General features: G+C 70.4%; 44 protein-coding genes and 1 pseudogene. 15 read left to right on the top strand and 30 right to left on the bottom strand.

Going from position 1 to position 42,404, the window contains the following annotated elements; all coding sequences use genetic code 11:
• Positions 1-164: 164 nt before the first annotated feature.
• The 9 genes from CJZ86_RS14260 to CJZ86_RS14220 all read right to left on the bottom strand — a co-directional run bounded on the left by CJZ86_RS14260 (position 165) and on the right by CJZ86_RS14220 (position 8,495).
• Positions 165-416: a carboxysome peptide B gene (locus CJZ86_RS14260; protein WP_094586913.1), complete on the bottom strand. Its 252-nt coding sequence runs from the start codon at positions 414-416 to the stop codon at positions 165-167.
• Complete coding sequence (csoS4, locus tag CJZ86_RS14255; RefSeq protein ID WP_094586911.1) at positions 416-730, bottom strand: alpha-carboxysome shell vertex protein CsoS4; 315 nt, start codon at positions 728-730, stop codon at positions 416-418. The genes CJZ86_RS14260 and csoS4 overlap by 1 nt, the downstream gene beginning before the upstream one ends.
• 2 nt (positions 731-732) lie before the next feature.
• Positions 733-2,271, bottom strand: a complete 1,539-nt coding sequence (locus CJZ86_RS14250) for a carboxysome shell carbonic anhydrase (RefSeq protein ID WP_094586909.1) — start codon at positions 2,269-2,271, stop codon at positions 733-735.
• A 7-nt stretch (positions 2,272-2,278) separates the two neighbouring features.
• The gene (gene csoS2, locus CJZ86_RS14245; protein WP_094586907.1) at positions 2,279-4,651 is read right to left on the bottom strand and encodes an alpha-carboxysome scaffolding protein CsoS2; all 2,373 of its coding nucleotides are present in this window, start codon (positions 4,649-4,651) and stop codon (positions 2,279-2,281) included.
• Between the two features lie 72 nt (positions 4,652-4,723).
• Positions 4,724-5,065 (bottom strand): ribulose bisphosphate carboxylase small subunit, encoded by a 342-nt coding sequence (locus CJZ86_RS14240; RefSeq protein WP_094586905.1) that lies wholly within the window; start codon positions 5,063-5,065, stop codon positions 4,724-4,726.
• A gap of 101 nt (positions 5,066-5,166) precedes the next feature.
• The gene (locus CJZ86_RS14235; RefSeq protein WP_015107694.1) at positions 5,167-6,579 is read right to left on the bottom strand and encodes a form I ribulose bisphosphate carboxylase large subunit; all 1,413 of its coding nucleotides are present in this window, start codon (positions 6,577-6,579) and stop codon (positions 5,167-5,169) included.
• A gap of 51 nt (positions 6,580-6,630) precedes the next feature.
• On the bottom strand, positions 6,631-6,942 hold the full coding sequence (gene csoS1, locus CJZ86_RS14230) for an alpha-carboxysome major shell protein CsoS1 (protein ID WP_015107695.1): 312 nt from the start codon (positions 6,940-6,942) through the stop codon (positions 6,631-6,633).
• Positions 6,943-7,153: 211 nt separating this feature from the next.
• Positions 7,154-7,435 (bottom strand): P-II family nitrogen regulator, encoded by a 282-nt coding sequence (locus tag CJZ86_RS14225; RefSeq protein WP_094586903.1) that lies wholly within the window; start codon positions 7,433-7,435, stop codon positions 7,154-7,156.
• Between the two features lie 43 nt (positions 7,436-7,478).
• Positions 7,479-8,495 carry a sodium-dependent bicarbonate transport family permease gene (locus CJZ86_RS14220; RefSeq protein ID WP_094586901.1) on the bottom strand — a complete coding sequence of 339 codons (1,017 nt, stop codon included), beginning with the start codon at positions 8,493-8,495 and terminating at the stop codon, positions 7,479-7,481.
• Between the two features lie 238 nt (positions 8,496-8,733).
• On the opposite strand from CJZ86_RS14220, the gene CJZ86_RS14215 reads away from it, so the two are divergent.
• The gene (locus CJZ86_RS14215) at positions 8,734-9,342 is read left to right on the top strand and encodes a non-canonical purine NTP pyrophosphatase (RefSeq protein WP_094586899.1); all 609 of its coding nucleotides are present in this window, start codon (positions 8,734-8,736) and stop codon (positions 9,340-9,342) included.
• A gap of 27 nt (positions 9,343-9,369) precedes the next feature.
• Here CJZ86_RS14215 and CJZ86_RS14210 read toward each other — a convergent pair whose 3' ends face one another.
• Positions 9,370-10,170 (bottom strand): BMC domain-containing protein, encoded by an 801-nt coding sequence (locus CJZ86_RS14210; RefSeq protein WP_094586897.1) that lies wholly within the window; start codon positions 10,168-10,170, stop codon positions 9,370-9,372.
• 142 nt (positions 10,171-10,312) lie between these two features.
• Positions 10,313-12,022, bottom strand: coding sequence for an oxygen-binding di-iron domain-containing protein (locus CJZ86_RS14205; RefSeq protein WP_158219579.1), 1,710 nt, complete (start codon positions 12,020-12,022; stop codon positions 10,313-10,315).
• Positions 12,023-12,162: 140 nt separating this feature from the next.
• Here CJZ86_RS14205 and CJZ86_RS14200 point away from each other — a divergent pair, with 140 nt between their 5' ends.
• From CJZ86_RS14200 to CJZ86_RS14180, 5 genes are all read left to right on the top strand, one after another.
• On the top strand, positions 12,163-12,672 hold the full coding sequence (locus CJZ86_RS14200) for a DUF8679 domain-containing protein (protein WP_198960158.1): 510 nt from the start codon (positions 12,163-12,165) through the stop codon (positions 12,670-12,672).
• Between the two features lie 103 nt (positions 12,673-12,775).
• Complete coding sequence (locus CJZ86_RS14195) at positions 12,776-14,068, top strand: ferredoxin:protochlorophyllide reductase (ATP-dependent) subunit N (RefSeq protein ID WP_094586894.1); 1,293 nt, start codon at positions 12,776-12,778, stop codon at positions 14,066-14,068.
• A 7-nt stretch (positions 14,069-14,075) separates the two neighbouring features.
• The gene (locus CJZ86_RS14190) at positions 14,076-15,761 is read left to right on the top strand and encodes a ferredoxin:protochlorophyllide reductase (ATP-dependent) subunit B (RefSeq protein WP_094586892.1); all 1,686 of its coding nucleotides are present in this window, start codon (positions 14,076-14,078) and stop codon (positions 15,759-15,761) included.
• Positions 15,762-15,877: 116 nt separating this feature from the next.
• Positions 15,878-16,783: a ferredoxin:protochlorophyllide reductase (ATP-dependent) iron-sulfur ATP-binding protein gene (bchL, locus tag CJZ86_RS14185; protein ID WP_094586890.1), complete on the top strand. Its 906-nt coding sequence runs from the start codon at positions 15,878-15,880 to the stop codon at positions 16,781-16,783.
• 69 nt (positions 16,784-16,852) lie between these two features.
• The gene (locus CJZ86_RS14180) at positions 16,853-17,404 is read left to right on the top strand and encodes a manganese efflux pump MntP (protein WP_094586888.1); all 552 of its coding nucleotides are present in this window, start codon (positions 16,853-16,855) and stop codon (positions 17,402-17,404) included.
• A 39-nt stretch (positions 17,405-17,443) separates the two neighbouring features.
• On the opposite strand, the gene CJZ86_RS14175 is transcribed toward CJZ86_RS14180, so the two are convergent.
• From CJZ86_RS14175 to psaM, 5 genes are all read right to left on the bottom strand, one after another.
• A complete protein-coding gene (locus tag CJZ86_RS14175) occupies positions 17,444-18,328 on the bottom strand; it encodes a hypothetical protein (RefSeq protein ID WP_094586886.1) in 885 nt (294 codons plus the stop codon).
• Complete coding sequence (locus CJZ86_RS14170; protein ID WP_094586884.1) at positions 18,325-18,822, bottom strand: hypothetical protein; 498 nt, start codon at positions 18,820-18,822, stop codon at positions 18,325-18,327. Before CJZ86_RS14170 ends, CJZ86_RS14175 begins: the two co-directional genes overlap by 4 nt.
• 100 nt (positions 18,823-18,922) lie before the next feature.
• Positions 18,923-19,927, bottom strand: coding sequence for a protochlorophyllide reductase (locus CJZ86_RS14165; RefSeq protein ID WP_094586882.1), 1,005 nt, complete (start codon positions 19,925-19,927; stop codon positions 18,923-18,925).
• Between the two features lie 35 nt (positions 19,928-19,962).
• Positions 19,963-20,460 (bottom strand): hypothetical protein, encoded by a 498-nt coding sequence (locus tag CJZ86_RS17155; protein WP_198960157.1) that lies wholly within the window; start codon positions 20,458-20,460, stop codon positions 19,963-19,965.
• Positions 20,461-20,622: 162 nt separating this feature from the next.
• The gene (gene psaM, locus CJZ86_RS14155; protein ID WP_043325215.1) at positions 20,623-20,727 is read right to left on the bottom strand and encodes a photosystem I reaction center subunit XII; all 105 of its coding nucleotides are present in this window, start codon (positions 20,725-20,727) and stop codon (positions 20,623-20,625) included.
• 91 nt (positions 20,728-20,818) lie between these two features.
• Here psaM and CJZ86_RS14150 point away from each other — a divergent pair, with 91 nt between their 5' ends.
• Positions 20,819-21,304: a CRR6 family NdhI maturation factor gene (locus CJZ86_RS14150; protein WP_094586880.1), complete on the top strand. Its 486-nt coding sequence runs from the start codon at positions 20,819-20,821 to the stop codon at positions 21,302-21,304.
• A gap of 73 nt (positions 21,305-21,377) precedes the next feature.
• Positions 21,378-22,211, top strand: coding sequence for a lipoyl protein ligase domain-containing protein (locus tag CJZ86_RS14145; RefSeq protein WP_094586878.1), 834 nt, complete (start codon positions 21,378-21,380; stop codon positions 22,209-22,211).
• Here CJZ86_RS14145 and CJZ86_RS14140 read toward each other — a convergent pair.
• The gene (locus tag CJZ86_RS14140; RefSeq protein ID WP_094586876.1) at positions 22,165-23,472 is read right to left on the bottom strand and encodes a site-2 protease family protein; all 1,308 of its coding nucleotides are present in this window, start codon (positions 23,470-23,472) and stop codon (positions 22,165-22,167) included. The genes CJZ86_RS14145 and CJZ86_RS14140 overlap by 47 nt on opposite strands.
• Positions 23,473-23,548: 76 nt before the next feature.
• Here CJZ86_RS14140 and CJZ86_RS14135 point away from each other — a divergent pair, with 76 nt between their 5' ends.
• Positions 23,549-24,208, top strand: coding sequence for a phosphoribosylanthranilate isomerase (locus CJZ86_RS14135; RefSeq protein ID WP_094586874.1), 660 nt, complete (start codon positions 23,549-23,551; stop codon positions 24,206-24,208).
• A 41-nt stretch (positions 24,209-24,249) separates the two neighbouring features.
• Positions 24,250-24,798 (top strand): hypothetical protein, encoded by a 549-nt coding sequence (locus tag CJZ86_RS14130; RefSeq protein WP_233134033.1) that lies wholly within the window; start codon positions 24,250-24,252, stop codon positions 24,796-24,798.
• 6 nt (positions 24,799-24,804) lie between these two features.
• Here CJZ86_RS14130 and folE read toward each other — a convergent pair whose 3' ends face one another.
• From folE to CJZ86_RS14100, 6 genes are all read right to left on the bottom strand, one after another.
• A complete protein-coding gene (folE, locus tag CJZ86_RS14125) occupies positions 24,805-25,548 on the bottom strand; it encodes a GTP cyclohydrolase I (protein WP_094586870.1) in 744 nt (247 codons plus the stop codon).
• A gap of 8 nt (positions 25,549-25,556) precedes the next feature.
• Entirely contained in the window at positions 25,557-26,267 is a 711-nt protein-coding gene (locus tag CJZ86_RS14120) for an SDR family oxidoreductase (protein ID WP_094586868.1), read from the bottom strand.
• A gap of 26 nt (positions 26,268-26,293) precedes the next feature.
• The gene (locus CJZ86_RS14115) at positions 26,294-27,283 is read right to left on the bottom strand and encodes an acetyl-CoA carboxylase carboxyltransferase subunit alpha (protein ID WP_094586866.1); all 990 of its coding nucleotides are present in this window, start codon (positions 27,281-27,283) and stop codon (positions 26,294-26,296) included.
• A gap of 19 nt (positions 27,284-27,302) precedes the next feature.
• A complete protein-coding gene (locus tag CJZ86_RS14110) occupies positions 27,303-28,352 on the bottom strand; it encodes a long-chain acyl-[acyl-carrier-protein] reductase (protein WP_094586864.1) in 1,050 nt (349 codons plus the stop codon).
• A gap of 83 nt (positions 28,353-28,435) precedes the next feature.
• The gene (locus CJZ86_RS14105) at positions 28,436-29,176 is read right to left on the bottom strand and encodes an aldehyde oxygenase (deformylating) (RefSeq protein ID WP_094586862.1); all 741 of its coding nucleotides are present in this window, start codon (positions 29,174-29,176) and stop codon (positions 28,436-28,438) included.
• A 35-nt stretch (positions 29,177-29,211) separates the two neighbouring features.
• Positions 29,212-30,018 (bottom strand): creatininase family protein, encoded by an 807-nt coding sequence (locus tag CJZ86_RS14100; RefSeq protein WP_094586860.1) that lies wholly within the window; start codon positions 30,016-30,018, stop codon positions 29,212-29,214.
• Between the two features lie 72 nt (positions 30,019-30,090).
• Here CJZ86_RS14100 and CJZ86_RS14095 point away from each other — a divergent pair, with 72 nt between their 5' ends.
• Genes CJZ86_RS14095 through CJZ86_RS14085 form a run of 3 tightly spaced genes read left to right on the top strand, consistent with a single transcriptional unit; the run spans position 30,091 to position 33,115 of the window.
• The gene (locus CJZ86_RS14095; RefSeq protein WP_094586858.1) at positions 30,091-31,410 is read left to right on the top strand and encodes a S1 RNA-binding domain-containing protein; all 1,320 of its coding nucleotides are present in this window, start codon (positions 30,091-30,093) and stop codon (positions 31,408-31,410) included.
• Positions 31,407-32,291 (top strand): Tab2/Atab2 family RNA-binding protein, encoded by an 885-nt coding sequence (locus tag CJZ86_RS14090; protein WP_094586856.1) that lies wholly within the window; start codon positions 31,407-31,409, stop codon positions 32,289-32,291. Before CJZ86_RS14095 ends, CJZ86_RS14090 begins: the two co-directional genes overlap by 4 nt.
• Before the next feature lie 5 nt (positions 32,292-32,296).
• A complete protein-coding gene (locus tag CJZ86_RS14085; RefSeq protein WP_094586854.1) occupies positions 32,297-33,115 on the top strand; it encodes a purine nucleoside phosphorylase YfiH/LACC1 family protein in 819 nt (272 codons plus the stop codon).
• On the opposite strand, the gene CJZ86_RS14080 is transcribed toward CJZ86_RS14085, so the two are convergent.
• A complete protein-coding gene (locus CJZ86_RS14080; RefSeq protein WP_094586852.1) occupies positions 33,075-34,757 on the bottom strand; it encodes an NAD(P)/FAD-dependent oxidoreductase in 1,683 nt (560 codons plus the stop codon). The genes CJZ86_RS14085 and CJZ86_RS14080 overlap by 41 nt on opposite strands.
• Before the next feature lie 152 nt (positions 34,758-34,909).
• On the opposite strand from CJZ86_RS14080, the gene CJZ86_RS17040 reads away from it, so the two are divergent.
• Positions 34,910-35,065, top strand: a complete 156-nt coding sequence (locus tag CJZ86_RS17040; RefSeq protein WP_158219578.1) for a hypothetical protein — start codon at positions 34,910-34,912, stop codon at positions 35,063-35,065.
• A gap of 42 nt (positions 35,066-35,107) precedes the next feature.
• On the opposite strand, the gene ppsA is transcribed toward CJZ86_RS17040, so the two are convergent.
• The 6 genes from ppsA to hemH all read right to left on the bottom strand — a co-directional run bounded on the left by ppsA (position 35,108) and on the right by hemH (position 41,987).
• Positions 35,108-37,576, bottom strand: coding sequence for a phosphoenolpyruvate synthase (gene ppsA, locus CJZ86_RS14075; RefSeq protein WP_094586850.1), 2,469 nt, complete (start codon positions 37,574-37,576; stop codon positions 35,108-35,110).
• 75 nt (positions 37,577-37,651) lie between these two features.
• Positions 37,652-37,891 carry a GIVxVP protein gene (locus tag CJZ86_RS14070; RefSeq protein WP_094586848.1) on the bottom strand — a complete coding sequence of 80 codons (240 nt, stop codon included), beginning with the start codon at positions 37,889-37,891 and terminating at the stop codon, positions 37,652-37,654.
• A complete protein-coding gene (locus CJZ86_RS14065; RefSeq protein ID WP_094586846.1) occupies positions 37,888-38,244 on the bottom strand; it encodes a hypothetical protein in 357 nt (118 codons plus the stop codon). Before CJZ86_RS14065 ends, CJZ86_RS14070 begins: the two co-directional genes overlap by 4 nt.
• Positions 38,226-40,025, bottom strand: coding sequence for a biosynthetic-type acetolactate synthase large subunit (ilvB, locus tag CJZ86_RS14060; protein ID WP_094586844.1), 1,800 nt, complete (start codon positions 40,023-40,025; stop codon positions 38,226-38,228). Before ilvB ends, CJZ86_RS14065 begins: the two co-directional genes overlap by 19 nt.
• A gap of 191 nt (positions 40,026-40,216) precedes the next feature.
• Positions 40,217-40,831 (bottom strand): M23 family metallopeptidase, encoded by a 615-nt coding sequence (locus tag CJZ86_RS14055; RefSeq protein ID WP_094586842.1) that lies wholly within the window; start codon positions 40,829-40,831, stop codon positions 40,217-40,219.
• Positions 40,812-41,987: a ferrochelatase gene (gene hemH, locus CJZ86_RS14050; protein ID WP_094586840.1), complete on the bottom strand. Its 1,176-nt coding sequence runs from the start codon at positions 41,985-41,987 to the stop codon at positions 40,812-40,814. The genes CJZ86_RS14055 and hemH overlap by 20 nt, the downstream gene beginning before the upstream one ends.
• A 160-nt stretch (positions 41,988-42,147) precedes the next feature.
• Between hemH and CJZ86_RS17035 the strand changes: the two are divergent.
• A pseudogene (locus CJZ86_RS17035) lies at positions 42,148-42,404 on the top strand (site-specific integrase); the annotation flags it as partial.

The following is a 42,404-nucleotide window of genomic DNA, read 5'->3' as shown; positions in this document are numbered from 1 at the left end:
AGCGGCCGCCGCCCCGGCTGCCGCTGCTGGAGCGGCCGACGGTGCCGCCGGTGGGGGGGCCGGGGGCGGCGTGGGGGTGGCGTCGGGACCGGAGCGGGGGGTGCGGCTGGCCATGGGACGGACGGGGGGAGGGGGAACGGTCGTGGAGGCGATGGGAGGGGCGCCTACCCGTCCGGCTCCCAGAAGTCGATGATGCCGCCGATGGTGAGATCGGTGTGCGTTTCGGGGTTGCCGCAGGCGAAGCGGGCGGCCGAACCGCTGGCGGTGAAGACCCAGTTGCCGGGGGAGGCCCCGACCGGATCGACGGCGACGCTGAGCTTGCCCTTGGGGCTGCGCAGCACCCGCAGGTTCCAGTGCTCGAGGCCTGGCACCCGCTGGGTGCAGACCAGGGAGCCGGTGACCTGCATGATCTCCATCAGGCCTTTCCTCCCTGGGGTGCCGGTCCGCCGGTGGGGGTGCCGCTCGCTGGCGGGGTGGCCTTGCCGGCGTCGGGATCCCAGTGGTCGATGATCCCCACGATCGTGAGGTCGCTGGGATAGGACTTGCTGCCCGCCGCCTCCCGGGCGGCGGAGCTGCCGACGCAGATCACCCAGTCGCCCGGGATGCAGCCCACCGCGTCCACAGCCACCTTCTGGGTGCTGCCGTCCTGCACCACCTGCAGGTGCTTGTGCTCGAAATCGGGGATGCGGTTGGTGGAGACCAGGGGTTTGACCACCTTGCAGATCAACATGGTCAGTGCCCTCCTGCGGTGGTGAGGCTGATGGTGGAACCTACCGCTTCGGCGGGCGTGTGGCGCTCCTGGTCACGCACGGTCAGCAGGGCATGGAGCAGGCCCTGGGCGAAGAGGTCGGGATAACGGTTCTCGATCGCCTCCTGCACCCGCTGGGCATGGCGCACGGCCCGCTCCCGGGCGCCGGGCACCTTGCCGTTGTAGTCGAAGCGCACCACCACGGGCACCGGCAGGCCCCGGGAGACATTGAGGCCCTTGAAGATCTTCACCCCCACGTCCATGTCGGGGGCGCCCTCCTCGACCGTGTCCATGTAGGCGAAGTAGGTGAGGTTGCGCAGGTGGATCTCCTTGAAGCCGATGCCCACACCGATGAACCGCTCGGCATGGCCCGCATCGGCGTAGTGGCCGTCGTGGTACTGGCGCACGTAGTCGATCTGGGAGATGTTGTGCTCCAGCAGCCGGGCGATCAGGCGCACCATGCCGGGATCCGGCGTGCTGGCCGCAGCGGCTTCCGCCAGCTCGGCGATCCGGCGACGGGCCTCTTCGGGGTGCAGGTGGCGCGTGGCCTCATACACGGTGGCGGCATCGAGCCACTGATCCAGGCGGGTGCTGCCGTCCATGCCCGGCACGTGCACCCGGATGGCGTCGGTGTCGGTGTCGATGCCCAGCAGCAGCAGGTCGACGGAGGCGCCGCAGCAGAAGCTGTTCTCCACAGCCTGCTGGAAGTCCATCAGCCGCTGGCGTCCGCAGCTGGCCGCCAGGGCGTCGTCACTGCCGTGGGCGGCACAGCCCTCGTGGGTCGGGTCGAGGGAACTGAAGTGGTAGAGCACCACCTTCAGGTAACGGGTGTCGTCGTGGGCGGGGTTGGGGATGCCCTCCCGGTAGCGGCGGTGCTCGGTCTTGACCCAGCGGTTGACCGTGTTCTCCACATCGAACAGGGCCCCGGCATGGGGACGGCGCCGCACCGAGCTGAAGGGCAGCCGCAGGGCGAAGGCGATGGCATGGGCCAGGCGACCATCGGCGCAGGGGGTCACATCCAGCAGGTGGAAGCCGCAGGAGAGCAGGAAGGCGTCGAAGTCCTCGGCGGCGGCGCTGCCGGGCTGGCCGTGCAGCGGATCGTCGCGGAAGAAGCCGTCGCTGGTCTGTTCGTAGGTCTCGAAGACGCACCAGGCGAACAGGCTGCGCATGTCGAGCTGGCTGACCCAGGCCTTCTCCAGGATCGGCAGGGGCAGGCTGAAGCCCAGCTCCGCCTGGGCCAGGGCCTGGGCCCGCTCGACGAAGTCATCCTCGTGCTGGAGGGCGGAGAGCCGCTTGAGCACGGGCACGATCCGGTCGAAGGCGTCCTTGACGCCACGGTCGTAGCTCTCCAGGGCGGCGTTGGCCGCGTGGTCGGTGAGCGGATGGGCGCTGGCGGTGGTTCCCTGGCCGAGCCGCACCGCCGCCAGGCGCCGGGAGAGATCGGCGCCGGAGGGGGCATCGGGACGGCGCCGGGGGGCTCTCGGAGCGAGGGGACGGATCGTGGGGGCCGGGCGGCGGGGCATCAGGGGTTCAGCCGCGGGCTCCGCCGGAGACCGTGATCAGGGAGCCGGCGCTGGTGCTGCCGCTGGATCCGGTGATCTTGTTGGTGGGCTCGGGCAGCGCCTCGTTGCGCTTGTTCTGGAAGCCGGGCATCGCCGACATCGGGCCGACGCGGCTGGGGTTGCGACGGCGGGCCGAGGCCCCTTCGGTGCCGGTGACGTGCTTGCCCCGATCCCAGTCGTCGCCGGTGATGTTGAGGCCGGCGGAGATGCCCTCGCCGGTGACGCGGGAGGTGGGACGGGCGTCCTCATCGACGGTCACCGCAGCTGCGGCCGCCGGCTGGCGCAGGCGCACCCGCTCCTGGCCGGGACGGTCGAAGCGGAACTGCTCGGTGCCGGTCACCTTGTCGGCGGCCATGTCAAAGGGGCCGGTGATGCGGTTGCCCTGCTCGTAGCTGTTGCCGGTGACGCCACCGGGGCGCTGGCGGGAGCTCTGGGCAGCCCGGGCCGGGGACTGGACGCTGAACTGCTGCCAGGGCTGGGCGCTGAGGGGCTGGGGAAAATCGGCGTCCTGGCTGGTGGCGGCGCCGCAGGCCTCGTTCAGCTGGTCACCGCCGATGTAGGGCGTGCCGGTGATGTCCTCGCAGGCGCCGCGCTCGGCGCCGGTCATGACACCGCCGATGCCGGGCTGAATCCCGGTCATCACGGTGCCCATGCGCACCGGGGTGCGCTGGCGGATCTCGGCCACCTTGTTGGAGGAGCACCAGGTGCCGGCCTGCTCCATGCCGGCGTAGGGGGTGCCGGTGACGGCCTTGCAGGTGCCGGGCTCATCGCCGGTGACCTTCTCGGAGCGGCCGGTGCGGGTGCCGCTCACCACCATCGCCTTGTTGGTGACGCTGAAGCCCACCTTGGCGGCTTCCGGAGCCGGTTTGGTGCCGCAGAACTGTTCGTACTGCTGGGTGCCGATGTATTCGTCGCCGGTGACCAGGCGGCAGGAGCCCGGTTCGTCGCCGGTGACGTGCTCGCTGCGGCCCACATGGGTGCCGGTGATGCCGGTGCCCCGCAGGGTGTGCAGGCTGCTGACCTTGGCCGGGGCGCGGCCGGGCACTTCCGACTGGTCACCCACGTACTGGGTGCCGGTGAGCTGGCGATTGGCGCCGGGCTCGTTGCCGGTGACCCGCTCGGAGCGTTCCACGATCACGCCGGAGACCGGCCGGCCCGCGGTGGTGCGGGTCAGGCCCACCTTGCGGGGGGAGGGGCTGGTGGTGCCGCACCAGGCGGCGCTCTGGTTGGCGGAGATGTACTCGGTGCCGGTGACGTTCTTGCAGGTGCCGGGCTCGTCGCCGGTGACCTTCTCGGAACGGCCCACCTCGTTGCCCGTCACCCGGTTGCCGTGGGTGGTGGCGCTGACCCGCACCTTGGCGGGCTGCAGGGGGGTGGGATCGCTCTGGCAGAAGGTGCGGAAGATCTCGGCACCCAGGTACTCGGTGCCGGTCACGGGACGGCAGGTGCTGGCCTCGTTGCCGGTGGTCTTGAGGGAGCGGTTGGCCTGGGTGCCGGTGACCACTTGGCCCCGGACCGTCTCGCTCACGCCGACTTTCCAGTGGGCATCGGCGGCGGCCTCGATCTTGGCCTGGCCGCGGCGGGGGCCGGTGGGGCGGGAGCCGCCGCTGCGGGAGCTGCCGGCGGAGCCGACCTTGCACTTGAGCTCACGCACCTTCTGGGCCAGCTCGCGGCTGCTCATGTCCGGGTTGGACTGGCGGGCCACCGAGGCGGCGACGGAGCTGGTGGGGGCGCTGGCGGACTTGCCCCGTTTGGAGAGGGCTTCGCGGCGGGCCATGACGATGGCCCGGCTGGGGTTGTGCTGGGCGGTGCGCTTGGGGGTGCCGTTGCGGCGCTCGCCATTGCGCGATTGGCGGTTGGCCAGGGACGCGCCAAGACCGGAGGACGAAGGGGTGGCGGCGGCGGCGGGGGCCGGGGTGGGGGCCGCGACCGTGGTGGCGGGGGCGCTGGCCTTGGTGGCGCGCATCACCTCCTGGCGGGTGCGGTCACTGGAGGTGTCGGCCCGCTTGCCGCGGCGGGAGAGGGCCTCACGGCGCTCCAGCACCAGGTTCCGGCTGGGGTTCGCCAACGGCTTGGCGTTGCTGCGATGGCCGTAAGCCGAGGAGGAGGTCAGGGAGGAGGCACCACCGCGCCGCGCCGTGGGGGCGGTGCGCTGGGGCGTCGGGGCCGGAGCCGCTGCAGCCGGGGCGGCACTCACCGTTTCGGTGCGGGTGCGCTGGGCATCAGCGGCCGTGCGCACCCGTCCCGGGGAGGACATGAACTGGGCGGAGGCTTTCTTGCCGCCGTTGGTGAGGGCCTTGCGGCGCTCCAGTGCTGCTTCCCGACTGGTGGTTCTGGCCATGTCCGCCCCGTGAATGGATGATCAAAAGTGATGGATCCCGACCGCCGGCCGGGATCCGCTGTGGTCGCTGGATCAGCGGCCTTCGAACACGACGAAGCAGGCGCCCTGGCTCTGGGTGTAGGCGTCGTAACCGACGAGGCGCACGTGGTGGTCGGGGTAGGCCCGGTGGCAGGACTCCAGTTCGTTGACGATCACACCGAGATCCTTCTCACCGAAGAAGGGCAGCTTCCAGAACGACCAGTAGGTGGCCATGGAGCGGCTGGGGTGGACGTGCTCGACCAGGGGGCTCCAGCCCTGGGCAATGATGTAGGCGATCTGGTCGTAGATCTCGTCCTGGGTCATCGGCGGGAGGAAGCCGAAGGTCTCCAGGGTGGCGACTGTTTGATAGTCACCCACGGTGCTCTTGAAGGGCATGGGGATCCTTGTGGGAAATGGGTTGGGGAACCCGGCCCCGCCGACCTTGGGTGGAAGCACCCTCGGTCAGCGGTGGCAGGGCATGGGGCCGTGGTGTCGGATCAGCCGACGTCGAGCTTGTCGACGGTGTCGAACTCGAACTTGATTTCCTTCCAGGTCTCGAGGGCGATGGCCAGCTCGGGGCTGTGCTTGGCGGCTTCCGTGAGGATGTCGCGGCCTTCCTTCTCGATCTCGCGGCCGGCGTTGCGGGCCTTGACGCAGGCTTCGAGGGCCACCCGGTTGGCGGCGGCGCCGGCGGCCGAACCCCAGGGGTGACCGTGGGTGCCACCACCGAACTGGAGCACGGAGTCGTCACCGAAGATGGCGACCAGGGCGGGCATGTGCCACACGTGGATGCCGCCGGAGGCCACGGCGAAGACGCCGGGCATCGAACCCCAGTCCTGATCGAAGAAGTTGCCGCGGGTGCGGTCTTCGGGGATGAAGGATTCGCGCAGCTGGTCGATGAAGCCCAGGGTGGTCTGACGGTCACCCTCAAGCTTGCCCACCACGGTGCCGGTGTGCAGCTGGTCGCCACCGGAGAGGCGCAGGCACTTGGCCAGCACCCGGAAGTGGATGCCGTGCTTGGGATGGCGGTCGATCACCGCGTGCATGGCGCGGTGGATGTGGAGCAGCATGCCGTTCTTGCGGCACCACTTCGACAGACCGGTGTTGGCGGTGAAGCCACCGGTGATGTAGTCGTGCATGATGATCGGCTGCCCGAGTTCCTTGGCGAACTCGGCCCGCTCGTACATCTCCTCGGGAGTGGCGGCGGTGCAGTTGAGGTAGTGCCCCTTCTTCTCGCCGGTCTCTTCCTGGGCGAGCTGGACGGCTTCAGCCACGAACTCGAAACGGTTCTGCCAGCGCTGGAAGGGCTGGGAGTTGATGTTCTCGTCGTCCTTGGTGAAGTCGAGGCCGCCGCGGAGGCATTCGTAGACCACCCGGCCGTAGTTCTTGCCCGACAGGCCGAGCTTCGGCTTGATGGTGCAACCCAGCAGGGGACGGCCGTACTTGTTCATCCGGTCGCGTTCGACGTGGATGCCGTTCGGCGGGCCGGGGCAGGTCTTGATGAAGGCCATCGGGAAGCGGATGTCTTCCAGACGCAGGTGACGCAGGGCCTTGAAGCCGAACACGTTGCCCACCAGGGAGGTGAGCACGTTGGTCACCGAGCCTTCCTCGAACAGGTCGAGGGGGTAGGCGATGAACGCGTAGAAGGACTCCTTGTCACCAGGGACGTCTTCGATGCGGTAGCAGCGGCCCTTGTAGAAGTCGAGATCGGTGAGGAGCTCGGACCACACGGTGGACCAGGTGCCGGTGGAGGACTCGGCGGCCACGGCGGCAGCCACCTCTTCCTTGGGCACACCTTCCTGGCCGGTGCACTTGAAGCAGGCCAGCAGGTCGGTGTCGAGGGGGACGTAATCGGGAGTCCAGTAAGTGTCGCGGTACTCCTTGACCCCGGCGTCGTACTTCTTGCTCATGGGATTGTTCGGATGGGTTCGGATGGAAAACTCAGAGGGTCAGCTGACCGCTCAGTCCTTCGATCCCAGGCCGAAGCTGCTGTTCAGCGCCGGCTCCACTTCACGGTGGGGACGGGCGATGATGTGGGCGGCCACCAGGCCGTCGCCCACCCGCTCGCAGGCATCGGCGCCGGCACGGACGGCGGCGTTCACGGCACCGGTTTCACCCCGCACCAGGACGGTCACGTAGCCGCCTCCGACGAATTCGCGACCGATGAGGCGCACCTCGGCGGCTTTGGTCATGGCGTCAGCCGCTTCGATGGCGGGCACCAGACCGCGTGTCTCGATCATGCCGAGGGCGATGCCCATGGTTTCGTTTGCCATTACCTGCTCCTGGAGGAGGGGGGTGGAATGTTCGTGTGCAACCTTGCTCCTCCGTCAAACCCTCCGTCAAGCGATTGGGAGCCTGGCGGCCATCAAGGTTTCCGGATCGGCTGATAAGGGCAGCTGATCAGTGCAACACAAAAAGTAAGCCTTGGTTGATCGCTGCCCCGCCGCGCGCCGCCCCTGCTGGTCCCAGGCCCCTCCAGGAGGCTCAGAGCGGCTCGGCGCTGGAGACGAACCCGACCCCCCCGTACCGCTTCAGCAGGGGCCGCAGGGCGGCGCCCACGGCCCCGAGCAGCTCGTCCTCCACGAACACGATCACGTGGGCGTTGGCCCCCAGCCCGCTGAAGTCCATCGCTTCGGAGATCTCACCCGAGGGGCCCATGCCCGTCACGTGCTTCATCACCGAATAGCCCTTCGCCCCGGCCGTGGTGATGGTGCGGCAGACACGGTTCAGTTCCCGTTCGCTGAGAAAGAGATCGATGCGCTTCATGGGGATGGGGCGACGGTTCGGCAAGGGTCGGCGGGGGCCGGGTTCAGCCGACAGGAATGAAGTGGCGGGTCAACGCCATGTAGAGGGGAATCCCGATCACCACATTGAAGGGGAAGGTGAGTCCCAGGGCGGTGGAGATGTAGAGGCTGGGGTTCGCCTGCGGGACGGTCATGCGCATCGCCGCCGGCACGGCGATGTAGGAGGCGCTGGCGCAGAGCACCATGAACAGCAGGGTGTTGCCCTGCCCCAGCCCCAGCAGAACGCTCACCAGCAGCCCCAGCAGGGCGTGCAGGGGAGGGGCCAGCAGGGAGAAACCGATCAGGAAGGCCCCCGCCTGCTTCAGGTCCCGCAGCCGCTGGGCCGCCACGATGCCCATGTCGAGCAGGAAGAAACAGAGGGCTCCGTAGAAGAGTTTCTCGGTGAAGGGATCCATCTTCGCCAGACCCGCCGGACTGAAGGCCGCCACCACATAACCGATCACCAGGCTGCCGATCAGCAGGTAGACCGAGCCGTTGAGAAAGGCCTCCTGGAGAATCTCCCGCCAGCGCAGACTGCCGCCGCCGTTCTGCTGCTCTCCGGCCATTTCCGCATCCTCCGCGGGGGCCGAGAGCCTGGCCAGGATCACCCCCACCACGATCGCCGGCGATTCCATCAGGGCCAGGGCCGCCACCATGAAGCCGTCGAAATTCACCTCGACGACGTTGAGGAAGCTCTCGGCGGTGATGAAGGTGACGGCGCTGATCGAGCCGTAGGAGGCGGCGATGGCGGCGGCGTTGTAGCCGTCGAGGCGCAGCCGCAGGAACAGGAAGCTGGTCAGCGGCACCAGCAGCGACATCGCCACCGCCGCCCCGACCGTCAGCAGCACCTGGGGGCCCAGGCCGCTGTGGGCCAGCTCCATGCCCCCCTTGAAGCCGATCGCCAGCAGCAGATAGAGGGAAAAGAGCTTGGGCAGCGGCGAGGGGATCTCCAGGTCGGAGCCCACCAGCACCCCCAGGATTCCCAGAAAGAAGAAGAGAACCGGCGCGGAGAGAAGGTTCTGTAGGACCAGGCTCGACTGCATCGCCCTCCGGCGCCCAAAGGGTGGAGGCAACCTAAGGGCGAATCCGGCCGCCAACCGTCACCGGTCGCGCAATGTTGCTCCGCCCGTCCGTCCGATCGCGAGCGAATTCCCTATCGTCCGCCCGGGGCAGGAACCCTGGAGTTTTCCGGGGGTGGAATGTTCAACCCGTCCTGCCCCACCCCTTCACCGCCCAGCCAGCACCCCTCTGCACCACAATGGGGCCCCCCGTGGGCCCGGCTTGTCCCTTTCCCCTTCCCCCCCGGTCCTGGTGATCGCCAGCGGCAACCCCCACAAGGTGGCCGAGATCACGGCCATGCTCGAGGGGGTCGGTCCGGAGGTGGGTCTGGAGGTGCGGCAGCAGCCCAGGGATCTGGAGATCGAGGAGACGGGCCTCACCTACGCGGAGAATGCCCGCCTCAAGGCCTCCACGGTGGCTTCGCTCACGGGCTCCTGGTCGCTGGCCGACGATTCCGGCCTGGAGGTGGATGCCCTCGACGGCCGCCCCGGCCTGTTTTCGGCGCGCTACGCCCCCACGGATCACGAGAAGATCCACCGACTGCTGCACGAACTGGGCGATTCCCTCTACCGGGGCGGCAGCTTCGTCAGCGCCATGGCCCTGGCCGATCCCACCGGTGCGGTGGTGCTGGAGTCGGAGGGGGTCTGCCGGGGGCTGATCCTGCGGGAGCCCTCCGGCCATGGCGGCGGCTATGACCCGATCTTCCATGTGCGGGAGGCGGGCTGCAGCTATGCCGCGATGGGCGAGCACCTCAGGAGCAAGCTCGGCAGCCGCGGCAAGGCGGCCCGGGCGATGGCCCCGGGCCTCAAGCGGCTGCTGGGGCTGGCCTGAGCCAGCCGGGTGCCGGGCCGCTGACGCTCAGCTGCGGGAGCCGGCATTGATCTGGGCCACGGCGCGCATGGCGGCGGCGGCGGCCTCCTCCACGTCGCCCTCCTTGCCCGCCAGGGTGAGGCGGCCGAAGGCCCCCACCGCCTTGACGTCCACCACGGTGATGTTGGAGCTCTTCTCGGCTTCGTTGGCGGCGATCAGCACGTAGCCCGCCGGTTCGGTCTCGAGGATGAACATGCTCATCCCGGCCTGGATCATCGAGCCGCGGCGGTTCTGGCGGTTGATCAGCACGGCGTGGTCGGGGGTGATCGCCCGGATGATCTCGGTCCAGGTGACCTCGCAGCGGCTGCGCAGCTCCACCCGGCTGCCGATCGCCTCCAGGACCACGTCGCCGGAGTGGAGGACGTTGCTCTGGTCCCGGTGGTAGAGGGCCAGGGAGCCGAAGGCCCGCTCCACCACCATCTGGCCGAGCCGCACGGTGCTGGCCTTGAGGGCGATGTCGGTGACCCGGTGCACCGCCATCCCCGGTGACACCTCCAGCCAGAGGCAGGCATCGCCGGGGATCGGCAGGAAGCCATGGGACACCGTGCCCATGTACGACGCCAGCTGGGGCTGGAGGGAATCCAGGAAGACGTAGGTGCGCAGTTCGATCGACTGCACGTGGCTCGACTGGCGCGCCAGCCGCCGGCCTTCGCTGTCGGTGGTGATCACGCAGCTGGCCCCGGAGGCCTCGCCGCTCACATCGGTGCCCGTGATCCGCAGACTCGCCGCCTTCCTGCGGGCGTCCGACCGGTCGTCGCGAAGGAAGGAACGGGCACTCTGCGAATCCATCACGGCGCGAGGCGCCAACCCCCGGAACAAACGGTCGTTGCGATCCCCGGGGTGGTTGAAGCGCCGGGATCCCTGGCCGCCGCCAGGGGCAGTCCAGAAGGGGAGGGTACTCCCGGGCGGGGCGCTGGCGGCCGGTTCCGGCCTAGCGGCTGCTGAGGGCGAGACCGTCGGCGACCCAGACCCGGTCGCGGCCGGCGGCCTTGGCGGCATAGAGGGCCCGGTCGGCCAGCTCCATCAGGCGGGGGAAATCGGCCGCCGGCTCGGCCGCCGTCGTGCTCACCCCCAGGCTGACCGTCAGGCGTCCGCCCGGGGCGTCCCCCGCGAGATCGAGCCGGTGCATTGAGAGCCGGATCCGCTCGGCCACCCGCAGGGCCGTGGCCCGGTCGGCCTCCGGCAGCAGCACCAGGAATTCCTCGCCGCCGAGGCGGAAGGTCTGGTCCTGCTCCCGCACCGACTCCCGCAGCACCCGCGCCACCTGCCGCAGCACCCGGTCGCCGGCGTCGTGGCCGAAGCTGTCGTTGACCTGCTTGAAATGGTCCAGATCCAGCTCGATCAGGGCGTAGCTGGCGGGAAGCGGCGATGCGTCGAGGGCGCGGCGGTTGGCCAGGCCCGTGAGCGGATCACAGAGGGCGGCGGTGTTGAGGATGGCCACCTCGTGGGCATGGCGCTGATCCTCCAGGAGGTGCTCCACCCAGGGGCGCATCGACTCGGCGAACTCCCGCACCATCCGCTCCATGTCGGGGTCGAACGGCGGGGCTGCGCCACGACCGCGGATGGCCAGCACCATGGCGGGCTCGCCGATCAGGCAGATCTGGTGCCAGCCGGGGGTCGGCTGGCGCCGTTCGGGCTGGTCCGCCTCGGTGGACCAGGTGGTCCAGCCGTCACCGGGCATCAGCACGGCCAGTTCGCACCTGCTGGCCTGGCCGGCCGATTCGAGGATGTGGCCGATGGCGCGGACCATCCCCAGGGGCGTGCCCTGGTGGATCAGGGCCTCCTGGAGACGCCGCCGGGCCTCGGCGATGCGCAGCAGGCGCTTGAGGTCGAGGTCGGCGTCGGCCAGGCAGTAGACGCCGCATTCCATGGCGCCGAGGGCGCTGAAGACCTGATCGACGATGGCGGCGGGAACGATGTGGCCATGCTGGGGGGCGATCCGCTCGATGCGGCTCCAGCGGGTGCGGATGCGGGCCAGGCCGGCACTGAGCAGCTCCCGGCTGGGCATGTAGTGCTGGTGGAAGGGCCGGGCGTTCTCGATGATGTAGGCGGCATCGTCAGACTCCAGCACGTTGCTGTCGGGGACGAAGCCGCCGAACAGGTCGGAGGAGAACAGGGTGCCGGTGGCGCTGTCATGGGACACCATCGCCCCGGGGAAGTGGAGGTAAGGCGTCAGCTGGAACTCCAGCCGCCGATCCCCCGCCAGGGGCAGGCACCAGCCGTGCTGCTCCACCAGATAGGTGGAGAACCCATGGCCGTAATGGCGGATCAGGGCGTTGGCGCGCCATTCCGTGACCACCTGCACGTCAGGCCGCGTCAGCACCTCCCCAAGCCGGGGCAGGGCGGCGCAGATGTCGGGGTCGGAATGGTGACAGACGAGCCAGCGGATCGCGTCGAGATCGGTGATGGCGCGCAGCTTGGCCAGGGTTCCCTCGATGGTGAGCGGTGAACCCGGATCGATCAGAACCCCGTCCGAACCGTTGGCAATGAAATAGGTGTGGCACTGGAAGTGGTCGTGGGCCAGCCGCACCCCCACCCACCACACACCGGGGGCGATCTCGACGGGATCCTCCCGTGGGTCCGCCATGTCGCCCCGGTGGGTGGGTGCCTGGTCGCAGGGCCGATGGAGTGAGCGGTCCATGGGGACGGAAGGAAGCGCCGCGCCGCGCCCGGATGGAGACACGAATGGATGCCTTCTTTCCATCGTGATTCATGACGTCCGGACCCTTGCGACTCCGAAGGCAACCGATACCTTCCAGTTCAACCTTTCCAGGCGCGACCATGGCCACCCGGCGCACCGCTTCTGCCACTCCTGGCGTCACTGCCGACGGCTCCTCCGCCCCCGGGGTGGCCAGCGAGACCCAGCCCCTGCGCCATCCCCTCGACCAGGACACGGTGTCCGAATGGATCACCCGGGCGCTCGATGAGGGAGTGCGGCCGGAGCAGGCCCTCGCCTTCATCGGCCTCGGCCTGATGCGCCGCATGGGCGGCGACATCGGGGACGGTTTCGCCGACTGGAAGGATGCCGCCGAGGCGGATCACCCGGTCGACCTGGCGGCCCTGCGCCAGCGGCTCGAGATCACCGACCTGGCCATCCGCACCGGCGCTCCCCTCAGCACCGCCGAGGTCACCCAGCTGATGGGGGCCCGGCCGGGGGCCGCGCTGGTGGAGCGGGGCGGACTCACGGCCCGCCGCCTGGGGCGCAACGTGTGGAAGCTGAGCCGCAGCGCCGATGGCGAGCGGGAGGAGCGCAGCATCGGCTTCGGAGAGGGATTCCGCCGCCGCCTCTGAGCGCGGGAATCCGCACACGATCCCGAAAAGATGTAACGCAGTCGGGCGCGGACCCCACCGTCCCCGCTAACCCATGGAGGCTCCATACCTGGCGATCCCCTCCATGGGTGTATCCGCTCCACCGGTTCAGCCTCCCACCGGCGCCATCCCCGGGGCTGGCCCCAGCGACATTCTCAAGGAGAGCGGCCAGCGGGAAGTGTTCTGCGGCCTCACCTCCATCGTCTGGCTGCACCGCCGCATGCCCGACGCCTTTTTCCTGGTGGTGGGCTCCCGCACCTGCGCCCACCTGATCCAGTCGGCGGCCGGTGTGATGATCTTCGCCGAACCCCGCTTCGGCACGGCGATCCTGGGTGAACGGGACCTGGCGGGTCTGGCCGATGCCAACGAGGAACTGGACCGGCTGGTGAAGGATCTGCTGGAGCGCCGGCCCGAGATCCGCACCCTCTTCCTGGTGGGCTCCTGCCCCAGCGAGGTGATCAAGCTCGACCTGGCCAAGGCGGCCGAACGCCTCAACACCCAGCTCGTCGGTCGGGTGCGGGTGCTGAACTACTCCGGCAGCGGCATCGAGACCACCTTCACCCAGGGGGAGGACAACGCCCTGCTGGCCATGCTCCCCCTGCTGCCCTCCTCCGATGAGGAGCAGCTGCTGATCGTGGGCACCCTGGCCGATGCGGTGGAGGATCGCTTCCGGCTGATCTTCGAGCGGCTGGGCATCACCACGGTCCGCAGCCTGCCGCCGCGGCGCTCCACCGATCTTCCCCCCGTGGGCAAGGGGACGCGGGTGCTGCTCGCCCAGCCCTTCCTGAGTGCCACCGCCCGGGCGCTGCAGCACCGGGGCGCCACCCTGCTGAGTGCCCCCTATCCCTTCGGCGTCGAGGGCAGCCGCGACTGGATGGCCGCCGCCGCCCATGCCTTCGGCGTGCCCGACGACCGCTTCAACGCCGTGCTCGACCCCCTGGTGGAGCGGGGGCGCCGCGCCCTGGAGCCCCACCGGGAGGTGCTCGCCGGCAAGCGGCTGTTCCTGCTGCCCGACTCCCAGATGGAGATCCCCCTGGCCCGCTTTCTGTCCCGGGAATGCGGCATGGAGCTGGTGGAGGTGGGCACCCCCTACCTCGACCGCCAGCTGATGGCCGCCGACCTGGCCCTGCTGCCCCCCGCCACCCAGCTCAGCGAGGGCCAGGACGTGGACCTGCAGCTGGAGCGGGTGCGGGCCGCCCGCCCCGACCTGGTGCTCTGCGGCCTGGGGCTGGCCAATCCCCTCGAGGCCGAGGGCATCGCCACCAAGTGGTCGATCGAGCTGGTGTTCAGCCCGATCCACGGCTGCGACCAGGCCGGTGAACTGGCCGAACTCTTTGCCCGTCCCCTGCGGCGCCGGGCCGTGCTGCAGCTCTCCTGACACCCCCATGGAACTGACCCTCTGGACCTACGAAGGCCCCCCCCACGTGGGTGCCATGCGCATCGCCACCTCCATGGAGGGGGTGCATTACGTGCTCCATGCCCCCCAGGGCGACACCTACGCCGACCTGCTGTTCACGATGATCGAGCGGCGGGGCCTGCGGCCCCCCGTCACCTACACCACGTTCCAGGCCAGGGATCTGGGCGGTGACACCGCCGAGCTGGTGCAGCGCTCGATCCGCCAGGCCGTCGAGCGCTTCCAGCCCGAGGCGCTGCTGGTGGGCGAGAGCTGCACCGCCGAGCTGATCCAGGACCAGCCCGGCGCCCTGGCCGCCGGCATGAACCTGGGGGTGCCGATGGTGAACCTGGAGCTGCCGGCCTACTCCAAGAAGGAGAACTGGGGCGCCGCCGAGACCTTCTACCAGCTGGTGCGCACCCTGCTCAAGCCCCAGCTGCCGGCTCCGGGCACCCCCAAGCCGTCCCCGTCCCGCTGGCGCGACCAGGGTCGCCGGCCCCGGGTCAACCTGCTGGGCCCCAGCCTGCTGGGCTTCCGCTGCCGGGACGACGTGCTGGAGATCACCCGGCTGCTGGCCGAGCACGGCATCGATGTTTCGGTGGTGGCCCCGCTGGGCGCCCGGCCCGCCGACCTGGAGCGCATCCCCACGGCGGACGCCAATGTCTGCCTCTACCCCGAGGTGGCCGGCCCTGTGTGCAGCTGGCTGGAGCGCAGCTTCGGCACCCCGGTGGTGCGCACGGTGCCGATCGGAATCGGCGCCACCGCCACCTTCCTGCGGGAGCTGCACGGGGTGCTTGATCTGGCCCTTCCGGCCGAGCTGCAGGAGGTGGAGGGTCAGCCGAGCGAGGCGGAACGCCGTTCGCGGCTGCCCTGGTATTCCAAGTCGGTGGATTCCACCTACCTCACCGGCAAGCGGGTGTTCATCTTCGCCGATGCCACCCACGCCATCGCCGCCGCCCGGATCGCCTCCAGGGAACTGGGCTTCCAGGTGGTGGGCCTGGGCAGCTACAGCCGGGAGCAGGCCCGGGAGGTGCGGGCCGCCGCTGCCGAGCTGGGCCTGGAGGCCCTGATCACCGACGACTACCTCGTGGTGGAGAAGGCCATGGCCGAGGCGGCCGCGGAGCTGGTGCTCGGCACCCAGATGGAGCGCCACAGCGCCAAGCGGCTGGGGCTGCCCTGTGCCGTCATCAGCGCCCCCCTGCATGTCCAGGACGTGCCGGCCCGCTACTCCCCCCAGATGGGCTGGGAGGGGGCCAACGTGATCTTCGACTCCTGGGTGCACCCGCTGATGATGGGCCTGGAGGAGCACCTGATCGGGATGTTCCGCCACGACTTCGAGTTCGTCGACGGCCACCGCAGCCACCTCGGTGACGGCGCACCGGCGGCGGCTTCGGGCGCCGACCAGGAGGGCTCCACGGCCACGGCCACGGTCCCGACGCCAGCCCCGGCCACCACAGCCACCACAGGGCCGGCACCCGGCACCACCACCGCCGGCGCCGCCGTCCGAGAGGCCCTCGAAAGCCTCTGGACCGCCGATGGTGAGGCCGAACTCGCCAAGATTCCCTTCTTCGTGCGGGGCAAGGTGCGCAAGAACACCGAAGCCTTCGCCCGCGAACGGGGCCTGGAGAGGATCGATGCCGAAGCCCTCTACGACGCCAAGGCCCACTTCAGCCGGTGAGCGCCTCTCTGGCGATGTTTCGGTTTGCGTGATCCCCTGACAGCCGGGATCTGTTCTGAGCAGGCTGTTTCCTTACGTGTGATCCGCCGGTTCTCCGGCTTTCCCTTGTTTTTCCTATGACCACCACACTCACGTCTCCCCCGAGCACCAACCCCCGTGAAGATGGCGAGGGCAGCCTGCAGGTGCATCAGGATGCGTCGATGAACATCGAGGAGGGGGCCCTGGTGATCGCCGTCTACGGCAAGGGCGGCATCGGTAAATCCACCACCTCGTCCAATCTCTCGGCCGCCTTCTCCAAGCTGGGCAAGCGGGTGCTGCAGATCGGTTGTGATCCGAAGCACGACTCCACGTTCACCCTCACCAAGAAGATGGTGCCGACGGTGATCGATATCCTCGAGACCGTCGATTTCCACACCGAGGAGCTGCGGCCCGAGGACTTCGTCTTCGAGGGCTACAACGGCGTGATGTGCGTGGAATCGGGCGGCCCCCCGGCCGGCACCGGCTGCGGCGGCTACGTGACCGGCCAGACGGTCAAGCTGCTCAAGGAGCACCACCTGCTCGAGGACACCGACGTGGTGATCTTCGATGTGCTCGGTGACGTGGTCTGCGGCGGCTTCGCGGCCCCTCTCCAGCACGCCCACTACTGCCTGATCGTCACCGCCAACGATTTCGATTCGATCTTCGCCATGAATCGGATCATGCAGGCGATCAATGCCAAGGCCAAGAACTACAAGGTGCGCCTGGGTGGGGTTATCGCCAACCGCTCCGAGCAGACCGACGAGATCGACAAGTTCAACGAGCGCACCGGCCTGCGCACCATGGCCCACTTCAAGACCGTCGATGCGATCCGCAAGTCACGGCTCAAGAAGTGCACCATCTTCGAGATGGAGAGCACGCCTGAAGTGGAGGCCGTGCAGGAGGAGTACCTCAGCCTGGCCCGCAAGATGCTCACCGACGTCGAACCCCTGGAGGCCGAATCCCTCAAGGATCGGGAGATCTTCGACCTGCTCGGCTTTGATTGAGGTCGGCGCTACGGCGCCTGGGGCCCCTTTCGGACCGGGGCCTGGGGTCAGGACTGACGGGCCGTCGGCATGATCCTGGAGCTGCTGCTGTTCACGGCGGTGCTGAGTGTGGACTCCTTCTCGGCGGCGATCGCCCTGGGATTCCGCCATTTCTCCTGGCGAAGGGCCCTGTTCTTCGCCCTCAGCTCGGGCCTCTCGGAAGGCCTGGCCACGGCCATCGGCTTTCTGCTGGGCCGCATCGCCCGCAAGCTGATCATGGACTACGACCACTGGGTGGCCTTTGCGCTGCTGGTGGCGGTGGGCGGCCACATGTGCTGGTCGGCCTACCTGGAGCACCGTGATGGCAAGGGGCCGGAGGAGGAGCTGAGGGTGCATGGGCCCCTCCGCATCCTGTTCGTTTCGGCCATCACCAGCATCGATTCCCTGGGGGTCGGCGTCTCCCTCGGCATCCTGAACAAGCCGATCGGGATCTACTCCACCGCCATCGGTGCGGGTGCCTTCGTTTCCACCTACCTCGGCCTGTTTCTGGCCCGCCGGCTCTCCGGGGCGCTGGGCAGCAAGGTGGAGATGCTCGCCGGAGCGGTGCTGATCGCGCTGGGCATCAAGATGCTGTCGATCTAGGGGGTGTGGGAGTCAGGCACTGCCCGACATCAGCCACCCTCAGATCTCCGCGGCGGCCCGCTCCACGAGCCGGCGCGCCACGGCCTGAACGCCCGTGTGCTGGTAGGTGTCCGTGAAGGCGTCGAGGAAGGTGGCCATCTGCTTGAAGCTCCCCTGCCAGGGGCCCAGGGTTCCCTCCAGGGCCTGAACCGCCTTCTGGCCGGTGAGACCCAGTTGGCTGCTGAAGCCTTCGGCCCAGCCCAGCCACGGCGCGATGCCCCGGCGCAGGAAGGTCAGATGGGCCCCATCACCACGACCCGGCAGCAGTCGGGCCATGCCGGTGTAGGCGGGCAGCTGGTGCAGATCCCGCTTGTCGAGGCCTCCCAGCAGGCCATCCAGCCGCTGCAGGGCCTGGTCGCCCAGGGGCAGCAGGGCATCGAAGCAGATCAGGGCGGCCATCCTCACCCGGGCCTCGCCGGCGTAGTCGCCCAGCGCGGCGGCGAAGTCGCCGAAGCTGTCACCGGGCAGGCCATTCACCTGGGTGAAGGCCAGCATCTCGGCGGCCACCTTCAGGCTCAGATCCGCCGCCTGAAGGGAGTCGCTGGTGGGGGTGAGATCGGCGACCCGTTTCACCAGCGGCAGGGCGCCGCCGATGTTGGCCAGCAGCCTGAGGCCACCGGCGGCCTTCTGGGAGCGGTTGACGGCGTCATACAGGCTCAGGGCACGGCCATAGCCTTCGTGGCGCGCCTGGCTCAGCACGTCGGCCCGGGCCCGCACCTGGCGGATCAGCTCCGGATCGCTGCTGCCCAGCACGTCGGCGATCAGCGCGTCAGCCCGGGTGGTGTTCTGCCAGCCGCCGGGCACCAGGGTGCTGAGGCCCTTGATGGCCAGCACCGTGAGGTTGCGGCGGGGCAGACGCTCGAGCCGCTCGAGAACGGAGTTCATGCGGCCCCCTGCAGAGCCGCCAGACCCTTGAGGTTGAACCGCCCGAGCAGGTCCTGACGCTGCTCCGGATCCAGTCCATCCCCCTGGCCGATCACCTTGACCTGGAAGCGGTCGGCCACCAGCAGGGCGCTGGCCTGGGCACCCTGCTCCACCAGCGGCCAGCCCTGGAGACGGCTCTCGCTGGCTTCAAACTTGCTGCGGGCCTCCGGAGCGGTGGTGACATCGGAGATGGCCAGCAGGGCCTTCACCTCGCTGCCATGCTTGAGTCGGGCCTCGCTGAAGCCCCGCTTCTCCTGGGTGAACACCAGCTGGTCCCCGTCCTGGGGCTCGGGAAACAGCCGGTTGAAGGCCGCACCGTTCACCACCTGACTCAGCGGCACATCGGCCACCGTTCCGCCCGGCAGCCAGGAGCGGAAGGGCAGGAGCACGAAGGCACCGATGGACAGGCTGACGACCAGCAGCAGTCCCACTCCCCAGCGCAGCGTGCGGGCCATGGACTCCAGAGGGTGGTACTGGATGACTCCTAGCGGCTTCTTGCGGCCCCGTGCCCGAATCGGCAGATTCCGATGCAATGGCGCCGGCCCGGGGATCGCCTCAGGCGAGGCCCAGGATCTGCATGGAGAGGTCCCACATCCGCTGGGCGGTGACGGGGTTGCTCGCCTTCTCCGACAGCTCCTGGCTGAACTGCTTGCCCCCCTTCGTCTGCCGGTTTCCCCAGCTCCAATGAACACCGGAGGTGGCGAAGTCCGGGTCGGCCACCACCTGGGCCACCCGTTCGCCCGCCAGGGCCTGGCTCACATAGCCGCCGGTGATGTTCTTCTGGAACCAGGGGAAGATCGTCTGGAAGGCCCGCGGGGTGTGGCGGAACAGGGGGGTGTCGGCCACGCAGCCCGGATAGAGGGAGGTGAACACGATGCCGGTGCTGCCGTGCAGCCGGCGGTGCAGCTCCTGGGTGGTGATCATGTTGCAGAGCTTGCTGTCCTTGTAGGCCTTGCCCGGCTTGAAGCTCTTGCCGCTGGCCATGGCGATCGGGGCCTTGAAGCCGGCGGCGAAGCCCGACAGGTCGCCGAGATCGGCGGGCGCCGGGATGGGGATCTTGCCCCCCAGCTCCTTGGAGTTGGCGGTGACGGTGCCCAGGATCACAAGGCGCCGCGAGGGGTGGCTGGAGCGCTTGAGGTCGTCGAGCAGTAGGTGGATCAGCAGGAAATGGCCGAAGTGGTTGGTGGCCATCGAGATCTCGTAGCCCTGGGGCGAGCGCTCCGGGTGCTTCAGCCGCGGCAGGTAGACCGCCGCGTTGCAGACGAGGGCATCGAGGGGGCGGCCGGTGGCATGGAAGGCGTCGACCAGGGCGCGCACGCTGTCCAGATCCGCCAGATCCACCTTCAGGTGGGTCACCGCGGCATCGGGGATGCCCAGGGCCGCCTGGGCCCGCCGGGCCTTGTCGGTGTCCCGGCAGGCCATCACCACATGCCAGCCCCGATCCACCAGGGCCTTGGCGGCGAACAGACCGACACCGGAGGAGGCGCCGGTGATCAGGGCCGTTCCGGGAACGCCGCTGCGGGCGGGGGTGAGGGCGGTGTCACCGGAGGAGGTCACCATGGCGGGGATGGTCCGGGGGCGTAGGGGGCCCCAACCTACGGACGGGCGCCCTGGTTTCCGGATCCGGACGCGGCGGATTCAACAGTTGGAAACGGACGGTTCGACTGCCAGATCACCCGCAGGCGATTCGGGGCGATCCACTGGCTCTGCTCCCGGATCAGACGCTGCTCCCCCTCCACCATGAACAGGGCGTCGAAGCGTTCCCTGGCCTTGACCAGCTTGGCGTTCTCCAGCTCCAGCACGGCGGCGATCTCGCCCTGGCTCTCCATGCGCTGCTGGTAGGCGCCGGCGAGGCGGAACAGGCTGACGCCGGTGAGGGCGACCAGCCCCAGCTTGACGGCCAGGCCGATCAGGCTGCAGACCAGCTCCTGCCGCTCGGCAGACAGGGACAGCAGCTGGCTTTCACGGCTGTAGCCACCGGCTTCGCCGCCGGCACGGATCGGCTCGACGCCGGAGGCGGCCGCCGCCGGCGGGCCCTGGGGGCTGGGAATCGGGTGCAGCGAAAACGGGCCGACCGCGCCATCCCCGGCCACCTGCAGGGACCGGGAACGCCGTGGACGGCCCGCGGAGCTTCGTGCAGCGGTGGGCTGGCGCCGGGAAGGCTGGGGCTGGGTCTGGCGCACCTGAGGGAAGGCTGCGAGCCCTCCGCTTGTAGCAGCCTGCCGGGGCCTTGCCAAGGGAGCGGCGCTGCAGCTTCAGGCTTTGTAGAGGCTGAAGCAGAGACGGACAGCCAGCACCCCGGCATGGGCCGCCACGATGAGGGCGATCAGCACTTCGGCCTGATTGATCGGAGTGACCATATCCTTGACGGTGAATGGAGTTTGACCGACCCATTCTTCGGCCATCGCGGGCTACGGTCCAGCCTCCGGCCCTGCCCTGTCACAGCTCTTGATGGCGTCCCAACCCTGCCCCGAGCCCCTGAAGGTGTCCGCCGCCCAGGTGCGCGGCCTCGACCTCTCCCCCCTGGCGGGCCTGGCGTCGCTGGCGCCGGCCGCGCTGCTGACCGAAGCCAGCGGGCTGGCCCTCGACTTCGACTGGCCCCGGGAGGCGGAGGACCCTCGCGAGCTTTCGGAGATCCCGGAACTGCGGCTGTGGAGCCTGCGGGCCGATGCGCTCCATCCCTGGCTGCCCCTGGTGCTCGAGCGCAGCGGCGGCCAGCTCACCCGCCATGTGGCCATGCTGCTTCCCCATGGCTTCAGCCCCACCGAGGGGATCCGCTTCGCGCCCGAGAGCCTGGAGCTCTGGATCACCCAGCGCCTGTTCCTGCTCGACCACTGGGCCGCCACCGGGGGGATCGAGTGCCGCGCCAACCTCGGCCAGATGGCCGCCGTGCTCGGCTATGAGCTCGATCCCGGCTTCTGGAGCGTGATCCCCTGAGCCTCGAACCAGAGACCCAGGGCGCGGCGGCCGCTGTCCACCGCCAGCACCAGCCCTCCGCCGGGAATCCAGCATGACAGCGCCGCCTGCCCCACCCCTGCCGCCGGAGGCGCCGATGCGCTGGATCGGGTCCACGTGCCTGGAAGGGGACTGGCAGATGGCCATCGACGCCTGGCTGCTGGACGGCCCTGCGCCGGCCTTCCGGCTTTACCGCTGGTCGCGGCCCACGCTTTCGCTGGGCTGGCACCAGCAACGGCTGGAGCCCCACTGGTGGGACCTGCGGCGCCAGGGGCGCATCGACCTGGTGCGCCGCCCCAGCGGCGGCCGGGCCGTGCTCCATGGCGCCGACCTCACCTACGCCCTGGTGTGGCCCCGGCCGCAGGGACCCCGATCCGAGGTCTATGGCCGGGCCCTCACCTGGCTGGTGGAGGCCTTCGCCGCCATGGACCTGCCCCTGCACGGCGGCCGCCAGGCGGCCAGCCTGCAGCGCAGCAGCTGCTTCGCCACCAGCACCGTCGCCGACCTGGTCCACGCCAGCGGAGCCAAGCGTGTGGGCAGCGCCCAGCTCTGGCGCGGCGGCCACCTGCTGCAGCACGGTTCGATCCAGCTGGACCCCTGCCCGGCCCTCTGGCGGGAGGTCTTCGGCGTCGATCCGCCGGACCTCGATCCCCTGCCGCTCGCCGGGATCGCCCTGGAGGAGCACCTGCTCCGTTCGGCGGCGCGCTGGCTGCCGTGGCCTGCCGGCCCCGATCCCGGCATCGAGCAGCGGCCGTCTCCCCTGCCGCCCCTGGCCCCCCTGGGTGGGGAGGAGCTGGGCTCGATCGCGTCGCTGCTCGCCCGTTATCGGCTGAGCGAGCCCGCTATCGGCTCACCGAGTCCGTCAGCGGCGAGACGTCCCCGGAGCTGACCATGCCGCGGGCCACCTGACCGAGGGCCATGCCGAGGGGGTAGCCGTTCTCCCGGCGGGCGACGGTGAGCAGATTGGCGGGGAGCCGCAGTCCGAGTTTCTTGAGCACCGCGTCCCCCAGTTCGGGGCGCTCCACGGTGCCGCAGGGCAGTCCCGCCGGACTGAGCACCAGCAGCCTCTGGTGGTTGCCGTCGTCCAGCTGGAGGGCGGCCTGCCAGAGCGGGGCGGATTCGGGGATCGCGGGCAGGCTGGAGAGGGGTTGGAGGTGGTCGCCCACCCGCTCCCGGTCCCAGCACTGGACCGGCAGGGACTGGAGGGGCGCATCATCGATGACCCCCTGCCAGCGACCCCGGTCGCAGACCAGCAGCCACTCCGCCGGGCCGTTGGCCGCCTGGTCGGCGGGGGGGGCAGCGCCTTCGCCGGCTTCGGCGATCGGCGGCGCCGTGCCGAGGCGCAGCCGGCTCAGCTCCCGCAGGGTGGTGTCGGCCTCCAGCACCCGGAAGCGGCGCTGGGCCACATCGCGGACCTTGAGATCCTTGAGGGCCTGCTGGACGACCAGCATCTGCTTCTGGTTGCGGGCCGCCCCGAGGCCGAACCAGCCGAGCAGGATCAGCCAGGCGCCGGCGATGCCGCCGCCGCGCAGCAGCAGCACCGTCCCCATGCCGACAGCGAACAGGGACAGGAAGCGGCCACAGGCATTGGCCACCTCCACGCCGCGCCGCTGGCTGCCGGAGAACTGCCAGACCAGGGCTTTGACGATCAGTCCCCCATCCAGGGGCAGGCCGGGCAGCAGGTTGAACAGGCCCAGGATCAGGTTGAGGGCACCGAGCCGTTCCACCATCTGGCCCAGCACCGGCGCGACATGGCTGGCGGCATGGGTGGAGGCCAGCAGGCCGAACCCGAGCACCAGGCTCACCGCCGGTCCGGCCGCCGCCACCATCAGGGCGCCGCGGGCGGTGGAGCATTCCCGCTCCACGCTGGCCACGCCGCCCAGCAGGAACAGGGTGATGCTCTTCACCTTGACCCCCTGGCCCAGGGCCACCAGGGAATGGCCCAGCTCATGCAGCAGCACGGAGACGAACAGGGCCAGGGCCGTGACCAGGGCCACGGCCCAGAGCGCCGCCGGGGCGAGCTGGCTGCCCAGGCTGAGGGCGTACTGCTGCTGGAAGGCCAGGGTGGCGAGCAGCAGGATGACGAACCAGCTCGGGTGGATGCGCAGGGGAATGCCGCGGATCGTCAGCAGTTGCCAGCCTTCACCCACGGGCACCGTCCGCTCGGAGATCCGGCCGCGGCCGGAGTTGTTCGTCCCATCCTAGAAAGACAGGCCAGCCGCCCCGATTCCGGTCACCACTCCGCTGCTCAAGATCTGCGGGCTCCGGGAGCCGGCCCAGGCCACCGCCATCGCGGCCCTGGGAGCCGATGCCATCGGCGTCATCGCCGTTCCCGGCTCGCCCCGCTACGTGCCGCCGGAGCAGCGGCCCGGATTGTTCGCCGCCATGGCGGCCGGACACCCAGACTGCTTCGGCGTGCTGGTGGTGGCCGATCCCGCTGACGACCAGCTGGAGGAGCTGGCGGCGGGACGGGGCCATGCGGTGCTGCAGCTGCATGGTGAGGAGAGCGTCGAACGCTGCCGTGAGCTGGGCGGGAGGCTGGGGGTGCGCCTCTGGAAGGCCCTGCGGGTGCGGACGCCCGAGGATCTGGAGCGGGCGGCTGCCTATGCGGGCGTGGTGGAGGCCCTGCTGCTCGACGCCTGGTGCCCCGGCCAGCTGGGGGGGACCGGGCACCGGATCCCGATCGAATGGCTGGAGGCGTTCCGCCCGCCCATGCCCTGGTGGCTGGCCGGTGGTGTGGGCCCCGGGACGGTGGCCGAGCTGCTGGCCCGGCTGCAGCCCGATGGCCTCGATGCCTCCAGTGCCCTGGAGGAGCGCCCCGGCCTCAAGGACCTGGGGCGGGTCGCGGCCCTGGTGGCGGCGGTGCGTGGATCCGGCAGCGGTTGATTGGCGATTGGCCCCGCCGGGTGCAGGATCGGTGCAGCCCGATGCCTGATCACCACTTGGCCTTCCTCCGCCGCCCTTCGCGAGCCCGCGCCGCCCTGCCCCTGGCCCTGCTGCTGGCCGCACTGCCGGGGGCTCCCGGGCTCCGGGCCCAGGACCTGGTGGGCTGCCAGCTGGTGGACGGCACACTCCAGTGCGTCCCCGGGGTGACGGCCGACCCCCAGCAGCAGATCCAGCTGCTGCGCCAGCAGATCGCCGGCGATCAGCGGCTCGAGGGGGCGGTGGAGCAGCGGATCACCGGACTCGACCAGCTCCTGCTCCAGGGCCAAGCCATGCAGGGGGCCCTTCTGCAGGCCACGGCGGCCGCCGAAGGGCTGGCCTCCCTGCCCCCGAGCGCCTTCCACTGGTACCGGCTGTCCCCCGGACAGGTTCAGTGGCAGCTGATCCAGGGGGCCAGCGGCCCCACCTACGCCCTCACCCCTGCCGATGTGGCCTCCCAGGTGATGGTGGTGGTGGCGGTGCCGACCCCTGGGGGTAGCCAGCGCAGCGTCTCCCAGGTGGTGGGCCCGGTGGCGCCCCGTCCAGGGAACTGAGCCGGCTCAGGTACTGAGCAGGGCCTCCTGCTGACGTACGAGCTCGAAGAACTCCTGCTTGAGGCTCGGGTCGTGGCGGAAATCACCGCGCACGACCGAGTTGACCATGCTGGTCTGGGGCTCCTTCACCCCGCGCCATTTCATGCAGTAGTGCTGGGCCTTGACCAGGATCGCCAGTCCGAGGGGCTCGCAGAGTCGCTCGATCTCGTTGGCGAGGATGATCACCGCCTCCTCCTGGATGTGGGGCCGGGAGAAGACCCAGTCGGCGACGCGGGAGAACTTCGACAGGCCGATCACCCGCTCACCGGGTTTGATGCCGATCCAGCAGTTGCCGAGGATCGGCACCAGGTGGTGGGAACAGGCGGAACGGATGGAGATGGGCCCGACGGTGTAGATCTCATCGAGCTGCTTCACGTTGGGGAAGCTGGCGATCTTCGGCTGCTCGTGGTAGCGGCCCTTGAACACCTCGTGGAGGTACATCTTGGCGACCCGCTCGGCCGTCTCCTCGGTGTTGTGGTCGTTCTCGATATCGATCACCAGGCTGCGCAGCAGGTCGCGCACCTTGCCGGCCACCTCGATCTCCAGCTGGTCGAGCTCACCCTCGCGCAGGTGTTCGGAGATGTTGTCGTTGGCCAGAAACGGGACCCCTTCCTTCTGCAGCCGTTCGCGGATCCGCAGGCTGACGGGGATGGGGGTCGTGACGGGAGCGGCCTGACGGGCGCTTAGGCCAGTGGGGAGGGTGGATGTCATAAGGGGGGTTAGAAGGCTCCGGCGGCCGGCATCAGGGTGAGGTCCTCAACCGTCTGGCTGTGGGGTTGCCGCGCAAGGTAGAGCAGGGATTCGGCGACCTGCTCGGCTGAAAGCATGGCACGTCGGTCGAAGGAACTGTGGACGGTTTCACTGTCCCAGAGGGGTGTATTCACCGCCCCCAGGGTGAGGGTGCTCACGGCGATGCCGGCGGAACGCTCCTCCGCCTCGAGGCAGCGGCTGAAGGAGGCCAGGGCGGCTTTGCTGACGCAGTAGGCCCCCCACTCGGGAAAGGCGTTGCGGGCGGCATGGCTGCTGACGTTGATGATCCGCCCGCCACCCGCCTGGCTCAGGGCCGGCAGCACCGCCTGGCAGACCTGGAAGACGCTGGTGAGGTTGAGCTGCAGCAGCCATTGCCAGCGCTCGACCGGCATCGCCGCCAGGGGGCCGGTCCAGGCGGCACCGGCGTTGTTGATCACCACCGAAGGCACCAGACCGCGCCCGAGCAGTTCGGCCAGGGCAGGGGCAATCGCCTCCGGGTGGCTCAGGTCAAGGGCCAGGGTCTCGACGCGGCGGCCCAGGCCGCGAAGCTCGGAGGCGAGCCCGTCAAGGTCGGCCAGCGTGCGGGCCACCAGCAGCAGGTCGTAGCCCTCGGCGGCGAAGCGCCGCGCGGTGGCAGCGCCGATGCCGCGGGAGGCACCGGTGATCAGGGCGACGGGCAAAGGGCGGTGCGGCAGGGAGCCAAACCCTACGGTGCGTGGGCGGGATCCGGCGTCGCCCCCTCGAGGACCTGGCCCATGCGCCGGAACTTGGCGTAGCGGGCCTCCAGCAGGGCGGATTCACTGCAGCTCTGCAGCTCCGCGAGGTGGCTGAGCAGGGCCTGGCGCAGCGTTTCGGCGGCCTGCATCGGCGCCCAGTGGTTGCCCCCGGAGGGTTCCTTGAGCAGGGCATCCACCAGCCCGAGCTGCAGAAGATCGGCGCCGGTGATGCGCAGGGCCTCGGCGGCGGCGGGGGCCTTGCCCGCATCGCGCCAGAGGATCGAGGCGCAGGCCTCGGGGCTGGCCACCGTGTAGACGCTGTGCTCGAACATCAGCAGGCGGTCGGCCACGCCGATACCCAGGGCGCCGCCGGAGCCTCCTTCCCCGATCACCACGGCGATGATCGGCACCCGCAGCCGGAACATCTCGCGCAGGTTCACGGCGATCGCCTCCCCCTGGCCCTCCTCCTCGGCCTTGACGCCGGCATAGGCCCCGGGGGTGTCGATGAAGCTGAGGATCGGCAGGCGGAAGCGATCGGCGTGCTCCATCAGCCGCAGCGCCTTGCGGTAGCCGCCCGGGGAGGCCATGCCGAAGTTGCGCGCCACGTTCTCCTTCATGTCGCGGCCCTTCTGGTGGCCGAGCAGCACCACGGGCTGGTCGCCGATGCGACCCACACCGCCCACCAGGGCGCGATCGTCGTTGCCGCGGCGGTCGCCGTGCAGTTCGATCCACTCGTCGGTGATGACCTGGATGTAATCGAGGGTGCTGGGCCGCTGGGGGTGGCGGGCCACCTGGATCTTCTGGGCCGGGGAGAGGGAGCTGAAGATCTCCTCCCGCCGCCGGGTGGCGAGGGTTTCCAGCTGCAGCAGCTGCTGGCTCACGTCCACCTCGGAATCACGGGCCAGCTGGCGGATCTGCTCGATCTGCTCCTCGAGCTCCACCAGCGGTTTCTCGAAGTCCAGCAGAACGCGGCGGGCCATGGGCTCTCAGGCGGGGGGATCAGGTGATGGAGAGACTGGGGATCGGTGCCGGGACTTCCAGGCCGAGGGCCTGGAAACCGTGGCGAAGGGAGGCGGCGCCGATCAGGTCCATCTTCTCGAGGGTGATGTTGTTGCGGCCCCAGCTGAAGTTGGTGTGCAGCCCTTCGAACTCCAGCAGCATCGCTTCGGCGAAGCAGGCGAACATCTGGCGCTGCGGTTTGGCCATCTCAGCGGCTTCCATCATCTGCCAGCCGATGTCGGAGCCGAATTCGACGATGCCGCCCTTGAGCACGTGGATGCCGTCGCCGGCGGCCCTGGTGTCCAGGTTCTTGGGGTAGCCGCCGTCGACCATCAGGCAGGGACGGGGCAGCTGGCTGGGGTCGATGTTGCTGGCCTGGGCCAGGCTGGCGACCCAGACCACCACGTCGGCTTCGGCCAGGGCGTTTTCCAGGGGCAGGATGCGACCACCACCGAGCTCCTGCTGGAGATCAGCGAGAGGCTGGGGCCGGCGGGCCACCAGCAGCAGCTCCTGCACGCCGCTGCGCTGGGCGAGCCAGCGGCAGACGGCGCTGCCGATGTCACCGGTGGCGCCCACCACTGCCACCTTCGCCCGGCGCAGGTCGATGCCCAGCTTCGGGGCATTGTCCTCCACCTGACGGCAGAGAACCCATGCGGTGTGGGTGTTGCCCGTGGTGAAGCGCGTCCAGTCGAGGGTGGTGGCCCGCACCTGCTGCTCCCGCAGCAGCTTGAAGTCCTCGAAGATGATTGAGGTGAAGCCCCCCAGGGCGGTGATGTCGATGCCGGTCTTCTGGGCCAGCTCCATGGCGTTGAGCACCTTGCGCTTGGCCGTCTTGAAGCGGCTCAGCATCTCGGGTACGAACACCGAGTCGATGTAGGCGCCTTCGATGCGCTTGCCCGTGGGGCTGGTGACACTGATCCGCTCCACCAGCTGGGGCGGAGCGCTGCACCACATGTCCAGATCCCCCTCCGCGTACTCCTCGAAACCGAGGCTTCGCGCCAGGTTCCGGGCCGACTCAAAGCTGGTGGAATGACCGATCAGGCCGAACATGCAGGAAGGAGAAAGCGGCGGCAGGGGCGGGGCCGGATGTCGCCGACGCTACATCCTCCCCAGGGGTGGGGAAGGGGGGCGGCTCAGCCCACCAGGGCCGCGGCGGCCATCCGGGCGATCTCCCTGGGGGTGAAGCCGATGTCGGTGAGGGCGTCCTGGTAGGCGATCAGGAAATCCTCGATCAGGTCTTCCTTCTCCATGTGGAGCACGGCGGCGTCGGCGGCCACCCGCTCGAGCATGCGGCGCACGTGGGGGAGGTTGTCGCGGTTGGCCTGCTCCAGCTCGGCCCGGGACTCCTCGAGATGGGCCTTGAGCCACTCCTGGCCGTAGTTGAGGTGGGTGTACTCGTCCTTGACGACCCCTTCGGTGATCTTGCGGGCGAACGGATCGGCCACAGGGATATAGATGTGGTAGGCCGAGATGGCGAAGGCTTCGATCAGCAGGGCCTGGATCAGCAGGCAGGTGACCACCTTGCCCTCCTGGAGGGCCGCCTGGAAGTTGTTGCGCAGGGGGGAGAAGAACTCCTGGGCGAAGGGCATGTCGGCGGTGACGCCGAGGTTGTTGCCGCAGGCGGTGAAGCCCTTCATGTGCTTCAGCTCCATGCGGGCCAGGCGGGCCAGTTCCTCGGCCTGGTCGGGCAGCAGGGTGCCGAGGGACATGTAGTTGTCGTGAGCTTCCTGCTCACCTTCGATGACGATCGCGTTGATGCGGCTGTAGGCGTCCTTGTAGGCGTCGGTGGTGAAGTCGGGCAGGTCGCTCCCCTCGATCGGGCCCACCGGATCCAGGGAGGAATCGACGGACGTGGTGGTTGCGACGGTGGGCATGGGAACCACGGGGATAAGCAATCCCACGACTTTAGTCACGCTCCGCCGGATGTCGGCGGCCAGTTGCTGTGCAGCAGGGCCTCCAGCCGTCGCTCCCAGCTCTCCACCAGCCGGCCGAACAGCTCGCGGCCCAGTGCTTCGCTGGCGCCGGACGGATCCCCGATCACGCCGCTGGCACTGATCTCCTGCGTGCGCCAGGCGCTGGGGCAGGCCCCTTCCAGGCTCCAGCCGGCCGGTGGGGCCTGGCCTTCGCCGGGGCCGTCGGCGGCGGGGAGGGGCCCGGCGGTGCCCGGTTCGAGAAACAGCATCAGGCTGGTCTCGGCCAGACCGGCGTGGAGGCCGTTGCTGCGTTCCGGTTCGGGAATCAGCGCCCCCAGTCCATCGACGCCGCGCCACAGGAAGCAGGGCAGCACCGCCAGGGCGGGTTCCAGCACCCGCAGCTCCCGGGCCGCCGCCTCCAGCAGGCCGATCTGGCCGCCATGGGCGTTGAAGAGCACCAGCCGCTGGAAGCCCGCCGCCGCGACCCCTTTGCCGACGGCGCGCACCAGGTCGATCAGCAGCTCGGCCGGCAGGCTCAGGGTTCCCGGGAAGCCCAGGTGCTCCGGGGAGAAGCCGAGGCTCTGCAGCGGCAGACGCCAGATCGGCAGGTCGGGATCGAGCCGGTCCAGCACTGCGGCGGCCACCCGTTCGGCGAACAGGGCATCGGTGCCGAGGGGCAGCAGCGGACCGTGCTGCTCGACGGCGCCCAGGGGCCAGAGCACCGTGCTGCCCGGACGGGCCGCCTGCTCACGCACGGTGGTCCAGCTGAGGCTGGCGAGGCGTCGCTCGGTGCTGGGGGGCATCGGCGGGGGGAGGAGCGGCCTCAGAAGGGTGATTCGTACAGTGTGGAGCCCCGTGCTTCGCTGAGGACCTCCATGGCAGGAACCGGCAACCCCGCGCCGCGTCAGCCCCGGAACCCCGCCCAGCGCCCCACGCCGCCGGCGAGGCCTGCCGGTTCGGCCCCGGCGCCGCTGCGCAAGCCCCCCCAGGTGTTGATGATCAAGAAGGAGGACGAGGCGGCGCCCGACCCCCCCCTCGCCCCCACCGCCTCCGGCCCGGCCAGCGCCCCAGCTGCGGCCTCCGGCCCTGTGGCCCCCGCTCCGGTCGCCGCACCGGTGCGCCCCCCCTCGCCCGCCGCGGACGATGACGACCGCTTTGATCTGGCGGGCATCGAGGGCCTGACGATGGCCGATCTGCTCGGTCCGGCCCCCGACCGGCGCGGCGGTTCGGCGCGCTCGGCCGGCCGGGCCCCCGCCGCCACCGAGGCCGCCCCTGGGGAGTCCTCCCGCCAGGCCCGCACCGTCGACGATTTCGACTTCGACGAGGAGGCCTTCCTCGCCGCCCTCGATGAGAACGCCCCGGTGGGCACCACCGGCGAGGTGGTCCAGGGGGTGGTGATCGGCATGGAGAGCGACGGCGTCTATGTGGACATCGGCGGCAAGGCCCCCGGTTTCATGCCCAAGAGCGAGTGCGGCCTGGGGGTGATCACCAACCTCAAGGAGCGCTTCCCGAAGGGGCTGCCGATCGAGGTGCTCGTCACCCGCGAGCAGAACGCCGACGGCATGGTGACGATCAGCGCCCGCGCCCTGGCCCTGCGCCAGAGCTGGGAGAAGGTCCGCCAGCTGGAGAAGGAGGGCAAGGTGGTGCAGGTCAAGGTGAACGGCTTCAACCGCGGCGGTGTCACCTGCGACCTGGAGGGTCTGCGGGGCTTCATCCCCCGCTCCCAGCTCAACGAGGGCGAGAACCATGAGGCCCTCGTCGGCCAGACCCTGGGCGTCGCCTTCCTGGAGGTCAACGCCGAGACCCGCAAGCTGGTGCTCTCGGAGAAGCGGGCCGCCACCGCCGCCCGTTTCGCCACCCTGGAGGTGGGCCAGCTCGTGGAAGGCCAGGTGGTGTCGATCAAGCCCTACGGCTTCTTCGTCGACCTGGGCGGTGTCAGCGGCCTGCTGCACCAGTCCTCGATCACCGGCGGTGCCCTGAGGGATCTGCGCGAGGCGTTCCAGCAGGGTGAGCACCTCAAGGCCCTGATCACCGCCGTCGACCCCGCCCGGGGCCGCATCGCCCTCAACACCGCCCTGCTCGAAGGTCCCCCCGGCGAGCTGCTGATCGCCAAGGACACCGTGATGGCCGAGGCCGAGGACCGGGCCCACCGGGCCCGCTCGCTGCTGCGCCAGCAGGAACAGGACGCAGGATGAGCCCAGCCGTGCAGGCACCCAGCCCTGACTGGGAGCTCGACTACTACTCCAGGCCGATCCTGGAGGCCGATGGCAAGAAGCGCTGGGAGCTGCTGATCTGCTCGACGCAGGGTCTGCAGCCGGCGCCGGACCCCTTCCGCTGGTCGATGGCCTGTCCGGCCGCCAGCGTCAACTCCCAGTGGCTGCGCGGGGCGATCGAGGCGGCCCTGGCGGCGGCCGCCGAGCAGGGCTACGGCCCGCCGCGGCGGCTGCGCTGCTGGCGCGGCTCGATGCGGGCCATGGTGCAGCGGGCGGCCGAAGGGCTCGGCCTGGAGCTGGTGCCGAGCCGGCGTTGCTACGGCCTGGTCGAGTGGCTGCGGGAGCGGCAGGCCAGCGTCTACCCCCTGGAGCCCGGCTACATGGCCGGCCCCCTCGCCCCGCCACCGCAGCCGATTCCCCCCGTGGCCCTGCCCCTGCCCGAGGCGGCCCGGGGTGACAGCTGGGGCTGGGCCACCCTGCCGGCCGCCACGCTGGCCGAGGCCGGCGGCTGGGAGATCGCCTTCCCCGGCCTGGTGGCCCTTCCCTCCGACATTGATCCCGCCACTCCGGTGCCCGGCATCCGGCTGTTCAGCCGCCGGCGGGCCCTGGCCATCGCCGGCTGGCTGTCCGGCCTGGAGCCGACCCGGCTGGAGGTCAGCGGCGGCCAGCTGGTGCTGGAGGCCGGCCTCGAGGATCGCTGGATCCTGGCGCGACTGCCCGAGGAGGAGGCACGGCTGGCCCAGCAGGCCCTGGCGGAGGCCAGGGAGCGGGCCGGCGGTCTTCAGTTCATCGCCATCCAGGCCAGCGAGGAGGCCTCCAGCCTCGAGGGCTTCTGGCTGCTGCGCGACCTGCCCGAAGGCTGAGGCGCATGGCTGAGGCGCTCGAGCCCCCCTTCGATCGGCCCGATGCCGGCTTCAACGACCTTCCCGGCTGGACCTGGGTGGGCACCTATGGCGGCCACTATCTCCAGTGCGACCTGCTGGCGGCGTTCGAGCACGGCTTCTTCACCCGCCAGTGGCAGGGCCGGCCGCCCGAGGAGCTGGCCGGTGCGATCAGTGCCGGCGTCAGCGTGCACCGCACCCGCCAGGTGCATGGCGGTGCGGTGCTGGCCGCCTCCGACGCCGACCGGGAGCCCTGGCCGGAGGCCGACGGACTGCGCAGTGACCGGGGCGGCCAGAGCCTCTGGGTGTGCGGGGCCGACTGCACCCCCGTGCTGATCGCCGACCCCGCCAGCGGCCGGGTGGCGGCCTGCCACGCGGGCTGGCGCGGGGTCGCGGCCAGGATCGTGCCGGCGGCGATCGAAGGGCTGGTGGCGGACGGCGCCAGCCGGGACCGGCTTGTGGTGGCGCTGGGTCCGGCCGTGGCCGGCTTCCGCTACCAGGTGGAACGCTCCGTGACCCTGCAGGTGGCCGCCGCCATGGCGGCCGAGGGCAGCGGGCCGCCGCCGGAGGAGCGGGCCCTGGCCGATCTGGAGCGCTGCGGCGCCCTGCTGCCGGACCCTGCCCCCGGCCGGGACCGGCTGGATATCCGTCGGGCCACGGCGCTGCAGCTGGAACGGCAGGGGATCGACCCGGAGCGGATCGGCCTCTGCCCGCTCTGCACCATGGCCGAAGCGGCCCTGTTCCATTCCTGGCGCCGCGACGGGGTCAGGGCGGTGCAGTGGAGCGGTGTGGTGTCGCAAGGCTGAGGGCCACCGCTTCGGCCACCTTGATGCCGTCGATCGCCGCCGACAGGATGCCGCCGGCATGGCCGGCCCCCTCCCCGGCCGGGAAGAGTCCCGGGGTGTTGAGGCTCTCGAGCCCGGTGGGGTGGCGCTGCAGCCGCAGGGGCGAGGAGGTGCGGGTCTCGACGCCGGTCAGCAGGGCCCCTGCCATGGCGTAGCCCGGGATGCGGCGGGCGAAGACCGGCAGGGCCTCCCGGATCGCGTCGAGCACATAGGCCGGCAGGCAGCCGTCCAGGCTGCCGAAGCGCAGGCCGGGCTGGTACGACCCCACCACCGCCTCCTGGGGGGACTCCCGGCTGGGTCTGTGCTCCAGGAAATCCTCCAGCCACTGGGCCGGCGCCCGGTAGTCGCCGCCGCCGGCGTCGAAGGCCTGCCGCTCCCAGTGGCGCTGGAAGGCGATTCCGGCCAGGGCCTCCTCCCCGTCCTGGGCGTAGGGCGCCAGATCCTCCGGGGTGATCGGCACCACCAGGCCGCTGTTGGCATTGCGCTCCCGGCGGGAGTGCTGGCTCATGCCGTTGGTGACCACGCAGCCCTCCTCCGAGGTGGCCCCCACCACCAGGCCGCCGGGGCACATGCAGAAGCTGTAGACGCTGCGGCCGGTGTTGGCTTCGCCGTTGCAGTGGTGCACCAGCTTGTACTCGGCGGGGCCCAGCCGCGGATGGCCGGCCGCCTCCCCCCAGCGGGCCCGGTCGACCAGGGCCTGGGGATGCTCGATCCGCACCCCGATCGCAAAGGGCTTCGGCTCCATGGCCACACCGAGGCGGTGCAGCATCGCGAAGGTGTCCCGGGCGCTGTGGCCCGGAGCCAGCACCAGATGCTGGGTGGCGATGGCGGTGCCGTCGGCCAGCCGCACGCCCGCCAGGCGCCGCTCGGGTCCTTCCCCCAGCAGCAGCTCGACCACGTGCTGACCGAAACGGACCTCGCCCCCCAGGGCCTCGATCCGGGCCCGCAGCCCCCGCACCACCGTGGCCAGCTTGAAGGTGCCGATGTGGGGGTGGTGCAGGGTGAGGATCTCCGGATCGGCCCCGGCCGCCACCAGCTCCTCCAGCACCTTGCGGATGTAGGCGGGGTTCTCGCTCACCTGGCTGTAGAGCTTGCCGTCGGAGAAGGTGCCGGCTCCCCCTTCGCCGAACTGGGCATTGGAGCCGGGATCGAAGCGGCGGCGGCCCTGCCAGAAGCCGAAGGTGTCTGCGGTGCGCTCCTTCACCGCCTTGCCGCGTTCCAGCAGCAGCGGCCGCCAGCCCATCTGGGCCAGCAGCAGGGCGGCGAAGTAGCCGCAGGGTCCGGCGCCCACCACGACCGGGCGCAGCTCCGCGCCGGCCCCCTCGGCCCGGGCCACCGGGCGGTAGCGGCTGTCCGGTGTCGGACGCAGGTGGGGGTCGCCGGCGAAGCGGCGCAGCAGGCGGCGTCTGGCGCCGGCCTCCAGCTCCAGGTCGAGGCAGTACACCAGGGCGATGGCACCGCGCCGCCGGGCATCGACGCTGCGCTTCACCAGGTGATGGCCGCGCAGCTCACCGGGGGCGAGCCGCAGCCGCTGGGTGATGGCCGCCTCCAGGTCGGCGGCGCTGTGATCGAGCGGCAGTTTCAGCTCGCTGAGGCGCAGCACGGCCGTGGCGGTTGGAGGGCTGCTGGCGTTCTAGGGCACGGCGGGGCGGGCGCCAACGCGCCGGACGGGGGCCAACGCTTGTGGCGTCCCCTGCCGATCCGCCGCAGAAGGTGCGAAGGTGGAACCTGATCGCGCCTGGGGCCGGATTTCGGATGGGTCTGGCTCATTGCCCCCTCTGCATGGGTCTGGCGGCGCTCTGCGCGGTGCGCTGCGGTGCCCATGCCCTGCTGCTCTGGCGTCTCTGGTTCGAGGGGGTCGGTGCGCCGGCAAGCTCTGAGCCGGTGCGGCTCCGCCAGGCCGCTTGCTGATCCGCCAGGCCGCTTGCTGAGGGGGACCGGAGACCGGCCCCGTCAGGCCCTGCCCGCCGGGCCGGCGGCGTCCAGCTCGGCCTCCAGGGCGGCGATGGCGATGCGGGTGGGCACCACCGCATCGGGGTTGAGGCTGATCGAGTCGATCCCCTCCTCCACCAGGAAACGGGCGAAGTCGGGGTAGTCGCTGGGGGCCTGGCCGCAGATGCCGATCTTGCGGCCGCAGCGCCGGGCCGTGCGGATCGCCAGCCGGATCATGTCCTTGACGGTGGGATGCCGCTCGTCGAACAGGTCTGCCACCAGGGCCGAGTCCCGGTCGAGCCCCAGGGTGAGCTGGGTGAGGTCGTTGGAGCCGATCGAGAAGCCGTCGAAACGCTCGGCGAAGGCCTCGGCGCCGATCACGTTGCTCGGCAGTTCGCACATCACGTACACCTCCAGGCCGTCCTTCCCTCGCACCAGCCCCTCGCCGGCCATGACCTCCAGCACCCGGTCCCCCTCCTCGGGGGTGCGGCAGAAGGGAACCATCGGGATCACGTTGGCCAGCCCCATCGACTCCCGCACCCGGCGCAGGGCCCGGCACTCCAGCGCGAAGGCGGGGCGGAAGGCGGGGGCGTAGTAGCGCGACGCCCCGCGCCAGCCGATCATCGGGTTCTCCTCCGCCGGCTCGAACGCCGCTCCGCCCAGCAGGCGGGCGTACTCGTTGCTCTTGAAGTCGGAGAAGCGCAGGATCACCGGCCGGGGATGGAAGGCGGCGGCGATCCGGGCCATGCCCTGGCTGAGCAGGTCCACGTAGTAGTCGGCCGGCGCGTCGTACCCCGCCACCAGCTCAGCGATGGCCGCCCGGTCGACCGCCGCCGTCACCCGCCCGGGCTGGAGCAGGGCCATCGGGTGTACCCGGATGTGGTTGGCGATGATGAACTCCAGCCGGGCCAGGCCCACGCCGTCGCAGGGGATCGAGGCCAGGTGGAAGGCCTCCTCGGGGTTCCCCACGTTCATCAGGATCCGGGTGCGGGTGGCCGGCAGGTCGCCGATGGCCTGCTCCTCCACCCGGAACGGCACCGCCCCCCGGTAGACGTGGCCCACGTCCCCTTCGCAGCAGCTCAGGGTGATGCTGTCACCGTCGGCGATCCGCGCGGTGCCGTCGCCCGTGCCGACGATCGCCGTCAGGCCCATCTCCCGGGCGATGATCGCCGCGTGGCAGGTGCGGCCCCCCTGGTCGGTGACCACGCCGCTGGCCTTGCGCAGGATCGGCTCCCAGTCGGGGTCCGTGCGGCGGGTCACCAGCAGGTCGCCGTCCATGAACCGGGCGATCTCGCCGGGATCGCTGATCACCCGGGCCCGGCCGCTGCTCACCGAGGCGCCGATGGCCCGGCCGCTGGTGATCTCTTCGGCCGTGTGCGGCTCCAGGTGCCAGCTGCGCAGCACCGCCGCGCCCCGGCGGGATTCCACCGTTTCCGGTCGGGCCTGGAGGATGAACAGCTCGCCGCTGAGGCCGTCCTTGGCCCATTCGATGTCCATCGGCGTGGGCACGCCGCGGCGCTCGCCGTAGTGGCGTTCGATCACGCAGGCCCAGCGCGCCAGGGTCAGGGCCTCTGCGTCACTGAGGGCGAAGCGGCGGCTGTCCTCCGGGGAGACGGCCTCGTTGCGTACGGCCCGGCCATCGCCGCCGGTGGGGTCGGCATAGACCATCCGCAGGGCCTTGCTGCCCAGCCGCCGGCTCAGGATCGGGGCGAACCCCTGCTCGAGCGTGGGCTTGAAGATCAGCCACTCATCAGGGTTCACGGCGCCCTGCACGACGTTCTCCCCCAGCCCCCAGGCGGCGGTCAGCAGCACGGCGTCGCGGAAGCCGGTTTCGGTGTCGATGCTGAACATCACCCCGGAACTGGCCAGATCGGAGCGCACCATGCGCTGCACCCCGATCGAGAGGGCCACCTCCAGGTGATCGAAGCCGTGCTGCTGCCGGTAGACGATGGCCCGATCGGTGAACAGCGACGCGTAGCAGCGCCGGCAGGCCTCCAGCAGCGCCGCCTCCCCCTCGACGTGCAGAAAGGTCTCCTGCTGCCCGGCGAAGCTGGCTTCCGGCAGATCCTCGGCCGTGGCGCTGGAGCGCACCGCCACCACGGCCGGGCCACCGCCGGAGGCCAGCTCCCCGCCGGAGGCCAGCTCCCCGCTGAGCTCCCGGTAGGCGGCCAGGATCGCCTGGGCCAGCGGCGGCGGCAGTTCCGCCCGGCCCAGCCGCTCCCGGGCCCCCTGGCCGGCCGCCTGCAGGGCCGCCAGGTCGTCGGCATCCACCCCGTCGAGCAGCTCGGCCAGGACCGGCCTGAGCCCGTTGGCGGCGATGAACAGCCGGTAGGCGGCGGCCGTGGTGGCGAAGCCCCCGGGCACCCGGACGCCGGCGGGTTCCAGCTGCTGGATCATCTCGCCCAGGGAGGCGTTCTTGCCGCCCACCTCAGCGATGGCGTCGAGGCCGACCCTGGCCAGGGGTACGACGAGCCGATCGGAGTCCCACATCCCCTTCGCCCTGACTGAGCCAACTCTGGGCCCGCCCACCCGTGCCGGCGCCGGGCTGTGATCTTTGGTCGTCCCTCAGGGTTCGGGGTTGGCGTCCGGGTTGGGGTCCGGGTTGGGGTCGGTGGGGGTCGGGTCGGATTCTGGCAGCAGCTGGGCCAGCAGGCCGGCTCCCATGAGGATGCCGCCGAGGGTGAGGGCCAGGCTCCGGTTGGCGGCGGCGGGACCGTCGACCCAGGTGCCGGCGGCCAGGAAGGCCCCGCCCAGCAGCAGGGTGGGCACCAGCACGATGCCCTTGGCGGTGCGGTTGAGGCTCATGGACAGGCCTCCGGACGGGCCAGGCCGGCAGCGATCAGGCCGTCGGCGATGTCGTCGCCGCCGGCCAGCAGGCTCACCCTGGCCAGCAGGGTGCCGTCCCGCTGGCCCATGGGGCGCAGATTCACCCTGGTGCGGCGGGGCAGGGCCTGCCGCAGCCAGCTGATCGCCTCGGTTTCCTGGCCTGGCGCCAGTTCCATGCAGGCCAGTTCCACGGGGTAGCTGCGGTTGCCATCACCCACCTGGAGCAGGGTGCCGCTGCGCACCTGGAACACCTCCGCAGCCTCCGCAGCACCCGGAAAGGCGATCACCAGGGCCAGCAGGAGCGCGAGGAGGTTCAGAGTTTGGCGCCGCAACTGGGACAGAACAGGTGGGCACTGGCGGTGGTGCTGCCGCAGGCATTGCACTGGCGGATGGTGTCGATGGCCAGCTCGGGATGGCTGGGCAGGCCCACCATCTGGGCGTTGCTGGCGCCGGGGGGCACCATCGGGTAGCAGTTCTCGTTGCGGCGCACGCGCACATCGACGAACACCGGACCCGGATGGGCCAGCGCCTCGGCCAGACCGGACCGCAGCTGGTCCCGGTCGGTGATGCCGATGCCCTTGACGCCGAAGGCTTCGGCGAGAGCGGGGAAATCGGGCATGCCGCCGGTCATCTCGGAACTGGAGTAGCGCTCTTCGTAGAAGCTCTCCTGCCACTGACGCACCATCCCCTGCCAGCCGTTGTTGAGCACCACCACCTTCACCGGCAGCTGGTACTGGCTGAGGGTGCCCAGTTCCTGGATGTTCATCAGGATGCTGGCATCACCGGCCACACAGATCACCGTCTCGTCGGGGAAGGCGGTCTGGACGCCCATGGCGGCGGGCATGCCGAAGCCCATGGTGCCCAGGCCGGCACTGCTGATCCAGCGCCGGGGTCCGTTGCGCAGGAACTGGGCCGCCCACATCTGGTGCTGGCCCACATCGGTGGTGAAGAAGGCCTCGGAGGCCAGCTCCCGCAGGGCGATCACCACCTCCTGCGGCGCGATCTCGCCGGTGGGCTGGGGGATCACCAGGGGGTAGTGGTGCTTCCAGGTGTCGATGCGCTCGAGCCAGGCGTCGGTGCGGCGGTTGGAGCCCTCGCCGACCGAGGCCTGCAGCAGGGCCTCCAGGGCCTGCTTGACATCGGAGACGACCGGCACCTCGGGAACCCGGTTCTTGCCCACCTCGGCCGCATCGATGTCGATGTGGATCACCTGGGCCCGGGGGGCGAAGCTGTCGAGGCGGCCGGTGACCCGGTCATCGAAGCGGGCCCCGACGGCGATCAGCAGGTCGCACTCGGTGACGGCGAAGTTGGCGTAGGCGGTGCCGTGCATGCCGAGCATGCCGACGGCCAGGGGATGGTTCTCGTCGAAGGCCCCCTTGCCCATAAGGGTGGTGGTGACCGGCAGCCGGAAGCGTTCGGCCAGCTGGTGCACCTCGGCGTGGGCGTCGGAGGCGATGGCGCCGCCACCGACGTAGAGCAGGGGGCGCCGGGCCTGGCGGATCAGGGTCAGGGCGTCCTCGATGGCCTCCGGTCTGGGGGCCGGCGAACGCTTGAAGCCCGAGGGGATCGCCGATCCCGGAGCCACGGGGGTGTAGTCGAACTCCTCGGCACCCACATCCTTGGGCACGTCGATCAGCACCGGGCCCGGGCGGCCGCTGGCGGCGATCAGGAAGGCCTCCGCCACGATGCGGCCGATGTCGGCCGGGTCGCGCACCACCCAGGAGTGCTTCACGATCGGCAGGGTGATGCCGAAGATGTCGGTTTCCTGGAAGGCGTCGGTGCCGATGGCGGCCCGGGGCACCTGGCCGGTGATGACCACCATCGGCACCGAATCCATCTGGGCCGTGGCGATGCCGGTGACCAGGTTGGTGGCACCGGGGCCGGAGGTGCCGAAGCAGACGCCCACCCGGCCGGTGGCACGGGCGTAGGCATCGGCGGCGTGGGTGCCGCCCTGCTCGTGGCGCACCAGGATGTGCTTCAGCCAGCCCCGGGCCTCCGCCTTGTGGAGCTCGTCGTAGATGGGCAGGATCGCTCCGCCCGGATAGCCGAAGATGTGGCGGACGCCGTGGCGGTGCAGGGCATCCATCAGGGCGTAGGCCCCGCTCACCCGCATCGGCGCCGACGACGGCTGCGACGCCTCAGGGGCGGGAGCACTGGGGCTGCTGGTCCCGGCGGCGGCGATGGCGGAGGGAAGGGGCGTGAGCGTCACGGCGGCGGCTGGGGTCGGGCGAAGGGGAGGAAATCGTCAGGATGGGAGAGCGGTCGGCCCGGGAGCCAGGCATCCGGGCAGGGGTCTCGGAACCATCAGCGGAAGACACCAAGGTTAGGTCGCTGGAGGGGGTTTGGGTTGCGCTGACGGCGGCTCTCCGCCATGGCCCGCAACACTCGGGCCGGATCCATCCAGGCGCCCCGGTAACGCATGCCCCAGTGGAGGTGGGGGCCGGTGGTGCTGCCCGTGAGGCCGACATGGCCGATCACCTGGCCGGTGGCCACCCGCTGCCCCTCCCGGAGCAGGACGCCGCCGCTGCGGTAGACACCGTTGCCGGCCTGGCCTCCGAGGTGGCAGTAGATGTGTTCGTAGCTGCCCGAGCGGATCACCAGTCCGTTGCCGCAGCCACCGTCGACGATCACCTCGCTCACCGTTCCGGCCCACCAGCTGCGGATCGGCGATCCCAGGGGCGCGGCGATGTCGATGCCGTAGTGGGGACGGACGTCGCCGCTGAGGGGATGGGAGCGCATGCCGAAACCGCTCGTGTAGCCGGCGAAGCTCGCCACCGGAAACACCCCCCTGACCCAGAGGCTGGCGTTGCGGGCCTCGGCGGGCAGGGTCTGGCTGCTCAGCCCCAGGGTGGCGGCGATCACCAGCGAACGGCTCCGCAGGCCGGTGCGCCTTGGGCGGTCAGAGCAGTCCAAGGGCATGCAGCGGGCCGTGACCGGTGAGCAATTCCAGCAGAAAAGCGGAGAATCCGACCATCGCCAGGCGACCATTCCAGACCTCGGAGCTGTTGTTCCAGCCCCAGGCCCATTTGTCCTGGGGGTAGAGCTTCACCTTCTTGGGCAGCTGGGCCGCCATGTCGAGGTTCACCTCCGGGCCCGCCATGGCTTCGTGCACCAGGTCGGCGAGGCCCTGGATGAAGGTGGGGTCTGTGTCGAGGGCCGGCACCCGGCGGAAGTGGCTGATGCCGGCCTCGGTGGCGATCTCCCGATACTCGATGTCGATCTCCTCGAGGGTCTCGATGTGTTCGCTGACGAAGCTGATCGGCACCACCACCAGCTCCTGGACACCCTGCTCCCCGAGTTCCCGCAGGGCATCCTCGGTGTAGGGCTTGAGCCATTCCACCGGCCCCACCCGGCTCTGGTAGGCGAGGGTGGAGGGGTTGGGATGGCCCAGCAGCTGTTCGAGGCGCTCCATCACCAGCGCGGCGCAGGCTTCGATCTCCTTCTGATAGGGGTCGCCGGCCTCCTCCACGTAGCTCTTGGGCACCCCGTGGGCACTGAAGAAGATGTGGGCCGACGCCGGTGTCTCGCAGTTGCCGATCTCCCGGGCGATCAGCCCGGCCATGGCATTGATGTAGCCGGGATGGTCGTACCAGCTGCGGATGCAGCGGATCGGCAGGCGGCGGAAGGCCGGGTCGGCCTGGCGGAGGCGCTGCAGCTCCCGGAAGCTGGAGCCGCTGGTGCTGATCGAGAAGTGGGGATAGAGCGGCAGCACCACCACCTCCTCCACGCCGTCGGCCTTGATGTCGCCCACCGCCGATTCGGTGAAGGGGTGCCAGTAGCGCATCGCCACGTAGCTGGTGGCATCGACACCCTCCTGGCGCAGGCGGCTCTGCAGCTCCCGGGCCTGCTGCTCGGTGATGCGGCGCAGGGGAGAGCCGCCGCCGATGGAGCGGTAGGCCTCCTTCGACTTGCCGCTGCGCAGGGTGCTGATCAGCCAGGCCAGGGGTTTCTGCAGCGCCGGCGTGGGCAGGCGGATGATCTCCGGATCGGAGAACAGGTTGTAGAGGAATGGCCCGACGTCCTCGATCCGCTCCGGACCGCCGAGGTTCAGCAGCAGCACGCCGACCCTGGCCATGCCTTCGATCAGAAAGGCAGAGCGTAACCCCGCCTCCCCACCGGCGGCTGCCCGGCGGGTCACCCCCCCTGCCCTGGCGGCCCCGGGACGGCAGGGGTAGCTTCCGGCTCAGCTCCCCGATCGCCCCACCATCCCCCCGGCCGCCGATCTGACAGAACTGGTGCAGCGGCAGAACCGCCAGCTGGCGGCCTCGGGCACCTGCCTGCGGCTGGAGATCCGCCAGCACCGGCTTGGTCTGCGCGGCCCCCTGCCCTGTCCGAAGGGCACGGCGGCGCGGCCGGTGCAGCGGATCAGCCTGGGGCTGCCGGCCACGGCGGAGGGGGTGGCCGCCGCCCTCGACCAGCTGGCCCGGGTGCGGGAGGCCGTCGAGCGGGGCCGCTTCTCCTGGGAGCACTGGCGCCGTCGGCCAGCCGCGCG

Origin of the sequence: Synechococcus sp. BO 8801 (genome assembly GCF_002252675.1) — a bacterium.
Classification (GTDB): Bacteria; Cyanobacteriota; Cyanobacteriia; order PCC-6307; family Cyanobiaceae; genus Cyanobium.
Note: the sequence above shows the minus strand (reverse complement) of the source record. Positions and strands in the feature narration are given on the sequence as shown.

Excerpts from the sequence above, each read along its gene's own strand:
- CJZ86_RS14180 (WP_094586888.1), top strand. The coding sequence starts at position 16,853 with ATGATCCTGGAGCTGCTGCTGTTCACGGCGGTGCTGAGTGTGGACTCC.
- CJZ86_RS14105 (WP_094586862.1), bottom strand. The coding sequence starts at position 29,176 with ATGCCCACCGTCGCAACCACCACGTCCGTCGATTCCTCCCTGGATCCG.
- CJZ86_RS14070 (WP_094586848.1), bottom strand. The coding sequence starts at position 37,891 with ATGAGCCTCAACCGCACCGCCAAGGGCATCGTGCTGGTGCCCACCCTG.
- csoS2 (WP_094586907.1), bottom strand. The coding sequence starts at position 4,651 with ATGGCCAGAACCACCAGTCGGGAAGCAGCACTGGAGCGCCGCAAGGCC.
- CJZ86_RS14250 (WP_094586909.1), bottom strand. The coding sequence starts at position 2,271 with ATGCCCCGCCGCCCGGCCCCCACGATCCGTCCCCTCGCTCCGAGAGCC.
- CJZ86_RS14130 (WP_233134033.1), top strand. The coding sequence starts at position 24,250 with ATGCCTGATCACCACTTGGCCTTCCTCCGCCGCCCTTCGCGAGCCCGC.
- CJZ86_RS14170 (WP_094586884.1), bottom strand. The coding sequence starts at position 18,822 with ATGGCCCGCACGCTGCGCTGGGGAGTGGGACTGCTGCTGGTCGTCAGC.
- psaM (WP_043325215.1), bottom strand. The coding sequence starts at position 20,727 with ATGGTCACTCCGATCAATCAGGCCGAAGTGCTGATCGCCCTCATCGTG.
- CJZ86_RS14115 (WP_094586866.1), bottom strand. The coding sequence starts at position 27,283 with ATGGCCCGCCGCGTTCTGCTGGACTTCGAGAAACCGCTGGTGGAGCTC.
- CJZ86_RS14200 (WP_198960158.1), top strand. The coding sequence starts at position 12,163 with ATGGCCACCCGGCGCACCGCTTCTGCCACTCCTGGCGTCACTGCCGAC.
- CJZ86_RS14260 (WP_094586913.1), bottom strand. The coding sequence starts at position 416 with ATGGAGATCATGCAGGTCACCGGCTCCCTGGTCTGCACCCAGCGGGTG.
- ppsA (WP_094586850.1), bottom strand. The coding sequence starts at position 37,576 with ATGTGGGACTCCGATCGGCTCGTCGTACCCCTGGCCAGGGTCGGCCTC.
- CJZ86_RS14235 (WP_015107694.1), bottom strand. The coding sequence starts at position 6,579 with ATGAGCAAGAAGTACGACGCCGGGGTCAAGGAGTACCGCGACACTTAC.
- bchL (WP_094586890.1), top strand. The coding sequence starts at position 15,878 with ATGACCACCACACTCACGTCTCCCCCGAGCACCAACCCCCGTGAAGAT.
- CJZ86_RS17040 (WP_158219578.1), top strand. The coding sequence starts at position 34,910 with ATGGGTCTGGCTCATTGCCCCCTCTGCATGGGTCTGGCGGCGCTCTGC.
- CJZ86_RS14220 (WP_094586901.1), bottom strand. The coding sequence starts at position 8,495 with ATGCAGTCGAGCCTGGTCCTACAGAACCTTCTCTCCGCGCCGGTTCTC.
- CJZ86_RS14090 (WP_094586856.1), top strand. The coding sequence starts at position 31,407 with ATGAGCCCAGCCGTGCAGGCACCCAGCCCTGACTGGGAGCTCGACTAC.
- CJZ86_RS14100 (WP_094586860.1), bottom strand. The coding sequence starts at position 30,018 with ATGCCCCCCAGCACCGAGCGACGCCTCGCCAGCCTCAGCTGGACCACC.
- CJZ86_RS14110 (WP_094586864.1), bottom strand. The coding sequence starts at position 28,352 with ATGTTCGGCCTGATCGGTCATTCCACCAGCTTTGAGTCGGCCCGGAAC.
- CJZ86_RS14210 (WP_094586897.1), bottom strand. The coding sequence starts at position 10,170 with ATGGATTCGCAGAGTGCCCGTTCCTTCCTTCGCGACGACCGGTCGGAC.
- CJZ86_RS14240 (WP_094586905.1), bottom strand. The coding sequence starts at position 5,065 with ATGCCCTTCAAGAGCACCGTGGGTGACTATCAAACAGTCGCCACCCTG.
- CJZ86_RS14205 (WP_158219579.1), bottom strand. The coding sequence starts at position 12,022 with ATGGACCGCTCACTCCATCGGCCCTGCGACCAGGCACCCACCCACCGG.
- CJZ86_RS14055 (WP_094586842.1), bottom strand. The coding sequence starts at position 40,831 with ATGCCCTTGGACTGCTCTGACCGCCCAAGGCGCACCGGCCTGCGGAGC.
- csoS4 (WP_094586911.1), bottom strand. The coding sequence starts at position 730 with ATGTTGATCTGCAAGGTGGTCAAACCCCTGGTCTCCACCAACCGCATC.
- CJZ86_RS14195 (WP_094586894.1), top strand. The coding sequence starts at position 12,776 with ATGGGTGTATCCGCTCCACCGGTTCAGCCTCCCACCGGCGCCATCCCC.
- CJZ86_RS14095 (WP_094586858.1), top strand. The coding sequence starts at position 30,091 with ATGGCAGGAACCGGCAACCCCGCGCCGCGTCAGCCCCGGAACCCCGCC.
- CJZ86_RS14190 (WP_094586892.1), top strand. The coding sequence starts at position 14,076 with ATGGAACTGACCCTCTGGACCTACGAAGGCCCCCCCCACGTGGGTGCC.
- hemH (WP_094586840.1), bottom strand. The coding sequence starts at position 41,987 with ATGGCCAGGGTCGGCGTGCTGCTGCTGAACCTCGGCGGTCCGGAGCGG.
- folE (WP_094586870.1), bottom strand. The coding sequence starts at position 25,548 with ATGACATCCACCCTCCCCACTGGCCTAAGCGCCCGTCAGGCCGCTCCC.
- ilvB (WP_094586844.1), bottom strand. The coding sequence starts at position 40,025 with ATGCGGGTGAGCGGGGCCTACGCCCTGATGGATGCCCTGCACCGCCAC.
- csoS1 (WP_015107695.1), bottom strand. The coding sequence starts at position 6,942 with ATGGCAAACGAAACCATGGGCATCGCCCTCGGCATGATCGAGACACGC.
- CJZ86_RS14145 (WP_094586878.1), top strand. The coding sequence starts at position 21,378 with ATGACAGCGCCGCCTGCCCCACCCCTGCCGCCGGAGGCGCCGATGCGC.
- CJZ86_RS14175 (WP_094586886.1), bottom strand. The coding sequence starts at position 18,328 with ATGAACTCCGTTCTCGAGCGGCTCGAGCGTCTGCCCCGCCGCAACCTC.
- CJZ86_RS14085 (WP_094586854.1), top strand. The coding sequence starts at position 32,297 with ATGGCTGAGGCGCTCGAGCCCCCCTTCGATCGGCCCGATGCCGGCTTC.
- CJZ86_RS14165 (WP_094586882.1), bottom strand. The coding sequence starts at position 19,927 with ATGGTGACCTCCTCCGGTGACACCGCCCTCACCCCCGCCCGCAGCGGC.
- CJZ86_RS14225 (WP_094586903.1), bottom strand. The coding sequence starts at position 7,435 with ATGAAGCGCATCGATCTCTTTCTCAGCGAACGGGAACTGAACCGTGTC.
- CJZ86_RS14150 (WP_094586880.1), top strand. The coding sequence starts at position 20,819 with ATGGCGTCCCAACCCTGCCCCGAGCCCCTGAAGGTGTCCGCCGCCCAG.